Origin of the sequence: Fictibacillus sp. NRS-1165 (assembly GCF_050468105.1) — a bacterium.
GTDB lineage: Bacteria > Bacillota > Bacilli > Bacillales > Fictibacillaceae > Fictibacillus_C > Fictibacillus_C terrinigri.
On the sequence record NZ_JBDPNU010000001.1, the window covers coordinates 1 to 56,184 of the forward strand.

Consider the following 56,184-nt stretch of genomic DNA (forward strand, 5'->3'; position numbering starts at 1 on the left):
GGGTTTGTCGACGTTCTGAATCCTGCTGTAGGAGCAGGATTTTTTTATCTTTTTATTCGTTTTATCGCAGATACACAACCTTATGTTTGCCGTTGAAATCAAGGGGGTGGGATGCCAGCTGTTTTATCCAGTATTTACCATACCGATTAATGTAAGAATAAGTATTCCAAACTCGTTCTTGGAGCACGCCATCTGGAGCAAGATCACACTGGAGATGATCGAACAGAGAAAGAGGTTCTACAAATTCCCTTTTCATCGCACGATCCATTTTATTATGAAGATAGTCCAATTCACTCTTAATCCGATTGAGGTTTACTTCCGAAAGCCTCTCCAAGGACGGATCGATGGAGAGCGCCAATTTTTTCAGTTCAGAGTGTGCCTCTTCGATCTTTGCCACCGTTTTAGAATAAACGTCTTTCGTGTTATAAGGCTTGTGGCTCTCAAACCAAGCCAGTTTACTTGCTTCGGTTCCTTCTCGAAGAACATCCTCCACCTTCAACCCGGTTTCCTTAAGCTGTTTTTCATTCTTTTCCGTCACGATCGTCATGGACAGCCTTGGCACAAGAGGGGTCATTTTAAAGCCAAAAAGATGAAAGACCTCTTTAAGCGCGGACCAGTAGGCAATCTCGCCAGATCCAGCGATAAACGCCAAGGTAGGAAACAAACTCTCCTGCATAACGGGTCTTGTAACAACATTATTGCTGAATAGCTCCGGCTTTTCTTTCGCATAGGTTAAAAGCTGTTCAGAAGTGAACGAAACTTCATCATTTTTTGTCTCGTAGTTGCCGCTTTCATCTCTGAACAATAAAAGTCTTTCCCCATTATGATAAATAAACAGGTGAGCATTGTTTTTCTGCAGCTCTACAGGAGCAGGAAACCCTTGGCGGGTTAATTGATGAATGCCTTCTGTAAAAGCGTTATCCACCTCAGAATTTCTAGCAATCATCCTTTCCAGTGTGGTTGACTGAAGCCGCTTGAACTGTGGTTCCCCCGAATCGACTAAAATCAGTCCATAATCTCCAAATAGATCGGTGATTAACTGAGCAAATGAATGAACCGCTGTTTTGGAAGAGGTAAAGACCTCTTTCACTTTAGAAAGGATTTCCTTCGTAAATTCGGTCTCACCAAATTCCCTAAATACAGACTCAGCCCACTCTGCCGCCTTACCACTATTCCATTCCATCAATGTCGCAGAGGTCTTTAATGGGCTAATCGGTGGGAGAGACCGTTTTTCAGGCCGTCCGTTCCGTTTAATGTTCACATGATTAATCTCATCATAATCATGATCTTCACCGGCAATCCAGAAGACAGGAACGACTGGAATACCAAGCTGCTGTTCCTGTATACAGGCAAATTGTATAATGCTGATGCATTTGTGGATGGTCAGCAGCGGGCCTGTAAGCAATCCCGCCTGTTGCCCTCCAATGACTGCAGCACTTATAGGGTTTCTAAGCTTATCAATGTTCGTTAAAGTTTCTTTTGAACAGGAAAATTGAAAATTATAATCAGAAAGATAATTCGCCAATTTATCGCGCTCATATTCTCTCCTCCCAATATCTAAAACACGCTGCTCCATCATATCAGCATTGAACCCATTGTAATCATAGAGGTTTTTCACTGAAGGATCAGCAGCTGAATATGATGCGGCTATTTGGTTTTTATCTTGAAGAGGGAATTCATCGATCCTCATATAAGTACGTCCTTTCTCTATGTATACAACTGCTTATAGAGTATAGCAAAGTACAGGTTCATCACCAAAACGAAATGCTCGGAGAAGCGTTCTGAAGCCTTGCTTGGCACAATAAGCCCTCTCAATGTAACTTATGCAGAAAAAGAAGCAACATTCAATGCAAGCAATTCCTCTTTACTTTTTTCTTTCTAGAGCTTTAATTCCGAAATAGACAAACCTTGTGTAAGGAACATCCTTCCCCTTGCCTTCAGCAAGCTTCAAGAGATAACCACTGATGGCCTCTATCTCCGTTTGTCTTCCTTCTTCTACATCGATCAACATGGAAGAACGGTTCTCAGCTGTGCTTCGGCAAACCCTGAGAACATGTTCCCATGCATCTGTCGTTTCGTTTATTCCTAAAATGCTGCAGGTTTCTTTAAAAAGAAGCTTTGCCAGCTCGGTCAAGAAGCTGTTCTGTTCGATGTCACCATTTTGAACACGAAACAAAGAGGTCAATGGGTTAATGACACTGTTTACGACAAGCTTTTCCTTCATAATAAATTCAAGTCGGTCTTTTCCTTCGATCTTGAAGCTTCCTGTAATCATTCTTCCCCAAAAAGCTTTGTCAATGCCGCCCCGAAAGGAGGCAATCTTAATTTTCCCCTTGCCCGTGTGCCTTACTTCATGATGGTTTTCCTTTTGTGCACCATGTTCAACAATTCCAACGAGAATATTGTTTTGCGGAAGTGAACGCAGCGGGTCTACATGACCCATGCCATTTTGAATAAAAAGGAGCGTACTGTCTCTAAAAATTGGGCTGGACTGTAAAACCGAACAGACTTCGGGCAGCCGGTGCTGTTTTACACAAATGATCGCATAATGCGGGACTTCACGGTAAGCATCCACCCTTGCAGCAGAAACCCGATGGATTTTACTATAGTCCGGCGCAGCTTGGTACTTTATACCATGTGCGTTAATGGCGTCTGCCTGTTCGGCAGTTCTCGTGCAAACAGTAACATCCTGGCCTTCCTCCGAAAAAAATGCGGCTAGGAGCAGACCGATAGAGCCTCCTCCAACGATGGCGATTTTCATTAACTTCTCCTATCTTTCGTCGAGATTATTTCTTTCATGGTATCATATTTGATCATTAAAAAACCTCCGCCAATCACAGCGGAGGTATCTGCTATACCGGATAGACCGGATGTTTTCTTTCACTGAACACCATTTCTTTTGATTCAAAGAAGACGAGCCGGTGAAAGAGCGTCTCTCTTAAAGCTGAAGGCTCTACGATGTCATCAATGATCAGTTCAGATGCCAATTTATATACGTCTATATGTTCTTTGTATTCCTGTTGTTTTTGCTGGACATAAAGGACACGTTCTTTCGGATCTTCAATTTCATTAATCTTGTTTGAATATACTGCATTCACAGCGGCTTCTGGGCCCATTACAGCAATCTGCGCGGTTGGAAGTGCGATGCAGCAGTCTGGTTCGAACGCGGGGCCTGCCATTGCATAAAGCCCGGCTCCGTAGGCTTTTCGGACAATAACAGAGAGTTTAGGTACGGTAACATCACTCATCGCTGCAATCAGCTTGGCACCGTGACGGATAATACCTGCCCGTTCTACTTTTGTGCCGATCATAAAGCCCGGAACATCCGCCAAAAAGATGACTGGGATGTTAAACGCATCACAAAGTGTGATAAATTTAGCGGCCTTATCCGCAGAATCCACAAAGAGCACACCGCCTTTGACTTTCGGCTGGTTGGCGATCAGACCGACTGGACGGCCTTTAATCCTCGCAAAGCCGGTAACGATCTCTGCAGCAAACAGTTTTTTCATTTCAAAAAAACTGTCCTCATCAACAATCCGGCTGATGAATTCATACATATCAAAAGGGACGTTCTGATTCTTCGGAACAATCTCTCCGGGATCTCTGCCTGAAACAGGCGGTTTCTCTTGTGTTATCGCGGGTTTATGTTTGTAATTAGACGGAAAGTAGGAAAGATATTTTCTCGCATAGGTGATCGCTTCATTTTCATCTGCTGCCAAAATATCACCGCAGCCGCTGACTGAACAGTGCATCCTCGCGCCGCCCATTTCTTCAAGTGTCACCTTCTCGCCGATAACTTTTTCCGCCATCCTTGGTGAACCCAAATACATGGACGCATTCTGGTCCACCATGATTACAACATCACAAAATGCAGGAATATAAGCTCCCCCTGCAGCGGAAGGGCCAAAAAGAAGACAGACTTGGGGAATCATGCCGGACATTTTCACTTGGTTATAAAATATTCTTCCTGCTCCTCTTCGATTTGGGAACATGTCAATCTGGTCAGTTATCCTTGCGCCTGCAGAATCAACGAGATAGAACATCGGAACTTTCAGCCGCTGGGCCATCTCCTGAATCCGAATGATTTTTTCGACGGTGCGCGCACCCCATGAACCTGCTTTTACCGTCGAATCGTTCGCCATCGCACATACGGTCTGGCCGTTAACCTTTCCAGTTGCCGTGATAACTCCATCAGCAGGAAGGTCGCCTGCTTGGCTGTTCGCGAACAGGCCATCTTCCTCTTGGAATTCACCTTCATCAAACAGCAGCGAGAGACGGTCTCTGGCAAACATCTTATTCTGAGCGGCGTTTTTGGCATGATACTTTTCTGCTCCGCCTGCTTTAATTTTGCTGACAAGTACGTCATAGGACGATTCTGTCTTAGTTGAATCCATCGTTATCCCTCCATATCCATTAAAGAATGAGCGCTCGTTCAGTTTATTTTCGTCATATTAGGAAAGTGTAACGAGAACGTCTCCCTCGTTTACAAAATCTCCAACTGCCACTTTAATTTCTTCGACCTTTCCTGCCGACTCGGCTTCAACCGGGATTTCCATCTTCATTGATTCAAGAATGACCACACTTTGTCCTGCTGATACCTGTTCTCCTTCTGATACAGCAATATTCCACACTGTGCCTGCCATTGATGCTATAACTTGTTTCATTTCGCATACACTCCTAGGCTTTAGTTTTTTGTTAGACGACTTTTGGGTTCTCGCTCAAGAAACCGGTTGTATAAACTCCGCTTTGAAAATCAGGGTCCTCAAGAATCTTCCTGAACAATGGGGCATTTGTTTTTATGCCGCTCACCTTAAATGCCTTGAAGAACTGAGCAGCTTTCTTCAAGCACTGTTCCCTGTTGGAATCGCTTACAATAATTTTAGCAATCATCGGATCATAGAAAGGTGAAACGGTGTTGTTTGCTTCATAACCAGCATCAATTCGAATTCCGTCCGCTTCAGGGAATACTAATTCTTCAATTTTCCCTGGCGATGGAAGAAATTTCACTGGATCCTCGGCATATAAGCGGAACTCCATGCTGTGGCCGTTCTGCTGCACTTCATTCTGCAGGAGAGGGAGCGATCGGCCTTCGGCTACATCAATCTGCCATCTAACAAGATCCAAACCTGTGGTCATTTCTGTTACCGGATGCTCGACCTGCAGACGTGTATTCATTTCTAGGAAATAAAAATTCCCTTCACCATCCACGATAAACTCGACGGTTCCCGCATTCGTATAAGAGACAGACCGGGCTGCTTTAACGGCAGCTTCCCCCATTTCTTCCCGCAGTTTTTCAGTTAAATAAGGAGATGGAGATTCTTCGATGACTTTTTGATGACGCCTCTGAATCGAACAATCTCTTTCAAACAAATGAATGATGTTCCCTTGGCTGTCACCAAATATTTGAATTTCAATATGGCGTGCAGGGCTGATAAATTTCTCGATAAACATACGGTCGCTGCCGAAGTACATCTTTGCTCTCTGCTGGCTGGAGAGGAACTGTTTTCGAAGGGTTTCTTCATCATCGCAGCGGACCATGCCGATTCCTCCGCCTCCTGCACTTGCTTTCAGCATAACGGGATAACCGATGTTACCGGCGATAACTGCCGCTTGTTCCACGTCTGCAATCGGATCTGTTGTTCCTGGGACAACAGGAACTCCTGCTTTCTCCATGGTTCTTCTCGCCTCAACTTTGTCTCCCATCGCCTCGACTACGTCTGGTGAAGGACCAATAAAGGTAATGCCCATTTCTTCTATTTTTTTAGCAAACTCCCCATTTTCGGAGAGGAATCCATAGCCTGGATGAATCGCATCAACCTTTTCAGACAGTGCAATCTCAATAATTTTGTCCTGGTTTAAATAAGATTTAATAACTGGCGGCTCTCCAAGATGATAAGCACGGCTGGCCTGCTGAACATAGGGAAGATCCTTATCTGCATCCGAATAAACCACAATCGATTCAATTCCCATTTCAGAACACGTTTTAACGATTCTCCCTGCAATTTCTCCGCGGTTAGCGATCAATAACTTCTTCATTTATATCCTCCCTTCGATGACTCTTGACTTATTCGACAAAAACTAGCATTCTCCTTTTGCAAGCGGCTACAAAACGAATATTTCTTTTTTAAAGAATTTTTTGCATAATTGGTATATACTAAAGGAAAAGATAATCAACAGTCATTTGAGGGGGAACAAAGAATGAGCACCATTGACACGTATACAGTTAAACGCTTAGTCATCAACTATAAAACATTAGAAGAATTTAAGCAGTTCAAAGAATACGGGATTCAAGAGCTGTCCATGCTTGAGGACCTTCAAGATAACATTATTGAAAATGATAGTGAGTCTCCTTTTTACGGCATCTATTTCGGAGACAAACTAGTGGCCAGAATGAGCTTATATCGGATTGAGGCAGCCTACGACCGTTATTTCAGCCCTCCGCAGGACTACTTCGAATTGTGGAAGCTTGAAGTACTCCCGCAGTTCCAAAGGAAAGGCTACGGTAAAGCACTGGTACGATTTGCACAATCTTTCAACCTTCCCATTAAAACCAATGGAAGACAACAGTCGAGCGGTTTCTGGGAAAAAATGGACTTTGAAGGCGTTACGTATAATAAAGAAAGGGACCGCGGGGAAAATCCATATGTGTACTATCCAAAGGGTGTAACAGAACAAACGCAATAAGCAAAAATAAAAAAGATGGCGATAAGCGCCATCTTTTTTATTTTTCCAGTTTTTGTAGACCATCTACTTTGAATGTGAGATGATTGCCCCCATCCTCGTCGGTCGCCACCATTTTTCTCGCACGGTCCATGATTTCGATCAGTGCCTTATAGTCTTCACAAACGAGCTGATATTCATGATTAAGCTTTTGCAGATGCGACTGAAATTGTGCATTTTGCAGCTTCAGTTCCTCTACCTGAGTTCTGAGTTTAGCCAGTTCTTGGTCTGAACGCCGCTCTTCGGTAGATTTAAAATTCTTCAAGAAGACAATGACATCATCAAGAGATAACGACTTTTCTTTCGCAACGACATATTCATCTCTTTTACCAGCATGCATTACATTGTCTTCCCTGCTTTCCTCATAGCCGCTATTCTTACCTTTACTCCGTTCTTTCCGCTGTCTCTTGGCTATGGCAATCGCTGATTCGTATCTTTTTCTGATCAAAGAATTCCATCTGAACCCGCAGGCGGCAGACGTCCTTGACAGTTTTTCACCCACTTCTTCAAAGGCTGCGAGCTGAGTGCTCCCTTCTCTGATATGGCGAAGTACAACATCCGCAAGCAATACATCTTCTTCCTGGTTCCAAGCATCCTGGCGAACAACAGTCAACCTAATCCCTCCATCGTTTATGTCGTTTTTACATAGTTATGCAATTAATAGAAAAGATAGACTTTTGTTCTATTAATAAGAGGTCTCCATCGTACGATTTCCATTTCGCCAGGATACTATACCAAGTATGAAAGGAATGGGAAAATCAATTGGTATTATTGAAAAAAGCAGCCACTGCATGGTGGTGATTTTCTGATTCCCAGAGTTTTGCGCATGTTTTTATTTCTTCATCCACCCGCTTGTTTATTTCATGAAGGGGAAGACTCCTGAGATATACCTGCTTATATGCCTTCAATACATTGACTGAATGTTCTGTGTAGCGTCTTAAATATTTAGTGCATTCCGTTTGAATATCTCCATCTTTGATCAGATACTGTAAGAATCCTTTGTCGGCCGCCTGTTTTGCCGTTAGCTTTCCGGCGCTCCAAAGCATATCCAAAGCATCCAGCTTTCGGACACGCTCCATGAGGTAAGTGCCTCCGCCCCAGCCGGTAGTAATCCCGAGAGTACCCTGCACAAAACCTACTTTTACATTTGCAGAAGCGATTCTGATATCGCAGGCAGCTGCGATTTCACACCCTCCACCCACAGCCGTTCCGTTGATCAATGCCGCAGTCGGCTTAGGAAATAAAAACAGATGCTTTAGCACTTCTCCCATCTTTGACAGCATGGTATGCGCTTGCCTTTCTGTTTTGAGCCCTGAAAACGCCCGCAGGTCGCCTCCTGCACAAAAAGCCTGTTTTCCAGCGCCCCGGATGACAAGTATTTTCACTGTTTCATTTTTACTGGCCTCTGTTATGTAATGATCCAATTGATCCATGACTTGAAAGTCTACGGCATTTCTGACTTCAGGACGGTTGATGGTGATCCATCCGGTTTCGTTTTCGATTGAATACGTTACTTTTTCCATCTTATTCCCCCTTTATGTCACCCATATAGTTCGGTTTTAATATGGGAAATCCCTTTATTGTCCAAAAAAAAACAGGAAGCGGATGTGCTTCCTGTTTCTTTTTATTTGCTAATTACTTCTTTTCCTTTGTATGAACCGCATTCACGGCATACACGGTGAGAAAGTTTGTATTCTCCACATTGTGGACATTTTACCATACCAGGCATTTCAAGCTTGTAATGAGTACGGCGCTTTGCTTGGCGGGTTTGGGAAGTTCTGCGAAAAGGTACTGCCATGTTATCCACCTCCTTAAAATGGGGTATTGGCTTTGTCTGAATCTGCATCAGATTTCCAATTTACGATTTGTCTTTGTCAAAAAACTTGGCAAGATCCGCAAGTCTAGGATCAATCTTGTTCTTGCGTTCTTCCTCTGTAACGACCTGCCATCCTTCTCCTTCAGGCGGAGCCTTTTTATCCTTGGCATCAGGCGAGGCTACCACTTTGATCGGCTTTTCAAGCAGAATATGCTCTTGTATATAAGGCATCAGATTGAGGAAATGCCCTTCAACCGTATGAAGGTTCTCTTCTTCAACCGGTACCTTATATGAGGGATCCAGAAGAAAGATTTCGGTTGTCTTTATCGAAAATGGAAAATGGACATCGGCCAGCGTATTCGAGCAAGGAAGAACCATTTCTCCCTCAATTTTCAGGTAGAATGTGGCCTTTTGCTGTGTTACATCGGCATGTCCGCTAACATGAACAGGCGGTATATCGCGAATTTCTTTATCAAGCGATTTAATTTCACTTGCATCAACATACTCATCAAATTCAAGCGGTTTTCGATAAAAGTTTTTTAATTCCTGTAGTGACCATTTCATCTATTTTCACCTCAAGGCAACAGTAATAATTATATCGGCCATAAAGAGAAATGTCAACATAATATCTTTACAGCATGTTCTTTAAAGAAACAGTAATTCGCGTTAAACTAGAAGTAACAAGAAGGCGATTCAAAAAGGAGGTTAATCCGTGAAGGCCTGCGGAATTATTGTTGAATATAATCCTTTCCATAATGGACATTCTTATCATTTGCAACAATCAAAAAAACAAACAGAAAGTGACATAATTGTTGCCGTCATGAGCGGAAACTTCCTGCAGCGTGGTGAACCCGCCATCCTTTCGAAGTGGGAACGGACAAGAACAGCCCTTATGGGAGGCGCTGACCTGGTTATTGAACTTCCTTACCTGTTCGCCGTCTCACCTGCCCCCGTTTTTGCCCAATCCAGTGTCATTTTGTTAAATGAAATGGGTGTTGACGCTATCTGTTTTGGCAGTGAATCAGGAAACATGGATTCATTCTACCACACCATTTCTGAACTGGAGAAGCAGAAGACACTGTATGATGATTCTTTTCGTTCATACATTAAACAAGGTCATTCCTATCCGAAGGCGTCTTCCCTTGCTGCTGGGGCACTTTCATTAGGTGATCAGGTATTGGATCTGTCCAAGCCTAACAACATTTTAGGCATTGAATATGTGAAATCCATTCTGAGCCACCAATTTCCAATCAGGCCCGAGACGATCAAACGGATTGGCGCTGCGTACCACGATGATCAAATCACTGCACATAAAATCGCAAGTGCTACCGCCATCCGAAAAACATTATTGGAATCTGAAAAAATAGACATCACAATGATTGATGAAGCGGTTCCTGGCTACACGCGGGATATACTAATAAAACATTTGAAGGAATCTGGCACTTTTACCACTTGGGAAAACCTGTACCCGTTGCTAAGATATAAATTGCTCTCATCAACACCAGAGCAGTTGAGAGAGCTGTATGAAACAGAAGAAGGCTTGGAGCATCGTCTCCGTTCAGTCATCACCGGGACCAATGATTTTCATGAGTTTATGTCCGCATTAAAAACAAAGCGCTATACATGGACGAGGCTTCAGAGGATGTGCCTTCATATTTTGCACAATGTGAACAAAAGAGCAGCCGCAGAATGGATCAGCCAAAAGCCTCCCTACATTCGTATCCTCGGGATGAGCGATGAAGGACAGCAATACTTGAAAACACGCAAGAATGAAGTGAACGTTCCGATTGTCTCGACCGTTTCCCAGCACAATCACCCGATGCTTGAACTCGAACAGCGTGTTTCATCGATCTATTATGCAGGATATCCGCAATCCGTTCTAACAAAAAAAATAAAGGAAGAGTACAGTACCCCTCCTTTACGTTATGACAGGAGCAGAAGCCTCTTTCAATAGGCCTCTGCTTTTTATTTTAATTTCTTCAGATAATTGAGGGCGTCATCCATTTTTTTAACGGGTACAATTTTCATATCCGTATTAATATCCTTCGCTGCTTTTTTAGCATCCTTATAATTATTGGCGCTGACTGGCGCAAAGAAAATTTCAGCTCCAGCTTTATCCGCTGCCACAATTTTCTGCTGTATGCCCCCGATCGGGCCAACTTCTTCATTAATATTTATTGTCCCTGTCCCTGCAATCCTATGGCCTTTGGTCATGTCTCCTTTTGTGAGCTGGTTCAATATTTCTAAAGAAAACATTAAACCTGCTGAGGGGCCGCCGATTTCACTTGTTTTGATGTTAATGGGCGGATCCACTTTGATCTCTACATCTGTTACAGGGTATGTAATACCGATACCGGACTTCTTTTCATTATTCTGGCTGAGCTTCTTAGGGAATTTGGCGAGGGCTACAGTCTTTGTGAACGATTTTTTCCCTCTGAGGACTTTTAATTGTACTTTGTCTCCCGCTTTTTTCCCGCCAAGGGTTTCCAAGAGTTCTTCTGTTGTTTTAACCGGTTTTCCATCCAACTCTGTAATTTCATCTCCGACTTTTAGTTTACCTTCCGCAGGCATTCCTGAAATAATTCCAGTGACATATACTCCTTTGCTGATGATCTTTACACTTTTTCCTGCTTTACGATAAGCAACAACAGTTGCAGCATGCTGGGAATCCTGCATCATTTGAAGCTGACGCTGGTTGTACTCTTCATCGGTTTCATCATCAGAACGCACTTCTTTTGCCGGAAGGAGTTCCCGGTAATCGCTTACTTTTGCATATAAATATTGCGGAATATTGGCTTTTCCAATTCGTACTGTGGTCAGCATGAAACTTCCTTTTTCTTTGTCTCCATCTTTCACGTGAATAATGGGTGCAAGTTCATTGGCGCTTCCTGGCGAAGTCACATAGTAGGGCAGTGGATAAAGTGCGATGACAAGTGCCAGCACGATAACCCCGAGAAGTGACAGCTTACTGATCCGGTTCGATCTCCGGGGATTTTGATGGTCTTTCATGATTGTTCTCCTTCCAAGTTTCAATTTTCCTTTTAATCATCCCAATTTTACTCTTTCCTGCTTCTTCACCAATCGAGATGATTTCATTTACATTTTTAAAAGCAGTCGAGCTGTATTGTTCAACCATTGGCCTGATCATAATATCAGCAGAAATTTCATGATATCGAACAATTTCTCTTTGCATGATATCAATGCTCTGGACAATAACGTCCAGAATGGAAGCCATCTCCGGCTGTGCTTTAAAATGGGAGATATCAACAGCGATCACAATATCCGCCCCCATTTCCCTTACAACAGCTGCCGGCACTCTTTCAATCACTCCTCCATCAACAAGCAGCCTGCCGTCTATTTTTTCTGGGACAAAAATGCCCGGAATGGAAATACTTGCACGAACCGCCTCTGCAATCGGACCGTTTCTGAAAACAACCTTTTCACCTTTGATCAAATCTGTGGCGACAATTGAAAGCGGGATGATCGTGTCTTCTATCTTTTTATTTTGTGTGAGCAGACGGACAAGTTCCTTAATTTTTTTCCCAGAAACAAATCCCATTTTGGGAACCGTATAATCCATATAATACTTTCTTTTAAACAAAGTTGCCATTTTTATGAGATTCTCATTGTTATGCCCCATTCCGACCATAGCTCCGACAAGGGCACCCATACTGCTTCCAGCGATCATATCAATCGGTATATCCGCTTCGCGAAGGGCTTTGATCACCCCTATGTGAGCAAACCCCCTAGCTCCTCCTGACCCAAGTGCCAAACCGATGATCGGCCTCTGCATCAAAGACTCCTCCTAACCTATTGTCCTTTTTAAGATATGGTCTAATTTACTTGTCTATACGTATAAATATATAGATGGACAAGGGACCGCTGATCGGTCTCTCTTGATGAAACGGGGGATGAAAGTGAAGTGGAATTTTTACAAGTCGATCGTACTTTCTTTAGGTGCAGTCACACTCGCTGCTGCGGTCATGATCTTTCCAAAAGCGGCTTTTGAAGCTTCACTTGATGGTTTGAAGATGTGGTGGGAGGTAGTATTCCCTTCTCTTTTACCCTTTTTTATCCTTTCTGAGATCTTGATCGGGTTTGGTGTCGTGCATTTTTTCGGAGTCCTTTTTGAACCGTTAATGCGACCTTTGTTTAAGGTGCCCGGTTCAGGTGGATTTGTCTGGGCTATGGGGTTATCCTCCGGTTTCCCGGCAGGGGCCAAACTAACCGCAAGGCTGTGGCAGCAAAAAGAAATTACTACTATTGAAGCAGAAAGACTCGTCTCTTTTACGAACTGTTCCAACCCGCTTTTTATCTTTGGTGCAGTGGCTGTCGGTTTTTTTAATCATCCGACTCTTGGTATCATCCTCGCTTTAAGCCACTATGCCGGAAATATTCTTGTTGGTCTCACGATGAGATTTCATGGAAAGAAAACGAAGAAAGGCAATGAATTGAAAGGTTTGGTCCCGAGATACGAACCATTGAGTGCGCTGCAAAAAATGCATCAAGCCAGGCTGGCTGATGGCCGGCCCATCGGGAAGCTGCTGGGTGATGCTGTTCAATCATCCACGAGTACATTGTTGATGATCGGAGGATTTATCATTTTGTTTTCTGTCATCAATAAAGTTCTGAACCTATTGGCGATTACACCGATTCTTGCACATTTTCTTGATAAAGGTTTATCGATACTTTCCATTTCGAGTTCTTTAAGTTATCCCCTCATTACCGGAATGTTTGAGATCACTATGGGAAGCAAGCTCGCGAGCGAAAGCTCCAGCATCCTTTTACAGCAAGGTGTCATCGTCAGTTTCATTCTGGCGTTCAGCGGGTTTTCTGTTCAGGCACAAGTGGCCAGTATTCTGGCGGAAACGGATATACGATTCAAGCCGTTCTTTTTTGCGAGACTTTTGCACGGACTGTATGCTTCTGTATTGGCCATGCTGTTCTTCCCTTTGTTTCTTTCCAGCAGTTCGAAATCATCGGTTTCAGTCTGGGCGCAGAACCAGTTAACTCTGTTTCCTTGGGAGAAATTTTGGCATATCTTAATCAAATACGGTTCCTGTCTTACCCTTGCTACTCTTATTCTTTCTGTTTTACTATGGGGACTTAAGCATTCTCTTAACAAAAAACACCCCCGTTTCCATTAACGGGGGTTTCTGAATTTCTGTATTAATGCATCCTGTACGCCAGGCGGAACGAGTCCTTCTACGGAAGCATGGTATTTGGCAGCCTCTTTCACGATACTGGAACTTAAGAAGGAATACTGATTATTTGTCATCATAAAAAACGTCTCAATATCTTCATCCAGCTTTTTGTTTATTGAGGCAATCTGCATTTCATATTCAAAATCCGATACGGCCCGAAGTCCGCGAAGAATGACATTCGCGCCTGCACTTTTAACATAGTCGATCAGCAGACCGCTGAAAGAATCGACACGAACATTCGGAATGTCCTTTGTCACTTCCTGAAGCAGGCTCATTCGTTCTTCTACAGAAAACAGCGGGCTCTTATTTTGATTATTGGCTACAACAACGATCACCTCGTCAAAAATCTTTGCCCCCCGGTTAATAATATCCAAATGTCCAAGTGTGACAGGGTCAAAACTTCCAGAACAAACGGCTATATTCGCCATGCTGGCCTCCTCTTGTGTGTATATTTATTCGTCTCTCTTCAAGTACAAAGAGAGCTTCGTGCTCCCATACGTCTCTTCTCTGACTCTTTTTAAACTTCCGATCGAGGAAGGAAGAATTACCCCTGGATCATGTTCTGCAACGACCTGAACCCCATCACTTAACAGTCCATATTCATCCAGCTTTTCCATGTCGTCAGCAATCCGCTGCTTTGCGTAAGGAGGATCAAGAAGAACGAGATCAAATTGAAACTCCCTTTTTTTTAATGCTTTTAATGCCCGATGGGATTCAATTCTATATACTTCAGTCTTCTCTTCATAACCGCATGCTTTAATATTGTTTTTAATCGTCTCTGCGGCTTTAGGATCACGGTCTACAAAGATCATTTTATCCATTCCCCGGCTTAGGGCCTCAATCCCGAGCCCGCCGCTTCCTCCATACAGATCCAGTCCGGCCCCGCCTGCAAAATAAGGACCGATAATATTAAAAAGCGATTCTTTAATTTTATCTGTTGTTGGACGTGTCGACTGTCCAGGAACAGCCTTTAAAGGTCTGCCCTTGCATTCTCCTGAAATTACTCTCATTTTTTCCACACCTAACATGAAGTAATAAAATGGTCTCGCAACGGTCTATGCCGTCATTTCTTCATTATCCTATCACATTTATTTTAGAATAAACAGAAACTGACAGTAATTTTGTCCGTTGAAAGTATAGAAAATCCGGCTGGGGCCATACTAAAGATAACAACATCCCTTAACTGATGTTGTTGCCAACCGCGGAGAAGACTTACTTCCCCATAAGTTCTTCCTCCGGTTTCTCCTCTCCCATCGCCTTAAAGATAGTAAAAGTGTTTTTACTTATCCTTGGGCAACCCGCAGAAGTTCTGCGGGTTTTTTTTATGGAACAGGGCTGGCTTTCACTTTTCAGCCTTAGCCTTGTGTGCTAAAGTCAAAGATAGAAAGGGGGCATCGAATCGTATGATTCAGCGTTTTATAGAGCTTGGAGAAGGCTACTCGGATATTTATGAACTCATGGAAATTGCTGAAACAAACAAAAGAAGAGTCAGTCAGCTGCTCTGTCTGAGAACAGAGATTCATGGCAATCCAAAAGCTTCATTCATTGTCGTTCTGGATCCTGCAAACGAAGGGAATTTTCAGCCGCTGTACATATGCCGTGAAGGAATTCCTGCCGATTCAAAACGTTTTAAGCTTTTTGAAGAGCTCTCACGAAAACTTGAAAAAGAGATCATCATGTTTGACGTGAAACCTTCTGGCGACTTTGAAGAGAAAGAGCTGTATTACCACTATCTGACCGGTATTTTGCGCTTAAACTATCTTATTCCGCCATTGTCATAAGTAAAGCGCATTGCTGAATCTGAGCATAAAAAAAGATGACCCAATCCTGTTTTCGGGTCATCCTACTTCATAATCCCATCTTATAATCATATTCCTTTGCTTTATCCGGAATCTTGCTCTCATATTCTGTTTTAATTTCATGTTTAAAGGATCGTTTCACTTCTTTTACGAAATGAAGAGATTCAAGTTTACTCGCAACATCTTCTATTTTAGAACCATCGCAATAAATTACCGCATATTTCATCCGTTTAGAAATGTAATGCACATTTCCATATCTTCTCAGCTGCTTAGAAAATTTCAATGAATGCAAATAAACCGCAAGCCCCATTCGGTTTCCAATCATAAAATACTCCTTTACCACCATCATTTTTTTTAGTCTAGCACGATTATGATCAGTCTGCAATTTCATCCCATTTAAGAAAGGGAGGGATTTCCTTATGGATCTGGATCACATTTGGAACAGTTTCCTCGAGGCCATACGGCAGACGCCCTTTGTCCACTCGGCCGAAAAGAAACTGATCACCGGTTTGCCCTTTCTCTATATTAGAACGGATGGCACGGCGGATCGAACAAAAATTGAGGAAGAGCTGAAGAACCGCTCGATGCAGGCCATGAAGGGCAGTAGGCTAAATGCAGAATTATCCTATGTACGGACAGATTCTGATTTATATGTATTCCGATTTCGTTTTCTTGTTCCTCAAATGAAGATGTTTTGCTGCGGCAACCTTTGTGAGGATTGTATCCGCTATCATTAATATAGAAAAAATAGAGCTCCGTGAAGAGCTCTTAACTGCAGCTGCATCCTCCGCCGCTTCCGCATCCTCCGCTGCAGCTTTTCGAATCAAAAAATGGATTGCCCGTAGGTACTTTGATATGCTCCGAAACGCTGCCGGCGATCAGAGAACTGCATTCGTTCAACAGACTTTCCAGTTCCTTCTCGGCTTTTTTGAAACCAGCGATGGTCTCATTAAAATCAAGTTCCCTTTTTAAAACCCTTACCTTTGTTGATACGGTCTTATAATCAGGATGATATTTTCCAAAACGCTGCACTTCTTCATACAATTCTTTTGCTCTATTGAATTCCATGATAAGTTTCTGTGCGTTTGCGTCTTGTTCAAGATTATATTTACACACTCGGTATTGTATGGCAGCTTCAGATTCAGCTATCATTTTTCCGAGAGAATAGGATTCATCCAGCAGTTCAATATCCAGCACTGATCCCAACATCCCTCTCACTCCCTGCAATGATTACTTATTCTTTTTGGTTTCATCCTATTATAGCTGAATTTTTTACGAGATAAAAGAAAATCAGCCAAATAACGTTGACTCCATTCGTTGAAAAAAAGTATAATACTCTCGTTTGAAAGACTTGGAGAGCGAGGATCCCAAATGAAACTTGTGACGTTTAATCCTTTTAGAACGATTGGAATACCTAATATACAATATGTGAAGCCCGATAACATGTTTAAAGAACTTGATAAAATTAAAGCAGCCGACGTTCTTCTTTTCCCCGAAAATTGGCAGGTAAATTCACTGGTCTATGGTATGAAGAAAAAAATATTTCCTAGCATTGAAAGCATTCAGCTCGGGTACAGCAAAATGGAAATGACACGCGCGCTGTGGACGGTTTGTCCAGAAAACCTTCCCTACACCGAAATCCTCGGAAATTCCAGAGAGAACAAGCGGAAAGTGCTGGAATCGTTTCCATTTCCCTTTGTTGCCAAAGAAATCCGGAATTCGATGGGAAAAGGTGTGTTTCTCATTCATAACGAGCAGGAATTTGATGAGTACGCACAAGCAAACGATGTTTTCTATGTACAGGAATATCTACCGATCGACCGTGACCTTCGAGTATGTGTGGTTGGCGATGAGATTATCGGCAGTTATTGGCGTATAGGCAGCAACGGCTTTCATAATAATGTAAGCCAAGGCGGAACCATTTCATTTGATGACATTCCTCGAGAAGCATTAGAGCTTGTCCTTCGTGTGTCTAAAGAACTAAACATTAATCATGCCGGCTTTGATATCGTTGCGGCGAACGGCCGTTTTTATATCCTGGAATTCAATGTTCTGTTTGGCAACCAGGCGTTTAACCACATCGATGTATCTCCAGAGAAAAAAATCCATGATTACCTTTTATCTTCCGGAAAGAACCGGTAAATTGGATTATTCTTTTTATACGGTGAATAGAGAAGCCTATAGCAGGCCTATAGGTCTTCCCCTTTTCCCATCATACTCAGAAAATCAATCATTAAGCCTACCGTTTTCACTTGGTTGTGAAACTTATCGATCCTCTGGCCAAATGTTCTTCCAAAGAACACATTCGCTTCATTTTCCATAACTTCCAGCAGGAGAGGATTCCTCGAAAGATCGCGATACCATCGAGGCTGTTCCCGAATAAAAAATTTGAGATCCGGCCTTGTATTTAAATAATCGATAATTTCTCTTCTCATCCGGCACACCCCTTAGTCTTTAAAAATAGAAAAATAACTTTCACCTGGTTTGGTCGGCGGACCCTGAACGGGCTTGCTGCCCTGAAATTGCTTTAGCAGCTGGTGAATGCCTTCGATTGCCCCGCTGAACTGGGCAATGTGCTGCTGAAGCTCACTGACATTGATGTCCCGAAACATGGAGAAAACATCGCCGACTGTAATCTCTTTTTTTGGCGGTTGATCAGCTGGTGCCTGTTTCTGCTTTCTTTCTTTCAGCCCCCTGAAATGATCGCTCTTTACCGCCTCCTCATCTGGAACCGACTTGAACGGATCCCAGCTTTCATGTTCTTCTCCGAGGAAATACCAGTCTTCATAAACATCCCTCCACGAACGTTTATTTGAACGGACTTCACTTATCAGCTTAGGATGTTTCTGAACAAATATTCGGAATGCCTCAACGTCTTTTTTCATCTTCTCACCCCCGGCTGTCCTTCAACGACTAGAATTCACCTACTACATGATACAGTTCCGCCTATAAAAAGGTGCGCCTATTTTTGCAGTGCTGATGGTTAAACATCATTGTTAACCTTTGCTCTTTATGTCAAAATTGAAGAGCAGCCGGGTGTTGCAACTAGAGAGAGAGAGAGAGGAAATAAAGATGGGACTTTACGATGAATTGGCTTCCTTCATAGCAGAAGCCTCAGATGAAGAAATTCATCTACTTTCAGGGATAATGAAAAGCCTAAAAAATAAAAGGGAAAATACACGTTCCTCTTACATATCGAGCCTGATGGATATGCATTTGAACATCATTGACGATCATAACCTGGAAATTACCATACCGATTACTCCATTATTAAGCAATACTTTAGGAATGGTGCATGGCGGGCTCACGGCAACTCTGATGGATACCGCTATGGGTACAGCAGCAAGCCTGACACTTCCTGAAGGTTCAGCTGCTGTTACTATGGAAATGAAAGTAAACTATACTTCACCAGGGACAGGAAAATTTCTTCGGTGCAAAGCGGAAGTACTCAGCCGCGGTAAAAAGGTTATTGTTATGGAAGCTAAAGTTTACGGAGACCAAAATCAATTAGTTGCCGTCTCGACCGGAACATTTTTTATCATTAAAAAATAAGGGAGAATCCTCTCCCTTATCCCTCATCAAGGCGTAATAAAATTCTGAGTAAAATTGCTCCTATAAACTCCTACACCCAGCCGGCTATATTCCTTATTTAAGAGCGCTTCCCGGTGACCTTGGCTATTCAGCCATCCTTCGACGGCAGCCGGGCCATCTGTATACTTTGCCGCGATGTTCTCACCAGCTTGTGTATACTTCACTTTTCCCGCATCCAGGCGGTCAGCCAAATCACCGGAAGCTGGGGACGTATGAGAAAAATAGTGGAGATCTTCCATTTCCTTGCTGTGAAGAAACGCTACGTTCGCTGCCCTGCTATCCCATTCCAAAGGTTCCAAACCATGTTGTAGGCGAATAACGTTCGTAATATCCAAAATCTGCTGTTCTTGGCCTTTTTCTATTTTTCTTTGCTTTTCCCTTGAAAATGATGGCTGCTTTTTCAAGCTTCCTCTATATACGACAGAATAAGGCCTTTGTATCAGCAACGTTTCTTTATCCAGATACCTGATACTCGAAAGCTCCTGTGTAAATTTATCAAAATACAGCTGGGCGTATATACCATGAAAAGGAATCAGCGGCCGGGTATTCATTTCTTCCTCCGAAAGTTCAAAACGGAAGAAATCATGACCCTTTTTAACGGTGACCTCACTTTTTACGGGAACGCGCTTAAGAATGGAAGTTACAGGCTGGCCAATCTTAAACGGCTTATTCGGCACTCCATCCCCTGCTGCAAAAATGGTAACCACTTTATTGTCTTTCACGCCAGCCTGCAAATACTGGTTTTCTGATCTGGAATAAACATACCAGTCATAACCATAGGACGATGGGTCGATCCGGTCAGGCGGCCCGAGCCGTTTGGTCAGATAGCTTTCGCCTTTGCCCACCAAATTAGCCACAGTCGACTTTTCAATTTTCAACGTGTGAATACTCTCCTGGGGAATATTATGCTGCTCTTGTCTTCCAGGGTCGTTATACGTATTTTGATCACAGCTGTCCAAAAAGAAAAAAGTAATCAGAATTCCTAAAAAAGTTAGAATTGCAGTTTTCTTCAAAAGTGGTTCTCCCTTCAAAACATACCTGTCATAACTGTATCTCACAAATGTGGAATTTGTCTATAAATTAAAAAAGCACCTTAATTAGGCGCTTTTTTACATAACCTTTTCTTCTGATTTACTGAAGCTGATCTCTATGTTCCGATATTTCACTTAATGCGATACCTGCTTTTGAGTCTGTTTCTTTGTGCACTGCGATGTCACCAAGCGAAACAATTCCAACTAATGTGCTGTTCTCCACAATCGGCAAGCGGCGTATCTGATCCTTGGACATAAGTTTGGAAGCTTCTTCGATGGTCATGTCGGGGCTGCCTGTCACGAGTTCACTGCTCATAACATCTGTCACTCTCGTTGATCCTTGTTTTTTTTCAGCCACCGCCCTGATTACGATATCTCTGTCCGTGATCACCCCGAGAAGTTTCTTTCCTTCACATACTGGAATGACTCCCACATCATCCTGTTTCATTTTCACTGCAATATCATAGATAGTCTCCTGAGGTGAACAAGCATCCACGTTTGTTGTCATAATGTCTCTCATTGTTTTCAAAAGTAATCCCTCCAAACAGATTTTTTATCAGGAATAGTGTTCACTTTAGCAGACATTCTATACAACCTTCATTAAAGGGGAAATATTATGACAACGATTGCATCTTGAACGCTTTCATACTATCATAGATAGGTAAAGGTTTACATGAACAGTGGGAGGTTAAGGAAATGTTATTTGAAGAAAGCGGCCTGAAGGGGCAAGTTGTCCAATTTTCAATTCTTGAACATATCATGCATAACCACGGAATTATCCGGGCAGGACAATGGGATTATGAAAGAATTACATACGATTATAAGTTCGAAGATATGACAAATGGTGATGTATACTACTTGCGTTTCCCATGCCGTGTGACAGAGGGCGAAGTTGAAACCCCTCACGCAAAGATCGAACTCTCTGATCCTTACCTTGGGAAACATTATTATCCTCATGGGGTAGAATATGATGAGGAGTTTCCTAAAAATATTACGGACCATTGCAAAAGACTGATCAATCAAGTGATTGAAGAAATTAAATAGAGCCTGCATGAACAAAAACCCTTTCCTCTCGGAAAGGGTTTACTTTTATTCATGTTTTCCGAGTGAATATCCTTCAAAAAGCCGTCCGCCATATGGCTCGAGAACATGATCCGCAAAACGTACTACATCCTCTTTATCCCTGTTTTTATAGTAGGAATCGAACACCTGAACGAATTGCAGCGCAAACTCTTCGTCAAATTCCTTTAAAGCCCTTACCATCCATTTCCCTTCTCCAATCCAGCACCCATTCACCCGAAGCACGAATTCATGAATCATTTCGGCCAATTTTGAAACGATGAAAAGATCCTCGAATGGATTGTTGGATCCATCAAGATCATCGAGGAGATTTGAGATTCCATAACGGGCAGCATCTACTTCTTTGGATTTCCAAGGTAATGGGCCTCTTTTTAACAGAGCTAAAGATTCGTTTTTAATCGCAGATGCCTGTCCATTGTCTTTCAATATAATACCTTCAGCACACATCTGAGGAAGTGAAGGCCTTGCCCTTTCTCTGTTTTCCTTAAAGAAGACCTTATAGGATTGAAAGCTGTGAACGAAAGCTTCGATTGGCCATCCGTACTCTACATATGATTTTCTAAACGAATGGTCTGCCAAAGCATCAAAAATAACAATATCCAGATCTGAGCTTTCTGTACCCTCTCCTCTGACGATGCTCCCTGCTAGAAAAGCAACCTCACCCGAAGGAAAATAATGATCAACAAATTTTTTGGCGGCTTCAATGGCATTTTGTCTTTTTGGCATCCTATCCTTCTCCTTAAAAAAAGTCATAAATAAAAGGTGTATGCTCTGGGAGCAGTGACTCAAACAATGTAATATCTTCCTCTTTTCCGTAAATCCTTCCATGAAGCAATAGATCTTTCGGTTTTTTATAATTAAAGAGAATGGCAGACAACTCCCTTATTCCAAGGGTAATTCCCCGTTTAGGCGTCACTTGGCATGACTTTTCACCCGCTTTGGCAGGAAAGAAATTTATGTTTGGCCGGCTGCCTTCTGCTGTAATGGCATAGGTTCCTCGATTCCATTCCGCAAAGGCATCTTCCACGTGAAGGAATAAGGTCCCGCCTTCAATCTGATTGAACGGATAATCCTTTAAAGCCTCAAGGACGTTTACAATTCTCCCCATAAAATAACTATGCTGCTCCTGATGAATTTTTGGATCTTCTAAATAATAGCCCAGTTCATCATCGGGAGGAGCAATGATAGTGGCCTCCTCAATCATCGAATCATGATTCCTGATAAAGTTCCAAAGCCCTTCCCAGCTTTCTCGGTCCAGTGCAACAAACTCGTCGATCACCATCACTTTGTCTTTTATGGAATAAAGGATGTAACCTTTGCCTTCATTGTTTTTTCCTCGGTATAGCGCAATTTTCAAGTCACGAAGAACATTATTGTTCCACCAGGCTTCATTCCGCTTCAACGAGCCGTTATAGCGTTCTGAGAAACGTTCGTATATCGGGTATAGGATGTGCCCATCATTGGAAGTGAGCCGTTCCACGCTCCCACTAACCTCGTGGAAGGGCGGGAATTGAGTTTTATGTATTTTGTATTTCTTGTAATCACACGTTAGTTCCCATCCAAAGCTCCTGTAAAATTTCACCGAAAACGGATGAAGCATAGATAGATAGGTTCCTGAGCTATTCATTGCCTCCAAAGAATGTCTGAGCAGTTCCCTGACCAGTCCCTTTCTTCGGTTTTCCGGCCAAGTCGCCACTCCCGCCAAGCCGCCCATTTTCACGGATTTTCCTCCGAAGTAAGCCTCGAAAGGCAGCAAGTGCAGTTTAGCCAATAGCTTTCCATTTTCGTCAAAAGTACCGTAAACTGTAGCAGGATCGAGATTGTTAAGTCTCTTTTCGATTTCTTCTTTTGATAATGTGTACCTGAATGCATATTGAGAAAGCTCAAGAGATTGCATCAGTTCTTTCTTTTCAAGATTTCTTATCACTGGTTTTCCTCCTTATTCTCTCTAGTTAAACATTCGACATAATCGGTTTCAACTCTTTTTTTTCCACAAAAAAAGTTAACCGGCTTGCGGTTAACTTCATGGCTTTATGAATTATTTGCTGCACTCATCTTGATCAGTGCCAAGTCTTCCTTGTCCTTCGCCCGTTCTCTTTTCACCCATTTATAAAAAATGTGTCCAAGAACAAAGCCGTAGACCACCTCTTGAAGAATTTTCATCACAATTCCACCCGTCATTTGGTCTTCCATCGGAGGCAGGAAAGAATACAGCTCTGGAACATTTGCATAGGTGGCATAGAGCAAATCATTGGCAAACATGATCAGAGCACAGGCCGGTGTAAGTAATACACCGCTTGCGAATACATATCCCACTTTCTGCAGGTCAGATAAAGTATTCAACTCTTCAATTGGACATAAAACAGGCCACCACATGGTAAAAGCAGTAAGGAGCAAAATCGTATGGCTTATTAAAGCGATTAACCCGTTTGCCATAACTGCATCAAAGATTACAGGCATATGGTAAATGGAAAAAAGGGTTATAAATAACAAGATCGCGATGAGCGGCTTGGTTAAAAAACTAATGGTATTCATCAGCTTATTTTGCAGTCCGAACCACTTTCTGTAAAAACCATGCGGCATTCCAAGAATCATCAGCGGAGGAACCGCTAAATAGCTCACTGCCATTTCAACCATATGAACGCTGAATAAATAATGATGGCCGATCACATTCAAAGGACTGCCCTTAGCGACATATAAAAAAACAAGGCCTGCAGTAAAAAAGAATTTTTGAAGTTTGGTCGTTTGAAAATTGGAGGTCCTGCTGCCATAAAATTTATAATATAAAATTCCAACCATTAATATTAAGATAAAAATATCCGGCCGATAAAGGCTGTAAAAACTAAAATCACTGATTTTTTCATGTGCCATCGTATGACCCATTATATAAACTCCTTTCCATGGAAAGCAGGGATATTCAAAATTTATGGAAAATGGCTGCACTAAGCAGCCATTTTCCTATTTAAGACGTCCAGATCATGCCTGCGATACCAACCACTGTGATGGCAGCAACAAGAATTCCAGCAGCCATTCCCCAAAGCGGGAAGTCATGGCCCTTATGACTTAAATGCATCCAGATATACAATTGAAAGAACACTTGAACAACTGCAAGTACCAGGATAAATAGTACTGCAAAAGAATCAGCTACTTTATCACTCCAAATGGCGTAAAATGCAATCAGAGTTAAAAGGATCATCATGATGAATGAAACATTATGGTGTTTTCTCTCTTCTTTAAACGCCAATTTACGCTGCAGTGCCTCGCTGCGGTGAACACTGGTTTCAGGGTTGCTGTGATTAGCCATTTCTTAACCCACCTTCCCCATAAGATACACAACAGTGAAAATGAATACCCAAACGACATCTACAAAATGCCAATAGAGGGCAAATAAATAATACTTAGGCGCGTTTACAAGTGTAATTCCGCGATTCCAGTTGCGCACGAGCAGTGTAATGATCCAAAGGCAGCCGAATGCTACGTGGCCTCCATGGAATCCTACCAATGTATAGAAGGCAGAACCAAAAGCACTGCTTGTAAAAGTATGCCCTTCATGAACATATTCCATAAATTCATACACTTCAAGGCCAAGGAACCCAAGCCCTAGTAACAAGGTTACAAGGAACCACCCCTGAAGATTTCGGACACGGTTTTGTTTCAATGCGAGTACAGCATACACGCTCGTTAAAGAACTCGTTAACAGGAGCATTGTTGCCAAAAATACAGTAGGAAGCTTAAACAGCTCCTCAGTCGTCGGTCCGTCCATGTTCATGTGGCGAAGACCTAAATAGGTACCGAACAATGTTGCAAATAAAACGGTTTCTCCTCCAAGAAAGAGCCAAAAGCCTAAAAATTTATTTTTGCCTTCAAGGGTGGCTTTTTCGGGATGTTCTGGAAAGTTAGCATCATTTAATCGTTCATCCGCGTGCATTATTCTTTAACCCCCTTTAAATCAGCTTCAACTTCTTCTTTGTGAATATGGAAGCCATGGTCGTCAATGATTGAACGTAAGAACATGCAAATAAACGTGGCGACTATTCCAATGATTGTTACCGTCATATGATTATAAATTAATCCTAACGCTGCGATAAAAAGCCCGATTGACATAAAGAGCGGGAGGATGGATGGATTAGGCATGTGGATATCCCCCACTGGTTCTGCAGGCGTCATGCCTTTATTCCCAGCTGCTTTTTCAATCCAATAGGCATCAAGTCCCCGAACCAATGGTGTTTGTGCAAAGTTATATTCAGGTGTAGGATACGGAATGGCCCATTCCAATGTTCTTCCATTCCAAGGATCGGAAGAAGGTGCATATTTTTTTGAAGCTGAGATGATAATGTTTATAAATAATACAATCGTACCGATTGCCATCAAGAAGGCACCGATTGAACTGATAAAGTTCAATTGATCCAGCTGCTGCCCAGACAGGTATGTAAATACACGGCGCGGCATACCCATGAGGCCCAAGAAATGCTGAGGGAAGAATGTAAGATGGAAGCCGATAAAGAACGTCCAGAAATGAATTTTTCCAAGAGTTTCATTCAAAACCCTGTTAAACATTCTAGGATACCAATAGTACAGGCCAGCAAATAGTCCAAGTATTACCCCACCCACAATTACATAATGGAAATGGGCAACAACAAAATAGCTGTCATGGAATTGGTAGTCGGCTGAAGGTATGGCAAGCATAACTCCTGTTACCCCACCCATTACGAATGTCGGGATAAATCCAACCGCCCAAAGCATGGCTGTTGAGAATACGATTCTTCCGCCCCACATCGTAAAAAGCCAGTTAAAGATCTTAACACCTGTAGGAACAGCGATAGCCATAGTTGCTACGGCAAAAATCGAGTTAGCTACAGGACCAAGGCCTACCGTAAACATATGGTGGACCCAAACCATGAATCCTAAGAAACCAATCAAAACGGTCGCGAACACCATGGCACTGTATCCGAAAAGACGTTTTCTTGAGAATGTAGCAACTACCTCACTGATCGCACCAAATGAAGGCAAGATCAGGATATAAACTTCCGGGTGTCCGAAGATCCAGAAGATATGCTCCCAAATCAAGATATTCCCGCCATTGTCCGGGTTGAAAAAGTTTGCATCAAAGACCCTGTCAAAAGATAACATAAATAAACCAATCGTTAATGGAGGGAATGCGAATAGAATCAAACCTGACGTAACGAATGCGGTCCAGGTAAACAAAGGCATACGCATGAATGTCATACCAGGTGCACGCATGTTGATGATCGTTACAAGGAAGTTAATCCCCCCTATAAGGGTTCCTATACCCGATATCTGAATTCCGAGTACATAAAAGTCCACTCCTGGTCCTCCGGACGTTGTTGACAGAGGCGCATAAGCCGTCCAACCAGCATCAGGAGCTCCCCCTAAGAGCCAGCTTAAATTCAGTAGTACTCCACCGAAGAAAAATAGCCAGAACCCCAACGCATTAACAAATGGAAAGGCAACGTCCCTTGCACCGATCTGCAATGGGACTACAGCATTCATAAAAGCAAAAATCAACGGCATGGCTGCAAAGAAAATCATGGTAGTACCGTGCATCGTCAGCAATTGGTTAAACGTCTCGGCAGCGACAAAGTCATTTTCCGGTTTTATCAACTGAATACGCATTAACATCGCTTCGATTCCTCCAATAATGAAGAAGAAACCGCCAGCTATAAGGTATAGTATACCGATTTTTTTATGGTCAACAGTAGTGAGCCAGTCCATCAGCCCGCTTCTCTTTGTGTGACTTGCGTGAGTAGACACCTTTTTACCTCCTTTTTACAAACAGCTCCTAATGTCTATTGAAGTTTTAGACTAAGAAGATAGTCAGCTACTGCGTCAACTTCTTCATCGTTAAGGGGCACGTTCGGCATGTTATTGCCTGGCTTTACTTTTTGAGGATTTTTAATCCATTTTTCAACGTTCTCTTTGTTGTGCTCAAGTACACCGGCAACACGCTGTTTATCACCGAAACCAGTAAGGTTAGGGCCGGTGTTTCCGCCGTCTTTGCCTACCGCGTGGCAAGATAAACAGTTCTTTTTAAATATTTCTTGTCCTTCAGCAGCATTTCCTGTAGCATTGCCGCTTGCCTTCTTGAATGAATCTACCCAAGCTTCATATTTTTCTTTGGAAACGACTTTTACTTTGAAATCCATGAGGGCATGAGAAGCACCGCATAATTCAGCACATTTCCCTTTATACACCTGTTCTTTCTTTCCTGTTTCGATCCACATGTAGTTCTTGCTGCCATCACCTGGGTTGGTGTCCGTTTTACCGGCAAGGGATGGAATCCAGAAAGAGTGGATAACATCAGCTGAAGACAGCTCGACGTGTACTTTTGTGTTCACTGGAAGCACGAGTTCCTGTGACGTAATAATCTCTTCTTTCGGATACTCAAATTCCCACCAGTACTGATGGCCGGTAACTTTTAAAGATAGCTCTCCCTTTTTAGGTTTATCTTTCGCAGACACATCGAAAGTCTGCATAACCGTTGGAACCGCCAGAATAATCAGTAAAAGGATTGGAATCGCAGTCCAAAGAATTTCGAGCAGATGGTTTCCTTCCACTTGTTCAGGAATCGTGTCATCGCCCTTGCGCTTTCGAAATTTCACTAAAACAAATACATAAATGATAAAAACGACCAACAATACAAAAATCATAATTGCCAGGCTCAGCACCATTAAAGAGTATTGTTTGGTGGCTACTTCACCTTGCGGCAGAAGCGCAGACAGAGTTGGATCACCACAACCCATCAGCAGAAGCGCCAGCATTGCAAACAAAGGGATTACCCGCCCTTTACGCAGCAAATTTCTCATCACTTCATAAAACCCCACTTTCTCGTTGTAGTTCAGCTACTAAAATCTATTACCTGCTTGTTATAAACGGCCAGTGCCCGTTTACATTAAGCAGCAAATAGCAAATCAATGTAAGCCCTTTTATATAAAAGGTCTTAAATATATTCATCCAGCCGAAACCAAGGGTTGGTCCTGACTGAAATCGATATTAGATGTTTACGAGAATCATAGCGACAAATAAGATAGTCAAGTAATTAAGAGAATAGACAAACATCTGTCTTGCCCATTTGATGTCATCATTTGTCCAGATGCCCGATAAACCAAGGACCAGCCAGCCGATTCCCAAAACAGCGGCTATAGTGGTAAATACCTTTCCAAATGGGTACAAATACAAGGAAACCGGGATGAGAGCAGCTACATACCAGATCATCTGGCGCTTTGTCATTTTAAATCCTGAAACGACTGGAAGCATCGGAATTCCTGCTTTCCTGTACTCTTCACATCTCTTCATGGCTAGTGCCAAAAAATGCGGAGGCTGCCATAGAAACATAATGAGAAAAAGTATCCAAGCCATCAAATCGAGGTTTGCATCGACTGCGGCCCATCCGATCAGCGGCGGCATTGCTCCAGAAATTCCCCCCACAACTGTATTGATAGAATGAGATCTTTTTAGCCACATCGTGTAGACCACCACATACACAAATAAACCAATAAGGCCAAAAACAGCGGCTGTTAGCGTTGTCATTGCAAGGAGAATGACACCAATGGCAGATAAAATAATCCCCATCCACAATGCTTGATGTGCCTCAATCTTTCCAGTTACCGTAGGTCTGTCCATTGTACGATCCATCAAACCGTCAATATCGCGGTCTATGTAATTGTTTAAACAGCAGCCTCCCGCGATCACCAAGGCCGAGCCAACAACAGCAAGAACCAGCACGTTCAGCTCATCTGCAAAAAGAAGTCCGTTAAACTTTATGGCAAGAAAAACACCTGCAAATACAGTGATAAGGTTTGAAATAACGATTCCCATCTTGGCAATTGTGAGGAAATCTTTCCACGTACCTGTCGGATTAGCTTCCGGTAAAGAATCAGCCTTGATCACGTTGTCAGCATCATCAAATGTCGTTTGAGTTTTGCTCACCGTATACACCTCCTTTACAGGCAAGTTTCCTTCCATTTCCGGTTTTTGAGAAACTATCCAGGTAAAATGCCATATTTTATTCTAAATAGTAATGAATCGGAAATCAATATGTAAAACGCCTTTCTTTTCTCACATATTTGCGAAATTTATCACAAAATGTTGTGATACGGCAGACATGTTTCTAAAACATTATAAAACAATTTAAAAGGTTTGTATACTTCGACTCGGATAGACAGATTCCTATATTATTCCTATGTTTTGGCAAACTTTAGTATAAGGCTGAAATTTAACAAATTTGTGAATTTTCTTTGAACTGATCCTCCATAAAAAAAGCATTTCTCACAAAAGAGAAATGCCTTTTAAAAAAGCTATTCTTTTAAAATCAAGGATTTATTCAAGTATCTTACTTAGCCAATTCAATCAATAAATCCCCAATAGATTTATGGGTGCATTCCTACTTTGCTAACTCGATCAATAAATCCCCTGGTGCTATTGCTTCGCTGTTGGATGCGTGGATTTCTTTAACAATTCCATCGTATGGTGCCTGGACGGTGGTTTCCATTTTCATCGCCTCTGTGATCATCAAGTGGTCACCTTTTTTAACTTTTTCGCCCTTTTCTACCAATACCTTGACGACAGTTCCAGGCATGCTTGCGCCAATATGGCCCGGATCGGACGGATCTACTTTTCTTTTTACGGCGACTGCCGATTTGATGCTTTCATCTTTAACGACAACTTCCCTCGGCTGTCCATTGAGCTCAAAATAAACGACCCTCGTACCGTCTTTTTGCGGTTCTCCGATAGATACCAGTTTTACGATAAGGGTTTTACCTTGTTCAATTTCAACCTCAATTTCCTCACCCAGCCTCATGCCATAGAAGAAAGTCGGGGTATCAAGTACTGAAAGATCGCCAAACTGATCATACATTCTCTCCCTATCCAACAAAACCTTCGGATAAAGTGCATAGGATATCGCATCAAAACTGGTCACTTGCCTGTTCAGCTTATGGAACAGCGTCTCTTTAATGTCTATAAAGTCAGCTGCCTCCAGCAATTCACCAGGACGCTGAGTGATATACTCTCTTCCTTTCAGGATCAGCTGCTGAAGTTCTTTAGGAAAGCCCTGATACGGCTGGCCGATATAACCCTGGAAAAACTCAACGACGGAATCAGGGAAATCCAGCTTTTCTCCTTTTTCATACACATCATCTTCTGTTAGATCGTTCTGAACCATAAACAATGCCATATCTCCGACTACTTTTGAGGATGGAGTCACCTTTACAACATCACCGAACATATCGTTGACGCGGCGGTACATTCTTTTCACATCATCCCATTTTTCTTCAAGTCCAACCGCTTTTGCCTGTTGTTTAAGATTGCTGAACTGTCCGCCAGGCATCTCATGCTCATATACTTCTGGATCAGGTGCGTTCATTCCGCTTTCAAATCCTTGGTAATACTTTCGCACATCCTCCCAGTATGAGCTCAGCTCCTGTAGTTTGCCGATATCGGCATCAGGCTGGCGCTCATTTCCTGCAAGGGCGTAGTAGAGCGAGTTCGCTGAAGGCTGGGAAGTCCCCCCTGCCATTGAGCTCACAGCAACGTCTACGATGTCCACTCCTGCATCTATCGCTTTTGAATAAGTGAATATTCCGTTCCCGCTTGTATCATGGGTATGCAGGTGTACAGGAAGGCTGATATTTTCTTTTAACCGTGAAACAAGTTCATAGGCAGCCTGGGGCTTCAGCAGACCCGCCATATCCTTGATGGCAAGGATATGCGCACCAGCGGCTTCTAATTCTTTTGCCATTTTAATATAATACTCTGCATTATACTTCGTCCTCGAAGAATCAAGAATATCGCCTGTATAGCATAGAGCTGCCTCAGCTATTTTTCCGTTCTTCCTGACTGAATCGATCGCAACTGTCATTCCCTCAACCCAGTTCAAACTATCAAAAATACGGAATACATCAATTCCGGCTTCTGAAGATTTTTCTACAAATTCTTCAATGACATTATCAGGATAATTTTTGTAGCCTACTGCATTGGAAGCCCGCAGCAGCATTTGGAATAAAATATTTGGAACTTTTTCACGAAGCTTGAGGAGACGATGCCAAGGGTCTTCGTTCAGGAAACGATACGCTACATCGAAGGTAGCTCCTCCCCACATCTCAAGGGAAAACATAGAAGGCCATAGTTTTGCTGTTGGTTCTGCCGCATGAAGCAGGTCGTTCGTCCTCATCCGGGTAGCCAGCAGGGATTGATGCCCGTCCCTAAAGGTCGTATCGGTCAAAAGAACCTTCTTCTGTTCTTTAATCCAATTCACAAGCCCGTCTGCACCATGCTGTTCAAGGATCTGTTTCGTTCCGTCTGCAGGCTTTTCAATTGTCTTCACATTTGGGAGTCGCGGTTTGGAAAACGCAGGTTTTTTGATTTTTTCCATGCCCGGAAAACCGTTTACAGTTGTGGACCCGATATACGTTAGCATTTTCGTTCCCCGGTCTTTCCTCTTAGGGAAAATGAACAGCTCATTTGATGTGTCAATGAAAGACGTATCATAGTTCCCCGTAAGAAACGACTTGTGCTTTACAACATTCTCAAGGAATTCAATATTCGTTTTTATACCGCGGATACGGAACTCTTTAAGGTTCCTGAGCATCTTAGCAGCCGCTTGATCAAAGGTCAGAGCCCATGTTGAAAGCTTAACAAGCAAAGAATCATAGTGCGGTGTTATGACTGCGCCCTGAAAGCCGTTCCCAGCATCTAAACGGACGCCAAACCCCCCGCCCGAACGATAAACATTAATCTTTCCTGTATCAGGCATGAAATTGTTGGCTGGATCTTCGGTAGTTACCCGGCACTGGATCGCATATCCGTGACAGGAGATATCCTCTTGATGAGGAATGGCAATCACATCACCATGAAGCTGGTTCCCCTGCGCAATCCGGATCTGTGTCTGGACGATATCAACGCCGGTAACCATTTCGGTTATCGTATGTTCTACTTGTACACGCGGATTTACTTCAATAAAATAGTATCTGCCGTCATCCGTAACGAGGAACTCTACCGTTCCAGCGTTTAAATAGTCGATATGTGTCATCAATTGAACAGCCGATTCGCATATTTCCTGCCTTAATTCCTTGCTGAGTGAAACACTTGGCGCCACTTCGACCACTTTTTGGTGCCTTCTCTGTACAGAGCAGTCCCTCTCGAACAAATGGACGATGTTACCATCTGAGTCAGCAAGAATTTGAACTTCGATATGCTTTGGCTTTTCAACAAATTTTTCGACATATACTTGATCCTCACCAAACGCAGCTTTCGCTTCTGATTTGGCTCTTTCGTAACCTTCCGCCAGTGAATTCTCACTTCTAATGATCCGCATTCCTCTTCCGCCGCCGCCTAGAGAGGCCTTGATGATGATGGGATAACCATGTTCCCCGGCAAATGCCCTTACTTCATCAAGGCTGTTCACCGGCCCGTCTGAGCCTGGAATAACGGGAAGCCCTGCACTAACAGCAACTTCTCTTGCTTTCACTTTATCACCGAACATAATAAGGTGCTCCTGCTTCGGTCCGATAAATGTAATATTTTCTTCAGCGCAGCGCTTTGCAAAATGGATGTTCTCCGATAAGAACCCATAGCCGGGGTGAATAGCGTCGATCCCGTTCCTTTTTGCAATGGCGATAATACCTTCAATGTCCAAATAAGCATCAATCGGTTTTTTACCTTCTCCAACCAAATAGGCTTCATCTGCTTTGTATCGATGATAGGAACCTGAATCTTCCTTGGAGTAAATCGCTACCGTACGGATTCCCAGCTCAGTACATGCGCGAAAAATGCGGATGGCAATTTCTCCGCGGTTTGCAACTAAAATTTTTCTGATTTGCTGTTGTGACATCGGTATCTCTCCCTCTAATTATTCCTGGAATTACACCGCGTGAAGTTTCCCTTTTGCAGGTGCAGATTCCGGCTTCTGATGCTTCCTTTTATAATTAACATGACAGGAAATATTGACTAAAATCCCCATGGAAATTAACAACAAGACTAGAGATGAACCACCATACGATATAAAAGGCAAAGGGACACCTGTAATGGGCAGCAGACCGATGGCAGCCCCCAGATTAACGCAGGATTGGATTCCAACCATCCCTGATATTCCAAAAGCAAGCAGGCTTCCATAAGTATCCCTGCTCCTTAGGCCGGTAATGAATCCTTTTATTACGACAAAGCCGATCAACCCGATAATCAGCGCGACTCCCCAAAAGCCAAGCTCTTCTGCTATGACAGCTATGATGAAGTCCGTATGGGGCTCTGGAAGAAAACCATACTTCTGAATACTCTGGCCAAGCCCGTTACCGGAAACGCCTCCAGAACCAATGGCCAAATATGAATTGACGAGCTGGAAACCGTCACCTTGAGGATCTTTGAAAGGTTCATAAGCTGCCGTAAAGCGTGATTTCTGCTCTTTCGTTAAAACCTGTGAACCAAGTCCAATAATCAGAAGTGCTGATGCAATCAGGATCAGTTTATGGCCTGGCTTCATTCCTGAACTTAGAATAATGATGCCCGTAGTCGCAGCAATAATCAGCCCGGTGCCTAAATCCGGCTGTTTCATGATTAAAATAAACATGACAGCAAATACGCTCAAAGGCGGAGCACTTGCCGCAAAGTTTTCGAGCTTGTCCTGTTTTTTTGAAAAGATCGCTGCAAGGTAAATCGCAAGTCCAAGTTTTACAAATTCTGCCGGCTGGAACCCGACAGGTCCTATGTATATCCAGCTCTGTGCGTTGTTTGTTGTTTTTCCGATAAACAAAACCGCGATGAGCAGCATGATGGATCCGAAAACAATGGGTACGATGAGTTTTTTATAGAGCTGATAGGGAATAATCATCGCAATCAAGAAACATACGAGGCCTGCACCTAAAAAAATAAACTGCCGAATAAAGAAGTAATTGCTGGAATAGCCAAAACGGTTAATTGAGACAATGATGCTTGCGCTGTAAACCATGACAAGACCTATCCCGCACAGTGCCAAAATTGCAATTACTAGTGAATAATCGTAGTGCCGAAACATTTTCTTTAACATTATCTTACATCCTTTATGTAGTCTTTTCCCTAACAGTAGTTCGTATATAAAACTTCCTTTCCCTCTGTATGATAAAGTTAAAAATATTTTAACACAACTTTGTAAAATGCTCCTGAAATTGAACGGATCATATAAAAAAACTCAAACCATTCTAATAACGGTTTGAGTTAACTATTATTTCCGCATTGAAGCTTCATGCAAAGCGGAGAGCTGACGTTCAAGTGATTCCAGCAAGCCCTTGCCATCTGCCTCATCAACGAGGTTGAGCCTTACTGCAAAATCAATCTCCCGTGAGAGTCCAAACATTTGTGTATCAAGCACTTCCTCATAGAGGGGACATTGCGGCATCGTCAGGTTTTCCATCTGCACCTCAATTAATTTCAGTATTTTTGCAGCATCCGCCTGTAGCAGTTCAAATGCCTTTTCTCGATGTCCTGTTGCCATCTCAGGTGACAAAATCATCCCTCCGTTCTACTTGGCTTTCTACTCTTTAATATATCGTTTGACAGCTAAAAAATCAACATATTACAGTATGAACTCTATTCATGATAGAATAGACATGGAAAAAATTTAACTTTACATCAAATAGGAGCATGGTAAAATGGATTTTATTTTAGAACTAAAAGGAAAAGTTAAGTATAATCTTTCAATGGATCCCGGCGTATTTATCTTCGATGACAGGAAATTTGATCTTACGACATACTTTGATGACAAGGAATCCTCGGAGAGTAAAGAAGAGAAATATTTAAAAGCAGTTTCTTCCCACTGGGACAAAGAGATTATTGAAGGATCCGCTCCTCCAGAGAAAAAACCATCATCCAGGAAGTCACTAAAGGAGACCATTGCTACGGGCACTTTTGGCATCGGCTTCGGACATTTTATCAAGAATGCTGAACCCGATGCATCTGCCTCCCATATTGAAATCCATACAGAGAACGGCGTGGAAGAGATCACTCTCGAAGACGGGCTGAAGGCTGTGTTAGGTTTTTCATTAAACGGAAAACCCTTAAAGGAAGACGGGCCCGTTCATTTCTATTTCGGTGATGGAAGAAATAAAGAAATTCCTATTAAAAACATCAGAAGCTTTATTATAAAATAAACCTGCCGCGGCAGGTTTATTTCTTTGGTTATCCATTCTTCTAAAGCAAGTCGGCAGCCAGCTGAGCGAGGCTTGAGCGCTCTCCTTTTTCAAGCTTTACATGACCGCTGATGCTCTGGTCCTTAAATTTTTCAACCACATAGGTCAGGCCGTTCGTAAATTCATCGAGGTAAGGGTGATCGATCTGTTTAGGATCGCCTAAAAGGATCACCTTGCTCCCTTCTCCTACCCTTGTTAAAATCGTTTTCACTTCATGCTTCGTAAGGTTTTGAGCTTCATCTATAATGATGAACTGATCGGGCAAACTTCGCCCCCTGATATACGTGAGCGCCTCTACATGGATTGAGCCGATGCCTGCAAGGATTTTTTCCAATTCCCCTTGTTTTTTAGCATTAAACAAATATTCAAGATTGTCATAGATCGGCTGCATCCACGGTTTTAGCTTTTCGTCCTTTTCACCAGGAAGATATCCGATGTCCTTCCCAACGGGTACAATTGGCCTTGCAATAAAGAGTTTAATGTACTTTTTCAAATCCTCGGTCTGCAAAAGCCCTGCTGCAAGGGTTAAGAGGGTTTTGCCCGTCCCCGCTTTGCCGATCAGTGTGACGAGATGGACATCCTTGCGCAAAAGCAGCTCTATCGCCATTTTTTGCTGAACATTCCTGGGTTTTATTCCCCAGATGGAATCCCCTTCAAATAACAGAGGTTTTAGTTTCTTTCCGTTATCTTCTATCCTGGCAAGCGCTGAGACCGAACTTCTATACATGTCTTTCATAATGACAAATTGATGAGGATAGAAGGAGTGGTTAGCGATCTCCAAAACAGGAAGCTCCTGTTTTTCATAAAATTTATCCAGCAGCTCACTGTTCACGTATATTTCCTTATAGCCTAAATACGTTTGCTCATCTCGATCCACCACACGGTCACTGAGAAAATCTTCGGCTTGAATACCGAGTGCATCCGCTTTGACCCTCACGAGCACATCTTTGCTTACCAGAATCACTTGTTTGCTGTTCTCTTTTCCTTTTTCCTCGTTTAATAAATTTAAGGACACAGCCAATATTCTGTTGTCATTGGTTGGTTCAGCAAAGGTCTCCTGAAGCCTTTTAAAAGAGCGGTGATTAAGTTCAACCCTCAATATTCCCCCATTTTCAAGCGGGACTTTTTCATGGAGCTTTCCTTTTACCCTAAGTTTATCGATCAGCCTTGATACTTCCCGTGCATTTCTTCCGATTTCGTCCATGTACCTTTTTTTTGAATCCACTTCCTCGAGCACGATTGCTGGAATGACGACCTCATGATTACCAAATGAGAAAATTGAATAGGGATCCTGTAAAAGAACATTCGTATCAAGGACATATATTTTATTCAAACGTACACAGCCTCCTGACTATTGATTTTCTATGTTTTGGCAGTGTTAATGAATGATGAACGCATGAAGACCGGCCTCACTGATAGATCATAAGCCGGGACGGACTATAGTTAAATGTATGAACTTTTGAATAAAGATAGACGAAAACACAGAAAATAACGGAAAAGAACACGACTGAAAGGATGAAATAATTGAAAACGCTAAGGATGTTGGCCATCATGAGTTCACTCTTGCTGCTTTTTGCTTGCAACTACAATAACAATAAAAGCGCCGAACAGACAGATAATAATGCTCCTCGATTAACAAAGGTAAATCAAACCGCCAATAATAACGGACAAAGAGAAGCACGAAGAAACTCTCAGCAGGTTTCTCGGCATCTTGTCGGAATCGCAACAGGTATACCTGGCGTAGAAGATGCCACCGCAGTAGCGCTCGGAAGGTACGCCGTTGTGGGAATTGACGTGGACTCCAAGCTGGACGCCTCGAGGACGGGGACGATTAAATATTCTGTAGCAGAAGCTTTAAAAAAGGATCCGTATGGGGCTAACGCTTTAGTTACTGCAGATCCTGACACTGTGCAGCGGCTAAGGGGAATGGCAAGTGAAATCAGACGAGGCCATCCGATCGGAGGAATACTCAATGAGCTTGCAGCGATTGTTGGAAGATTAATGCCGCAGGTTCCAAACCGAACGAATTCTGTTAAACCCGCTCCTACAGAAACCAATAACAGCCAGCTTTCTGATCAAGAAAACAAAAGGCTCAATAATCAACAGCAAAAACAAGCAAAAACGACCAAGAATCAGCAGCAATAAGTTATAAACCCCGCTCTTGCCGAGCGGGGTTTTTGCATGTAAATGGTTATTTATAGTGTTTACCTCTTCTTCTTTGATATAATGACTTTAACACCAAAAAGACAGAGGTGATTATCTATGCGAGTAAAGTGTGTGCTATGTGACACCATCCAATCCATTGAAGATCGATCCTCACTGGCTAAACGGCTGAGAAACAGGCCTATCCACACGTACATGTGTGACCGATGCCAGGAGAGGATCACTGATAAAACGAATAAGAGAATCGCAACCGGAAACTTTATGCTATACAGGACTCCTGCTAAAGAGAATGAATGGTAAGCTGATGCTGCCGGTTCTAGGGCCGGCATGCTATATGGCTTTGCCTGATGACCTCACGATTTGTCGCAGGAATATCGGGCTTCACGCTTTCCATTCCCCCGAGTTTTCCCCCTGCTGATATTACTCGTTTTTTATTCTCCTATCCTTTAAGCTAAAAAAAGAGCCATGAACACGGTATGTTCATGACTCAAAATCAAAAGAAATATTCTAATTGTACTTCGGCTCTGCTTCTATCGATTCCCAAAGAGCGTCAATATAGTCGCAGGGGAATTTTTTATGATGCTGAGAATCCCCGATCTTGTAATCCACTTCATAACTGCCATCGATGATGCATACCGCTATGTGTTCTACCCCGTGGTCCTCCCGAAGGATTTCATCGAAAAAACGAAGGGTATCTGCGGCAGCCTGGTCATCTGTTCTTTGTTCTGCCACCTTTTTAATACTTAGCCAATTGTAAAGCGCATCCTGCAAAGTCATAGAAACTCCTTATAGGTGTTCGGCTTTATTTTTTTTGCTCTGGTGCAGCCTGATTTTATAAATAATCAAAACGGCTGCGGCACATAAGAGTCCCTCGGCAACCGGCAGGCCGATTCCGAAAAAGGTAAGCGGAAAACAGCCCAATATTAAAAGAATATAGATGACTGCAGATTTAAGCAGAGGGAGCTTTTTAGCAAATCCAAGCTGATAGACAAGAATGGTCAATATTGTAATGACTAGATACAAAAGAAAAAAACCTGCTACAGGATGTTCGTTTATTCCTAATAGAAGAGCGATGGGTGAAGAATCTTCACCCGTCGCAGACATTACTTTTTTATCATCCACCGCTCACACCACCAGACGCAATCTTAGTTTTGCTTGGCCAATTTGTTTTTCTTAGTCGCACGTTCACGCTCATTTTTATCAAGGATTTTTTTGCGAAGACGTATGCTCTCCGGGGTAACTTCACAATACTCATCCTCGTTCAAATATTCAAGTGATTCTTCAAGAGACATAACCCTAGGCTTTTTCATGCTGACCGTTTGATCCTTGTTAGCAGACCGCATGTTTGTCATCTGTTTTACTTTGGTGATATTAACTGTAATATCATTTTCACGCGTATGTTCACCAACGATCATTCCTTCATAAACTTCAGTACCCGGCTCCACAAATATGGTTCCTCGGTCCTCAACGTTAATGATCCCGTATTGGCTCGCTTTGCCGTGTTCCATGGAGACGAGAACTCCTTGACGGCGTCCTCCCACTTGGCCCTGATGCATCGGCTGATAACTGTCAAACGTATGGTTCAAGATACCGTATCCTCTTGTCTGGGTTAAGAATTCAGTCGAATAACCAATTAATCCGCGAGCTGGGACCATGAACTCAAGTCTTACTTGACCTGAGCCGTTGTTAATCATGTTGAGCATTTCACCTTTTCGTGCCCCAAGCGATTCCATTACAGCGCCCGTATATTCTTCAGGCACATCAATCTGAACACGCTCTACAGGCTCCGAACGAACTCCGTCAACCATACGTACGATAACTTCAGGTTTTGATACTTGAAGCTCGTAGCCTTCCCTTCTCATGTTTTCGATAAGAATGGATAGATGAAGCTCTCCGCGACCGGAAACAATCCAAGCATCCGGAGATTCAGTGTTATCTACACGGAGAGAAACATCCGTCTCCAATTGAGAGCGAAGGCGCTCTTCGATTTTTCTGGAGGTCACATATTTACCTTCACGGCCGGCAAATGGTGAATTATTAACAAGGAACGTCATTTTCAATGTTGGCTCGTCGATTCTTAGTACTGGCAATGCTTCTTCCTGGCCCTCCGGACAAACGGTTTCACCAACGTTGATCTCTTCCATTCCTGATACAGCTACTAGATCACCGGATTTAGCTTCTTGGATTTCCACTCTTTTAAGTCCGAGGAAACCAAAGATTTTCGTTACGCGGAATTTTTTTACAGTACCGTCCAATTTCATGAGTGAAACTGCTTGGCCTACCTGCATCGTACCTCGGAAAACACGGCCGATACCGATACGGCCCAAGTAATCATTATAATCTAACAGAGAAACCTGGAATTGAAGCGGTTCACCACTGTTATCAACCGGTGAAGGAATATTTTCAATGATTGAATCAAATAAAGCTTTCATGTTTTCATCTTGCTGATGAGGATCCGTGCTCGCGGTACCTTTGAGTGCAGAAGCATACACGACTGGGAATTCAAGCTGATCTTCATTGGCACCAAGCTCGATAAACAAATCAATGACTTCATCGACTACTTCTTCAGGACGTGCAAAATCACGGTCAATTTTATTTACGACTACGATTGGAGTCAATTTTTGTTCAAGCGCTTTTTTCAGAACGAAACGAGTTTGCGGCATACATCCTTCGTAAGCGTCTACGACTAAAAGGACACCATCGACCATTTTCATGATCCGCTCAACTTCACCGCCAAAATCGGCATGTCCTGGTGTGTCCATGATGTTAATGCGAGTACCTTCATAATTGATCGCTGTATTTTTTGCCAGGATCGTAATACCGCGTTCCTTTTCCAGATCGTTGGAATCCATTGCACGTTCATTGACATGTTCGTTCGAACGGAAAGTCCCTGATTGGTGAAGCATTTGGTCCACGAGTGTTGTTTTCCCATGGTCAACGTGCGCGATAATCGCGATGTTTTTTATGTCTTTTCTCAAATTCAAAATAATCTCTCCTTAAAAAATCCTATCTTTTTTCTTTATTAAATACCCAGAACCATTCTGGATCTTTATTTCTCTATTGGAATTCAACTTTACTATTATACCACAAAGAACAACAATCTTTTTCTTTTTTGAAAAATTAGTTACACTATAGTTATCGTTTGTATGATTGGAGGACCTTATGAAATTTGAAAATATTATCTTTTTGATCATTGCTGTGTTAACAACGTTCAGTATTGCTTTAATCGGAGTCGCTATCGGCCAGCATAGCTGGCTGATTGCCATCACTGCGATTATTGCCGTGTTTTTCTTAATGGGGCTTGGTTTTTCACTGAAAAAAAGATTCAGGGAAAGAAATCAGGCTTAGTCTGAGAGGACTTTAATAAATTTTATATATTCTTTTCCCTTTTCATCAGATTCTAGTCCCGCCTGCTCAAATCCAAGTTGATTCAAGAATCGGAGCCAGGCTTCATTTCCAGAAGGACAAGCAGAAAACAATACAGGACTTTGCTTTTTGACAATGGACGAAATTTCCTCAATGATCTTTCGTGCATATCCTTGTTTTCTTTTTACGGGATGAATGACGATGCTGCCAAGCCACGGTTTTTGATTGGATGGAGCAGTGTATACGAGATACGCTGCTCCAATTTTTTGCTCTTCGTCACTCCAGATCAGCCATTCCCCGCCTGTCTCATCGTAACGGTGCAAATAGTCTTTCCACTGTTCATCTATTTCATTTCCTTTTAAACCTTCCTCTTTCATCCAAACAGGTGAGTGCCTGGCCATCTCAATAAAAAAACTCAAATCCTCATCCTTGAATTTCCTATTCTCCATCTTTTGTCGTTCCTGCTTGAATCGTATCCAGAATTTCTTGATGTAAACCTGGTTTTGCTGCAAAAATACTTGTTTTGCTTAACACATTCACATTATCGCCATCTATCGTTGAAATCGTTCCGCCTGCTTCCTGAATAAGAATATACCCCGCTGCAAAGTCCCATGGTGATAGCCTCATCGTCATGTAGGCATCGAGTCTTCCACAGGCAACATAGGCCAATTCAATGGCGGCTGTTCCATAAGACCTGGTTCCACGAGATTTTCTTACAAGAGGAAGGAGCCGCTGGTGATCAATCTTACGGTTGGGTGTGATCCACGTGGCGTTTAAACCGATGACCGCTTTATCCAAGGTCACATTACTTAGCCGAGGAAGTTTTTCTTCATTTAAATGAAGTCCGTGTCCCTCAATGCAATGGAACAACTCGTTTCGTACAACATCGTAAATAAACGCTGCTTTTCCTTGTCCGTTATGAAAAATCGCTACCGAAATGGCAAAGTTGGCTTGCTGATGAACAAAGTTTGTTGTTCCATCAATGGGATCAATGATCCAAACGGTCCCTTCAAGGTCACTCACCTCATCGCCGTAGCCTTCCTCACCCAGAACTTTATGGTCCGGGAATTCTTTTTTTATTTTATCGATAAAGAACTTTTCAATGGCTTTATCCATATCCGTCACTAAATCGGCATAATGAGATTTATATGTAATGTTCAGCTCATTGGAGAATGAAAGCTTAATGACTTCTCCTGCTTCATACACCCAGTTCTTTGCGGTTCCGTATAAGTCCTCGACTTTTGTATTGTCCACTACCATCAGCTCCCAGCGTCGTTCATTGTTTTATTATATGTTACCACTAGTCGTGCTTAACATAACCATACCACGCTCTTTTGTATGGATGAATAATTTATTCCCCAAAAAAAACGACCCTGCTATAGATCAGGTTCGTTTTTTTACCCTGTGTCCGTTGTTATCATGCTTCCAGTCTCACTAGTTCCTGGCGCAGTTTTTCCAGCTTACGCTTGGATTCATTGATCTGCTTCGTATTCTTATTTTGCAATGCTTCGAATAATGTTGCCAGTTCATAGTCGATTTCAAGCTTCAATACAGGTATTCTGCGTTCCGCGTCCGTTCTTTTTAATGTTTGAATGACTTGTTTCATACCTTACACATCCTTTCTACCTTTTATAAGAATACTAAATATTCTGATTTTGGATATTGTCTTCTATCATATGATTGACTTTCACTTAATGCAACCTTGATCTCTTTTTTAAAAAAAATTATATAAAAGTAACATATATTGCGGATTTTCTTTTTCAGCAACCGGTGTGGTAAACTACTAACCACGGTGAACAAAAAGTTCTATCAGGAGGAAATGCAATGAGCTTTTCAGGATTTAAAAAAAATGATTTTTCAGTGTTTGCTATTGAGGGCCTTGAACCTCGAATGGAAAAACTAATCGAGCGGGTTCGCCCTAAGCTTGAAGATTTAGGTGGGCATTTTGCGTCAGAACTTTCTGCATTAACCGGAGAGGAAATGTTTTATCATGTGGCAAAACATGCCCGAAGAACAGTTAATCCGCCAAAAGATACTTGGGTAGCATTCTCGAGCAGTAAGAGAGGATACAAAAAACTTCCGCATTTTCAGATCGGTCTGTTTGAAACCCACGTATTTATCTGGTTTGCTGTGATATATGAGTCTCCCGTAAAAAAAGAGTATGCCGCTGCTCTCCAAAAAGAATTAAAAACAATCACTGCCTCCATTCCAGATTACTTCGTCTGGTCTCAGGACCATATGAAACCTGAAGCGGTGCAGCACAGTGAGATGAAGAACGGAAATCTTTCAGGATTAGTGCGTTCTTTGGCAGAAGTAAAAAAAGCTGAACTGCTATGCGGGATTCACATACCTAAGGATGAGGCTATTCAGATGGACGGAAAGGCTTTCATTCAAAAAGTCGATTCTGTTTTCCGAACGTTAATGCCCCTTTACGAGTTAAAGAAACAGGTTTATTCCGAGTAGCGAATGGAGTGGCAGGAAGGGGAGAAGAAATTCCTCCTCTTCTTACCCTTAGTATATTGTTGAGAATAAAAAGTGTTTGGGTGGAACGTTCAATAATTTTATTTGATGAGCGCTCCCCATTTCTCTTTAATTTGCTCGGCTTCAGAAAGGATCCTGAGAAAAAGCTCTTCAACCGAAGGAACATCCTGAATTCTGCCCATGATTTGTCCAGCCCATCCAAAACCTTCGTCTGATTCCCCTTCATAGATGTATTTCATATTGCGTTTTCCGCTTATAAGATCTTTAATATCCTCATAACCTTTAGCCCTTTTCTCTTCTTCTAGTATAAAATCAGTCCAGCTGCTGCTGATCGCTCGTCCCGGTGCACCAAGCTTGCGTTTGATGACCACCGTCCCTGCTTCAGTTCCTTTAACGAGTGCTTCCTTATATAATGGATGCGCATGCTCACATTCCCTTGTGGCGATGAATCTGGTGCCCATTTCTACCCCTTCGGCACCAAGTGCCAACGCGGCCATCAGACCTCTTCCGTCACCGATTCCGCCAGAAGCGATAACAGGGATGGAAACAGCATCAGCCACTTGGGGTATAAGCACCATCGTACCGACATCGTCTTTTCCAATATGCCCTCCGCCTTCCTGGCCAACAACCATGACAGCATCCGCTCCCAGCTGCTCAGCTTTTACCGCCTGTCGCGTGGAGGCGACTAGAACAAGTTTCTTTACTTCCACTCCCTGTAAAATATCGAATATGCCTGAAGGGTTGCCTCCCGTCATGCTGATTACTGGAACTTTCTCTTCAACAGCAGCTCCCACCATATGGTGAAAAGGCCTTCCATGCTGCCCGATTGCAAAATTAACCCCGAAAGGGCTGGCAGTCATTTTTTTTGTTTTTCTAATCTCCTCTTTTAATGCTTGTGGTGAATCGAGCGACATGGCCGTAATTTGTCCTAGCCCGCCAGCGTTTGAAACGGCCGCCGCAAGTCCAGAATAAGCAAGATAGGCCAACCCTCCCTGAATGATGGGATAACGAATTCCCAATAGCTCTGTTACTTTTGTTTGCATTTCCATATTGCTTCCCCAGCCTTTCTTTTTTTTTATTCTTTGCATACAAAACCGTTAGAATCTGATATACTTCTTTTGTTTTCCTATGTATTTTCATGAGGTAAAGATTATTTTTATTATAGATGAGGTGTCAAAATTGTCACAACACGAAACTCCTTTATTTACCGGATTAAAAGAACACGCAAAACGAAATCCCTATCAGTTTCATATCCCTGGCCATAAAAAAGGCTATGGTATGGACCCTGATTTCAGGGAATTTATGGGTGAGAACGCCCTGTCCATAGATTTGATCAACATCGCTCCACTTGATGACCTCCACCATCCGAAAGGCATGATTAAAAAGGCCCAGGACTTGGCAGCACAGGCATTTGGTGCTGACCATACCTTCTTTTCTGTTCAAGGAACAAGCGGAGCAATCATGACGATGATCATGTCAGTCGTTTCTCCCGGTGATAAAATCATTGTTCCGCGCAACGTTCATAAGTCGATCATGACAGCCATCGTATTCTCTGGAGCGACACCCGTGTTTATTCACCCAGAGATTGACAGGGAGCTTGGTATTTCACATGGCATCACTCCTCAAAGCGTTAAGAGGGCTTTGGAACAGAATCCCGACGCTAAAGGGGTACTCGTCATTAACCCCACGTATTACGGGATTTCAGCGAACCTAAGCGAGATTGTTGAAATCGCCCATAGCTATGATGTACCTGTCCTGGTCGACGAAGCCCATGGTGTACTAATTCACTTTCATGACAAAATGCCCCTCTCTGCCATGCAAGCTGGAGCAGATATGGCTGCGACGTCAGTTCACAAGCTAGGCGGATCACTTACCGGCAGCTCTATCCTTAACATTAAAGAAGGCCTTGTTTCAGCCAAAAGGGTGCAAACGATCCTGAGTATGCTCACGACCACTTCAACGTCCTATATTTTGCTTGCCTCACTAGATACTGCTAGAAAGCGTCTGGCTACTGAGGGATACAGCATCATTGAAAAAACGATTAAACTGGCTAATGCAGCACGGGAAAAAATCAATAAAATTCCACGCCTTTATTGTGTCGGAGAGGAAATTCTGGGCAAAGAAGCGACTTACGACCTCGATCCGACCAAACTGCTTATTTCTGTGAAAGAGCTTGGCATAACGGGTTACGACGCTGAGGTATGGCTTCGAGAGGAACATAATATAGAAGTGGAACTATCCGACCTTTATAACATCCTTTGCTTGATCACAACAGCAGATCATGAGAAGAATATCATGGTTTTAGTTCATGCGCTCGAAGAAATGTCACGCCATTTTGAGAATGCAGGCGAAAAAGCAGCACAGGCAATGCCTGTCCACGTCCCCGATATTCCTGTACTTGCATTATCACCACGTGATGCTTTTTACGCAGATACAGAGAGTGTGCCTTTCGAAGAATCTGCAGGCAGGATCATTGCTGAATTTATTATGGTATATCCGCCAGGTATTCCTATATTTATTCCGGGTGAGATCATTACTCAAGATAATCTTGACTATATAAAAGAAACCATCGAAGCAGGCCTTCCAGTACAAGGTCCTGAAGATCCCGAATTAGGAATGCTAAAAGTGATAAAAGAGCACATTGCCATACGATAGTGCAATTTTTAAAATGGCCAGGACATTTGATATCCTGGCCATTTTTTTATGTTATGATTATCAGCCTGTTGATCCACTTCAAGATTTGTTTTAAAAAGAAAATACCTTGGATTCATCCAAGGTATTTTGTCTAACCTATTTTTGTTCAACATTATGATTCGAACAGTTTGGACATTTATCTGCGTAAAGCTTTGTTACCTTTTCATCCTCAAAATGTTCAATCGTGCTATCACATGTTTGGCAAATGATTTCTCCCATCTCAAAACATCTCCTTTTCATGTAAGCGCTTTTATTCTTATCTCTATAATATTATGTCACATTGATATTGTCAACCACCATTAGCATAACACATTAAAATATTTATGATGATTATTCGTATTGCTCATATGCAGGTATTGATGGTACGGATTCTTCAAAGAAAAGAGAAAGATCTTTTGCTTCATCCAGTGAGTGGATATTAAACACCTTCTGCAAGTACTCATAATTCTGAAGATCATTGGCATCAAGAAGAGATGACCGTCCAGTCTGCATACAAACAACTAATGGTTTACCAAAGAACATGTTCGTATGAATGATGCCAAAGTCATAACGGACATGTTCCGTTGTAAAGCCCACAAACCGAACATTAACGTTCTCATGTTCATCGTAAAGTTTTTCGAATACTTCCACAGAAACCCCTCCTTGAGTATGATTTTGAAGCGGGCCGCTATGTTTGCAGTATATAACAACTATATTCCCTGAAATGTGTTTTTATAACACTCTTAATTTGTATCTTTTTCCCTTCCTGTTTCTTAATTAAACCTCTTTAAGTCGTATTGTCAAAATTTTTAAAATAATGTTAAATTAGATAATAAGAATAGACAAGCTCGCCATTGGCTAAATCAGGGAAAGCGGGGTCTTAAATTGCAGCAGCATGCTTATATCAAACTCGTACCGTCATCAAAGCAACAATCCATCACGACTGATGAAGTAAAGGAACTTTTTTATTATTACAAGGATATAACTTCCAAGACAGGCACACAGCTAGGATGGGAATATGAACAATCGGCATTTCCATATTCCCTGGAAGAAAAAAGGGAAGGCAAGGAACGATGGTTTTATCTGAAGGGGACTGACAAACAGAAATATAAGTACATAATGGTAGGTTTAGATTCAGAGGTAACGGAAGGAACAAACACCTCCTACATTCAAGTGACTTTACCAGAAGGGTTTACACATGGAGATAAAGGAAAAGCCAATGAATTCTGTAAGTTCATGGCGAAGCAGCTTGACGGCGAATTGCATTTATTTAATGGCAGAGTGATGTATTACTATAAACGAAAGTAAACATCCTAATAAGAGGGCCTTTGTACGGATCATAATGGATTAAACGTTCCAAACAGCAGCATTGTCCACTTGGCCAACAAAAATAAAGCGGTGGACAAAATGGTGCTTTTTAGTGCCATTGTCCTTTTTTGGCACAAGGTATGGGACAGCAGATAGGAAAGATATAAAAACATAAGAAACAATACAACCTCAAAGAACACTCGGTCATGTCTGGATAATTGAATCACTGTAAAATATCCGGTCCAAAGAACACAATGTACAGGAATAATGAACAGAAACCATTTCATCTTAATACCCCTCCTATCCTACATTATGCTGTAGTTGAACCGGTCAATACTAAAAAAGCCTTCCCTGTATATCGGGAAGGCTTTTCATATACGATTACTTAACGATGTGGATTGGAGATCCAAGAGCTACCTCAGCAGCCTCCATGGAGATTTCTCCGAAAGTTGGATGGGCATGGATAGTCATAGCAATATCTTCTGCTGTCATTCCAGCTTCGATGGCCAATCCAAGCTCAGCGATCATATCTGATGCATTACCGCCTGCAATTTGCGCTCCAAGAAGCAATCCGTCTTCTTTTCTCGTAATTAGCTTCATGAATCCGTCGGTTTCATTCATGGATAGAGCACGGCCGTTAGCCGCGAATGGGAACTTGGACGCTTTCACGTCAAATCCAGCTTCTTTTGCACTCTTCTCATCATAACCGACAGTTGCTAGTTCAGGATCGGTAAATACAACCGCTGGAATAGCAAGATAGTCAATTTCAGAAGGATGTCCGCTGATCGCTTCAGCAGCAATTTTTCCTTCGTATGATGCTTTATGGGCAAGAGCTGGCCCTTCTACGATATCACCAATCGCATAAATGCCTTTTACACTGGTTTGAGCTTGCTTATCGATCTTAATCAATCCGCGTTCAGTCATTTCGATTCCAACTTGCTCAAGACCAAGTTCCTCTGTGTTTGGACGGCGTCCAACCGTTACCAATACATAATCCGCTTCAAATGTTTTTGTTTCACCTTTAATTTCAGCTGTAACAGTAACTCCGTCTTTCGTTTCTTCAACGCCTTTAGCAAGAGCTTCTGTAAAGATTTCTACATTGCCTTTTTTCTTCAAGCGTTTTGAAACGACTTGGCTCATCTGCTTTTCGAACCCTGGAAGAATCTGTTTGCTTCCTTCAAGCACAGTAATCTCTGTACCAAAGTTAGCAAAAGCTGTTCCAAGCTCCATACCGATGTAGCCTCCGCCGATAACCACCATTTTCTTCGGTACTTCTTGCAGAGCAAGAGCACCAGTTGAAGAAATCACACGGTCACTCCATTTGAATCCGGGAATTTCAATCGGACGGGAACCAGTTGCAATGATACAGTTTTTGAACGTGTAGGTTTGAGATGATTTCTCATCCATGATACGAACGGTGTTTTCGTTGACAAAATAAGCTTCACCACGAATGATTTCAGCTTTATTGCCTTTAAGCAATCCTTGAACACCAGTAGTCAATTTCTTGACGATACCAGATTTCCATTCCTGAACCTTAGAAAAATCTACAGTAACGTTGTCTGCTTTAATCCCCATGTCATCAGAATGCTTCGCGTGTTCAACACGATGGCCGGCATTGATCAATGCTTTAGAAGGAATACATCCTACGTTTAAGCAAACACCGCCCATTTCGCCTCTTTCTGCTACAGCTACCTTTTGGCCAAGCTGAGCTGCACGGATGGCTGCCACATATCCCCCTGGGCCAGATCCTATAACAAGTGTGTCTAATTCAATCGGAAAATCACCTACAACCATTTTCTCTACGCCTCCATTACTAAAAGTTGTGGATCATTCAACAAACGTTTAATATGATTCATTGCGTTTTGAGCAGTTACACCATCAATTAAACGGTGGTCAAAGCTTAATGATAACGCAAGAACTGGTGCTACGACAACTTCTCCGTTTTTCACCACTGCTTTTTCTGCAATACGGCCAATTCCAAGAATGGCAACTTCAGGGTGGTTGATGACCGGAGTAAACCATTGTCCCCCAGCAGAACCGATGTTGGAGATGGTTACAGAACCGCCCTTCATTTCATCTGCAGAAAGCTTTCCGTCACGGGCTTTGACAGCCAGTTCGTTGATTTCAGCAGAAATTTTGAAGATGGATTTGCGGTCAGCATCTTTAACAACAGGAACCATAAGCCCGTTATCTGTATCCGCAGCAATTCCGATATTGTAATAGTTTTTCCAAACGATTTCTTCGTTCGCATCATCGATGGACGCATTGATTGCAGGGAATTCACGCGCAGCAGAAACCAAGGCTTTCACTACATATGGAAGGTAAGTAAGCTTGATTCCTTTATCAGCTGCAGCTTGCTTGAATTTCTTGCGGTGTGCAACAAGCTCAGTCACATCGATTTCATCCATCAAGGTGACGTGCGGAGCAGTATGCTTGGAATTAACCATTGCTTTAGCAATGACTTTGCGGACACCTTTAAGCTTTTCACGGGTCTCATTTTGGCCTGCAGGAATAGCTTTAGGAGCTTCTTTTGCTGCAGGTGCTTGAGCAGCTGTTTCTTTAGTAGCATCCTGAGCTTGAGTTCCCGCATCACCGCTTAAGTACTTGTCGATATCTTCCTTCATTACGCGTCCGTTGTTACCTGATCCTGAAACCTTACGGATTTCAACACCTTTTTCACGAGCATATTTGCGTACGGAAGGCATGGCGATCACTCGCTTGCTTTCATCAACTGGCTCGTCCGAAGCTGCCTCATTTTTTGGTGCCTCTTGTTTAGGAGCTTCTTCTGCAGCTGGTTTCTTCTCTTCTTCAGCTTTTGGCTGTTCAGGAGTGTCATCACCATGTGCAGATGGTGGCGGCTCACTTTCAGATTCAATCGTAACGAGAACATCTCCAACAACAGAAACTGTTCCCTCTTCAACTTTTACTTCCAGAATTTTACCGTCAACCGGTGACGGAATTTCTACTACTGCTTTATCATTCTGCACTTCCAGCAGGATATCGTCTTCTTTTACTTCATCTCCCGCTTTAACAAACCATTTTACAATTTCGCCTTCGTGGATACCTTCACCGATATCGGGAAGCTTAAATTCAAATGCCACTAACAACGCCTCCTAGTAAAAATTAATCATATTTCAAGGGATAAAATGCTGAAAAAGAAATCGGCAAGATTTCTTTTTCAGTCCTGTTGTTCAGCATTAGAAGTTATAAACTGTCTTTGCCTTCTCAACAATATCTTTATAATCAGGAAGCCAAACATCTTCAGCAGCTGCAAACGGGAATACCGTATCCGGAGCAGTGACACGAAGCACTGGTGCTTCCAGGCTTAGGATCGCACGGTCGTTGATTTCAGCAACAACGTTGGCACCAACACCTGCTTGCTTTTGAGCTTCTTGTACCACGATCGCACGTCCCGTTTTCTCAACAGATGCAATGATCGTATCGATATCAAGCGGGCTCACTGTACGAAGGTCGACAACCTCAGCAGAGATCCCTTCTTTTTCAAGTTCTTCTGCTGCTTTAAGGGAAGAGTGAACCATCGCTCCGTAAGTAATGATGGAAACATCTTTTCCTTCACGTTTCACGTCCGCTTTACCGATTTCAATTGTATATTCTTCTTCTGGCACTTCGCCGCGGAAAGAACGATATAGTTTCATATGTTCCAAGTAGACAACTGGGTCGTTATCACGGATCGCAGAAATTAAAAGCCCTTTTGCATCATAAGGGGTTGAAGGAATAACAACTTTTATTCCAGGTGCTTGAGCAACAAGCCCTTCAAGGTTGTCTGCATGCAGTTCAGGGGTTTTAACTCCTCCCCCAAATGGAGAACGGATTGTAATTGGAGAGCTGTATACTCCACCAGACCGATAACGCATACGTGCAGCCTGAGCGACAACAGAGTCCATTACCTCAAAGATAAATCCAAAGAACTGAATTTCCATTACCGGGCGGAATCCAGTAAGTCCTAAACCGATAGCAAGACCGCCGATACCGGACTCAGCAAGCGGAGTATCAAATACTCGGTCTTCACCGAACTCAGATTGAAGACCTTCGGTTGCACGGAACACCCCGCCGTTTTGACCAACGTCTTCACCGAACACAACGACATTTTCATTATTTTTCAATTCAGTGCGCATCGCATCTGTAATTGCTTGAATCATGGTCATTTGAGCCATATTATTTCGACTCCTTTGCTTTGTATTCTTCAAGTTGCTCTTTCAGATTGTGCGGAAGCTCTTCAAACATGAATCCGATAAGATCTGTAACCTTTTGTTTCGGTGCAGCATCCGCTTTTTTGATAGCAGCTTTAATGTCTTCTTTCGCTTGATCCATAACTTTGTTTTCCTGCTCTTCAGACCAGAGGCCTTTATCTTCTAAGAACTTGCGGAAACGCACAAGCGGATCTTTCTTCGTCCATTCGTTATCAAGATCTTCCGTACGATAACGTGTAGGATCATCACCAGCCATTGTATGTGGACCATAGCGGTAAGTTAAAGTTTCGATCAGAGTCGGCCCCTCACCGTTCAACGCACGCTCACGGGCTTGTTTAACTGCAGAATAAACCGCTAATACGTCCATTCCATCAACTTGGATGCCTTCGATACCAGCTGCAACTGCTTTTTGAGCAATCGTTTTAGCAGCAGATTGCTTTTCTACAGGAACTGAGATCGCGAAACGGTTGTTTTGTACGACAAAGATAGTTTGTGCATTGTACGCTCCGGCAAAGTTAAGACCTTCATAGAAATCACCTTGTGAAGCACCGCCGTCACCTGTATAAGTGATCGCAACATTCTTCTTGCCTTTTTTCTTCAATCCTACCCCAACACCTGCAGCCTGAACGATCTGTGCGCCAATGATGATCTGAGGCATAAGAACATTTACTCCTTCAGGAATCTGTCCGCCTTGGAAATGTCCGCGGGAGTATAGGAATGCTTGGTACAGCGGCAATCCGTGGAATACGATTTGAGGAATATCACGATATCCTGGAAGAATCCAGTCCTCTTTATCCAGCGCAAATTGAGAACCTAGCATTGAAGCCTCTTGCCCCGCAACCGGCGCATAGAATCCTAAACGCCCTTGACGGTTCAGAGAAATCGCTCGTTGGTCCCAGATACGCGTATAAACCATACGTGTCATTAATTCCTGTAACTCTTCATCTGAAAGTTTAGGCATAGCAGATTTATTAACTACTTTCCCGTCTTCTGATAAGATCTGAAAGGTTTCAAATTGTTTTTCAACCTGTTCAATCAAACTCATTAACCTTCACCTCTTCCTTCCTTACACCAATGTTATCCGCCATGTATGTAGTCGGCGCTTCTATTAGATTGCCCAATATTTTCCGTATACATGACAAAGTTTTATAAAAAGCCTTTAGGGTTCCGGTGCCACAAATCATTATTGCTGTTTCCCTATCTGGAACGGGGTAAACATGAACTTGTGCACCACGCCTTTTTATAAGGGCTTTCACAAACTGTATTACTATATTATTGAAAATAGAGTAATACAATTTTCTTGATCACAAGAATTAGTTTACACCAGCGTTTAAACACCGTCAATTGATTACTACCAATATATTTTTCATGATTTCAGTTACAGGGAAGACACTCCCCTTACAGCCGATTCCCCACTGTATTACTACTCCGTTGCAACTGTATCAAAACAGTGTTTTTTATAAAAACAGCGTTAAGTCCGCGATTGAACGCCTCTTTTTTATGGTAGAATACAGGAAAAGCCCTTATCATATGAATAAAGAAGATACTTTGAAAATTGGGGGAAACCATATGCTAACTATGAAGGACATTGTCCGGGAAGGCCATCCTATTCTTCGCGAAAAGGCACAAGACGTTGAACTTCCTCCTCAGCAAGAGGATATTGAAACAGCGAAAAAGATGCTCGAATTTCTAAAGAACAGTCAAGATCCTGAAATTGCCCAAAAATATAAACTCCGCCCAGGCATCGGCCTCGCATGTCCACAAATCGGGATCTCTAAACGAATCATTGCGGTTCATACAACTGACGAACAAGGTGAGCTATTCAGCTACGCCCTTTTCAACCCAAAAATCGTCAGCCACTCGGTTAAGGTAACATACCTCGAAGGCGGTGAGGGCTGCTTATCTGTGGACAGAGACGTTCCTGGCCTTGTTCCGCGCTATGCCAAAACGACAGTAAAAGGAACAACCATAGATGGTGAACAGATCGAATTGAAGTTAAAAGGAATGCCTGCTATTGTCTTTCAGCATGAGATTGATCACTTAGACGGCATTATGTTCTATGACCGAATCAACAAGGAGAATCCGTTCTCTCCTCCAACTGCCGTTATACTCAACAGATAGAAACAAATTCAAGAGAGCTCCAGCCAATGATGCTGGAGCTCTTTCTTTGTTTCATTCCACTATTTACCTCGCAAGAGAAAACCGGCCAGCGGCATACTATTACAAAACTACGAACTAAAGGATGGTCGGGCTAAGATGAAACGAAAACGAAGATTTATGAACAAGCTAAAAAAACTAATCAATGAATATCCGTATTTAAAAAGAGCAAAAAAACCTTTTTGCTTGCAATAAAAAGGCTTTTACCGGCTTAGCATTGTCTGACTAATCATGATAAGATGAAAAAAACATGAAAATCATACCTATTTCATTTATAATAAAACGAAGATATTGATAATACTAGCACGGTAAGGAGACGAAAACATGATTTTTAAAGTTTATTTTCAGGAAAACAAAAACGAAGTACCAATCCGCGAAAACACTCAATCGATTTATTTGGAAGCAAATTCAGTCGAGGAAGTCAGAAAAAAATTGTCTGACACCAATTACAATATTGAGTTTGTTCAAGAAATCACAGGAAAATTTCTAGAGTATGAGAAGCAGTCAAACTCTTTTGAAGTGGAGAAAAGATAGTATATGAAATTTGTAAAAAACCATCAAACTGCAGTGTTTGCTCTGGGCGGTTTGGGAGAAATCGGAAAGAACACATACGGAGTCCAATTCCAGGATGAAATTATCCTGATCGATGCCGGTATTAAATTTCCTGAGGACGAACTGCTCGGAATTGACTATGTCATTCCAGACTATACTTATTTGATCAAGAATGAAGATAAAATCAAAGGTTTGTTCATTACCCATGGACATGAAGACCATATCGGCGGCATTCCGTACTTGCTCAGACAAGTAAACGTTCCGATCTACGGCGGAAAGCTTGCCATCGCCCTGATCAAAAACAAATTAGAAGAACACGGTCTATTGCGCACAGCAAAACTGCACGAGATTACTGAAGACCAAGTGATCAAATTCAGAAAAACATCTGTATCTTTCTTCCGAACAACCCACAGTATTCCGGAATCTTTCGGAATTGTCGTCAAGACACCGCCTGGCAATATCGTACATACTGGAGATTTCAAATTTGATTTTACTCCGGTAGGAGAGCCTGCCGATTTAACGAAGATGGCCGAAATCGGAAAGGAAGGTGTTCTGTGTCTTCTATCCGACAGTACGAATGCCGAAGTTCCAGGGTTTACCCTTTCTGAACGCCGGGTCGGAGACAGCATCAATGATATATTCCGCAAGGTGAACGGCCGGGTGATTTTCGCTACATTTGCTTCGAACATCTATCGCCTGCAGCAGGTAGTAGAAGCTTCTGTTCAAAATAACCGAAAGATCGCTGTTTTCGGAAGAAGCATGGACTCTGCGATAACGATTGGACAAGAACTTGGTTTTATAAAGGCACCGAAAGGCACCTTTATCGAGTCTTCACAAATTAACAGACTTCCTGATAATCAGGTAACCATCCTGTGCACAGGCAGCCAGGGCGAGCCTATGGCTGCATTGTCAAGGATTGCAAACGGTACTCACCGCCAGATCCAGATCATTCCTGGCGATACAGTGGTCTTCTCATCATCTCCCATCCCGGGAAATGCATTGAGCGTCAATAAAACCATCAACCAGCTATTCCGTGCAGGAGCAGAAGTCATTCATGGTTCTTTGAATGATATCCATACATCAGGGCACGGCGGTCAGCAGGAACAAAAACTTATGCTGAGGTTGATGAAACCAAAATACTTCCTCCCTATTCACGGGGAATACAGGATGTTGAAGATGCACATCAATCTCGCTACTTCCTGCGATGTTCTGCCTGAGAATTGTTTTACGATGGACAACGGCGAAGTACTTGCCTTGTCAAGCAACGAGGCATCAGTTGCAGGCAAGATCCCTTCAGGTTCTGTCTATGTTGACGGAAGCGGAATCGGTGATATCGGAAATATTGTTCTCAGGGACAGAAAGATCCTGTCTGAGGAAGGACTCGTTGTTGTAGTCGTCAGCCTCAACATGAAAGAATTCAAAATCGAAGCCGGCCCTGACATTATCTCTCGCGGTTTTGTCTATATGAGGGAGTCAGGAGACTTAATCAATGACGCACAACACCTTCTCAGCCAGCACTTGAACGGTCTAATGGAAGAAAAGCGAACCAAACAGTGGTCTGAAATCAAGAACGAGATCACCGATGTTCTATCTCCTTTCCTTTATGAAAAAACAAAAAGACGTCCGATGATTCTACCAATTATCATGGAAATCTAGAATAAGAAAAAGCATGAAAGGATAATCTTTCATGCTTTTTTATGTATGCTTTATCCCTTATACCATTAGATCCTTCTCTAGCCTGCTGATATCCTTCTCGCCGCCAATAACGATCAATATATCTCCTTTCTCCACTTCCTGATCCGCATGAGGAGAAACAAAAACTTCATTGCTACGTTTTATCGCCACCACGTTACAGCCG

At 42.5% G+C, this 56,184-nt stretch carries 64 protein-coding genes (1 of these 64 only partly in view); 18 read left to right on the forward strand and 46 right to left on the reverse strand.

Annotated elements, in window-relative coordinates:
- Positions 1-61 precede the first annotated feature (61 nt).
- From bshC to ABHN01_RS00025, 5 genes are all read right to left on the reverse strand, one after another.
- Positions 62-1,690: a bacillithiol biosynthesis cysteine-adding enzyme BshC gene (gene bshC, locus ABHN01_RS00005; RefSeq protein ID WP_429873839.1), complete on the reverse strand. Its 1,629-nt coding sequence runs from the start codon at positions 1,688-1,690 to the stop codon at positions 62-64.
- A gap of 174 nt (positions 1,691-1,864) precedes the next feature.
- The gene (locus ABHN01_RS00010) at positions 1,865-2,761 is read right to left on the reverse strand and encodes a 2-dehydropantoate 2-reductase (protein WP_429873840.1); all 897 of its coding nucleotides are present in this window, start codon (positions 2,759-2,761) and stop codon (positions 1,865-1,867) included.
- A gap of 91 nt (positions 2,762-2,852) precedes the next feature.
- Positions 2,853-4,394: an acyl-CoA carboxylase subunit beta gene (locus ABHN01_RS00015; RefSeq protein ID WP_429873841.1), complete on the reverse strand. Its 1,542-nt coding sequence runs from the start codon at positions 4,392-4,394 to the stop codon at positions 2,853-2,855.
- Positions 4,395-4,451: 57 nt separating this feature from the next.
- Positions 4,452-4,664 carry an acetyl-CoA carboxylase biotin carboxyl carrier protein subunit gene (locus ABHN01_RS00020; RefSeq protein WP_290399661.1) on the reverse strand — a complete coding sequence of 71 codons (213 nt, stop codon included), beginning with the start codon at positions 4,662-4,664 and terminating at the stop codon, positions 4,452-4,454.
- 31 nt (positions 4,665-4,695) lie between these two features.
- Entirely contained in the window at positions 4,696-6,036 is a 1,341-nt protein-coding gene (locus tag ABHN01_RS00025; protein ID WP_429873842.1) for an acetyl-CoA carboxylase biotin carboxylase subunit, read from the reverse strand.
- A gap of 162 nt (positions 6,037-6,198) precedes the next feature.
- Between ABHN01_RS00025 and ABHN01_RS00030 the strand changes: the two genes are divergently transcribed.
- Entirely contained in the window at positions 6,199-6,684 is a 486-nt protein-coding gene (locus ABHN01_RS00030) for an N-acetyltransferase (protein WP_429873843.1), read from the forward strand.
- Between the two features lie 37 nt (positions 6,685-6,721).
- Here the strand turns inward: ABHN01_RS00030 and ABHN01_RS00035 are convergent, their stop codons facing one another.
- The 4 genes from ABHN01_RS00035 to ABHN01_RS00050 all read right to left on the reverse strand — a co-directional run bounded on the left by ABHN01_RS00035 (position 6,722) and on the right by ABHN01_RS00050 (position 9,100).
- Positions 6,722-7,333: an RsfA family transcriptional regulator gene (locus ABHN01_RS00035; protein ID WP_429873844.1), complete on the reverse strand. Its 612-nt coding sequence runs from the start codon at positions 7,331-7,333 to the stop codon at positions 6,722-6,724.
- Positions 7,334-7,478: 145 nt separating this feature from the next.
- On the reverse strand, positions 7,479-8,243 hold the full coding sequence (locus ABHN01_RS00040) for an enoyl-CoA hydratase/isomerase family protein (RefSeq protein ID WP_429873845.1): 765 nt from the start codon (positions 8,241-8,243) through the stop codon (positions 7,479-7,481).
- Between the two features lie 101 nt (positions 8,244-8,344).
- Positions 8,345-8,518 carry a 50S ribosomal protein L32 gene (gene rpmF / locus ABHN01_RS00045; RefSeq protein ID WP_007202619.1) on the reverse strand — a complete coding sequence of 58 codons (174 nt, stop codon included), beginning with the start codon at positions 8,516-8,518 and terminating at the stop codon, positions 8,345-8,347.
- Between the two features lie 60 nt (positions 8,519-8,578).
- Positions 8,579-9,100 (reverse strand): YceD family protein, encoded by a 522-nt coding sequence (locus ABHN01_RS00050; protein WP_429873846.1) that lies wholly within the window; start codon positions 9,098-9,100, stop codon positions 8,579-8,581.
- A 148-nt stretch (positions 9,101-9,248) separates the two neighbouring features.
- On the opposite strand from ABHN01_RS00050, the gene ABHN01_RS00055 reads away from it, so the two are divergent.
- A complete protein-coding gene (locus ABHN01_RS00055) occupies positions 9,249-10,490 on the forward strand; it encodes a nucleotidyltransferase (RefSeq protein ID WP_429873847.1) in 1,242 nt (413 codons plus the stop codon).
- An 11-nt stretch (positions 10,491-10,501) separates the two neighbouring features.
- Here the strand turns inward: ABHN01_RS00055 and ABHN01_RS00060 are convergent, their stop codons facing one another.
- Positions 10,502-11,545, reverse strand: a complete 1,044-nt coding sequence (locus tag ABHN01_RS00060; protein WP_429873848.1) for a SepM family pheromone-processing serine protease — start codon at positions 11,543-11,545, stop codon at positions 10,502-10,504.
- Positions 11,502-12,329, reverse strand: coding sequence for a patatin-like phospholipase family protein (locus ABHN01_RS00065; protein ID WP_429873849.1), 828 nt, complete (start codon positions 12,327-12,329; stop codon positions 11,502-11,504). Before ABHN01_RS00065 ends, ABHN01_RS00060 begins: the two co-directional genes overlap by 44 nt.
- A gap of 118 nt (positions 12,330-12,447) precedes the next feature.
- Between ABHN01_RS00065 and ylbJ the strand changes: the two genes are divergently transcribed.
- Complete coding sequence (gene ylbJ, locus ABHN01_RS00070) at positions 12,448-13,683, forward strand: sporulation integral membrane protein YlbJ (protein ID WP_429873850.1); 1,236 nt, start codon at positions 12,448-12,450, stop codon at positions 13,681-13,683.
- Here the strand turns inward: ylbJ and coaD are convergent.
- Both coaD and rsmD read right to left on the reverse strand, forming a co-directional pair.
- Positions 13,680-14,168 (reverse strand): pantetheine-phosphate adenylyltransferase, encoded by a 489-nt coding sequence (gene coaD, locus ABHN01_RS00075; RefSeq protein ID WP_290399671.1) that lies wholly within the window; start codon positions 14,166-14,168, stop codon positions 13,680-13,682. The genes ylbJ and coaD overlap by 4 nt on opposite strands.
- A gap of 24 nt (positions 14,169-14,192) precedes the next feature.
- Positions 14,193-14,750, reverse strand: coding sequence for a 16S rRNA (guanine(966)-N(2))-methyltransferase RsmD (rsmD, locus tag ABHN01_RS00080; protein ID WP_429873851.1), 558 nt, complete (start codon positions 14,748-14,750; stop codon positions 14,193-14,195).
- Between the two features lie 393 nt (positions 14,751-15,143).
- Here rsmD and ABHN01_RS00085 point away from each other — a divergent pair, with 393 nt between their 5' ends.
- The gene (locus ABHN01_RS00085; protein ID WP_429873852.1) at positions 15,144-15,521 is read left to right on the forward strand and encodes a DUF7147 family protein; all 378 of its coding nucleotides are present in this window, start codon (positions 15,144-15,146) and stop codon (positions 15,519-15,521) included.
- Between the two features lie 67 nt (positions 15,522-15,588).
- Here ABHN01_RS00085 and ABHN01_RS00090 read toward each other — a convergent pair whose 3' ends face one another.
- Positions 15,589-15,864 carry a YlbG family protein gene (locus ABHN01_RS00090; protein WP_290399674.1) on the reverse strand — a complete coding sequence of 92 codons (276 nt, stop codon included), beginning with the start codon at positions 15,862-15,864 and terminating at the stop codon, positions 15,589-15,591.
- 94 nt (positions 15,865-15,958) lie between these two features.
- Between ABHN01_RS00090 and ABHN01_RS00095 the strand changes: the two genes are divergently transcribed.
- Positions 15,959-16,276 (forward strand): hypothetical protein, encoded by a 318-nt coding sequence (locus ABHN01_RS00095; RefSeq protein ID WP_290399675.1) that lies wholly within the window; start codon positions 15,959-15,961, stop codon positions 16,274-16,276.
- 31 nt (positions 16,277-16,307) lie between these two features.
- Here ABHN01_RS00095 and ABHN01_RS00100 read toward each other — a convergent pair whose 3' ends face one another.
- A complete protein-coding gene (locus tag ABHN01_RS00100; protein ID WP_429873853.1) occupies positions 16,308-16,748 on the reverse strand; it encodes a YlbF family regulator in 441 nt (146 codons plus the stop codon).
- Between the two features lie 162 nt (positions 16,749-16,910).
- Between ABHN01_RS00100 and ABHN01_RS00105 the strand changes: the two genes are divergently transcribed.
- A complete protein-coding gene (locus ABHN01_RS00105; RefSeq protein ID WP_429873854.1) occupies positions 16,911-17,681 on the forward strand; it encodes an ATP-grasp domain-containing protein in 771 nt (256 codons plus the stop codon).
- A 47-nt stretch (positions 17,682-17,728) separates the two neighbouring features.
- Here ABHN01_RS00105 and ABHN01_RS00110 read toward each other — a convergent pair whose 3' ends face one another.
- Entirely contained in the window at positions 17,729-17,974 is a 246-nt protein-coding gene (locus tag ABHN01_RS00110) for a YlbE-like family protein (RefSeq protein ID WP_290399678.1), read from the reverse strand.
- Positions 17,975-17,986: 12 nt separating this feature from the next.
- Positions 17,987-18,424, reverse strand: coding sequence for a spore coat protein YlbD (gene ylbD, locus ABHN01_RS00115; RefSeq protein ID WP_429873855.1), 438 nt, complete (start codon positions 18,422-18,424; stop codon positions 17,987-17,989).
- A gap of 187 nt (positions 18,425-18,611) precedes the next feature.
- Between ylbD and ABHN01_RS00120 the strand changes: the two genes are divergently transcribed.
- Entirely contained in the window at positions 18,612-19,091 is a 480-nt protein-coding gene (locus ABHN01_RS00120) for a PaaI family thioesterase (RefSeq protein WP_429873856.1), read from the forward strand.
- Positions 19,092-19,117: 26 nt separating this feature from the next.
- On the opposite strand, the gene ABHN01_RS00125 is transcribed toward ABHN01_RS00120, so the two are convergent.
- Complete coding sequence (locus ABHN01_RS00125; RefSeq protein WP_429873857.1) at positions 19,118-20,143, reverse strand: CAP domain-containing protein; 1,026 nt, start codon at positions 20,141-20,143, stop codon at positions 19,118-19,120.
- Between the two features lie 118 nt (positions 20,144-20,261).
- Positions 20,262-20,681 carry a CBS domain-containing protein gene (locus ABHN01_RS00130; protein ID WP_354005836.1) on the reverse strand — a complete coding sequence of 140 codons (420 nt, stop codon included), beginning with the start codon at positions 20,679-20,681 and terminating at the stop codon, positions 20,262-20,264.
- Positions 20,682-20,857: 176 nt separating this feature from the next.
- On the opposite strand from ABHN01_RS00130, the gene ABHN01_RS00135 reads away from it, so the two are divergent.
- Positions 20,858-21,205, forward strand: coding sequence for a YugN family protein (locus ABHN01_RS00135; RefSeq protein ID WP_290399683.1), 348 nt, complete (start codon positions 20,858-20,860; stop codon positions 21,203-21,205).
- A 45-nt stretch (positions 21,206-21,250) separates the two neighbouring features.
- Here the strand turns inward: ABHN01_RS00135 and ABHN01_RS00140 are convergent, their stop codons facing one another.
- The 11 genes from ABHN01_RS00140 to ABHN01_RS00190 all read right to left on the reverse strand — a co-directional run bounded on the left by ABHN01_RS00140 (position 21,251) and on the right by ABHN01_RS00190 (position 34,739).
- Entirely contained in the window at positions 21,251-21,967 is a 717-nt protein-coding gene (locus ABHN01_RS00140) for a nucleotidyltransferase domain-containing protein (protein ID WP_429873858.1), read from the reverse strand.
- A gap of 13 nt (positions 21,968-21,980) precedes the next feature.
- A complete protein-coding gene (locus ABHN01_RS00145; RefSeq protein ID WP_429873859.1) occupies positions 21,981-23,168 on the reverse strand; it encodes a GNAT family N-acetyltransferase in 1,188 nt (395 codons plus the stop codon).
- Between the two features lie 104 nt (positions 23,169-23,272).
- The gene (locus ABHN01_RS00150; RefSeq protein ID WP_429873860.1) at positions 23,273-24,124 is read right to left on the reverse strand and encodes a cytochrome c oxidase assembly protein; all 852 of its coding nucleotides are present in this window, start codon (positions 24,122-24,124) and stop codon (positions 23,273-23,275) included.
- Positions 24,125-24,203: 79 nt separating this feature from the next.
- A complete protein-coding gene (locus tag ABHN01_RS00155; RefSeq protein WP_429873861.1) occupies positions 24,204-24,545 on the reverse strand; it encodes a cytochrome C oxidase subunit IV family protein in 342 nt (113 codons plus the stop codon).
- Between the two features lie 3 nt (positions 24,546-24,548).
- Positions 24,549-25,169: a cytochrome c oxidase subunit 3 gene (locus ABHN01_RS00160; protein ID WP_290399688.1), complete on the reverse strand. Its 621-nt coding sequence runs from the start codon at positions 25,167-25,169 to the stop codon at positions 24,549-24,551.
- Positions 25,169-27,013, reverse strand: coding sequence for a cytochrome c oxidase subunit I (gene ctaD / locus ABHN01_RS00165; RefSeq protein ID WP_429873862.1), 1,845 nt, complete (start codon positions 27,011-27,013; stop codon positions 25,169-25,171). Before ctaD ends, ABHN01_RS00160 begins: the two co-directional genes overlap by 1 nt.
- A 35-nt stretch (positions 27,014-27,048) precedes the next feature.
- Complete coding sequence (gene coxB, locus ABHN01_RS00170; protein ID WP_429873890.1) at positions 27,049-28,065, reverse strand: cytochrome c oxidase subunit II; 1,017 nt, start codon at positions 28,063-28,065, stop codon at positions 27,049-27,051.
- Positions 28,066-28,252: 187 nt separating this feature from the next.
- On the reverse strand, positions 28,253-29,188 hold the full coding sequence (gene cyoE, locus ABHN01_RS00175; protein WP_429873863.1) for a heme o synthase: 936 nt from the start codon (positions 29,186-29,188) through the stop codon (positions 28,253-28,255).
- Between the two features lie 454 nt (positions 29,189-29,642).
- Complete coding sequence (gene pyc, locus ABHN01_RS00180) at positions 29,643-33,089, reverse strand: pyruvate carboxylase (RefSeq protein ID WP_429873864.1); 3,447 nt, start codon at positions 33,087-33,089, stop codon at positions 29,643-29,645.
- 30 nt (positions 33,090-33,119) lie between these two features.
- Positions 33,120-34,277 carry a putative lipid II flippase FtsW gene (gene ftsW / locus ABHN01_RS00185; RefSeq protein ID WP_429873865.1) on the reverse strand — a complete coding sequence of 386 codons (1,158 nt, stop codon included), beginning with the start codon at positions 34,275-34,277 and terminating at the stop codon, positions 33,120-33,122.
- Positions 34,278-34,451: 174 nt separating this feature from the next.
- On the reverse strand, positions 34,452-34,739 hold the full coding sequence (locus ABHN01_RS00190; RefSeq protein WP_429873866.1) for a YlaN family protein: 288 nt from the start codon (positions 34,737-34,739) through the stop codon (positions 34,452-34,454).
- A gap of 139 nt (positions 34,740-34,878) precedes the next feature.
- Between ABHN01_RS00190 and ABHN01_RS00195 the strand changes: the two genes are divergently transcribed.
- Positions 34,879-35,376 (forward strand): peptidyl-prolyl cis-trans isomerase, encoded by a 498-nt coding sequence (locus tag ABHN01_RS00195; RefSeq protein ID WP_429873867.1) that lies wholly within the window; start codon positions 34,879-34,881, stop codon positions 35,374-35,376.
- Positions 35,377-35,416: 40 nt separating this feature from the next.
- Here ABHN01_RS00195 and ABHN01_RS00200 read toward each other — a convergent pair whose 3' ends face one another.
- Positions 35,417-36,748, reverse strand: a complete 1,332-nt coding sequence (locus ABHN01_RS00200; protein ID WP_429873868.1) for a PhoH family protein — start codon at positions 36,746-36,748, stop codon at positions 35,417-35,419.
- Positions 36,749-36,966: 218 nt separating this feature from the next.
- Between ABHN01_RS00200 and ABHN01_RS00205 the strand changes: the two genes are divergently transcribed.
- Positions 36,967-37,560, forward strand: coding sequence for a YhcN/YlaJ family sporulation lipoprotein (locus ABHN01_RS00205; protein WP_429873869.1), 594 nt, complete (start codon positions 36,967-36,969; stop codon positions 37,558-37,560).
- Positions 37,561-37,677: 117 nt separating this feature from the next.
- The gene (locus ABHN01_RS00210) at positions 37,678-37,878 is read left to right on the forward strand and encodes a YlaI family protein (protein ID WP_290399696.1); all 201 of its coding nucleotides are present in this window, start codon (positions 37,678-37,680) and stop codon (positions 37,876-37,878) included.
- 207 nt (positions 37,879-38,085) lie between these two features.
- Here the strand turns inward: ABHN01_RS00210 and ABHN01_RS00215 are convergent, their stop codons facing one another.
- From ABHN01_RS00215 to typA, 3 genes are read right to left on the reverse strand one after another with little or no spacing between them, the layout of a single operon-like run.
- A complete protein-coding gene (locus ABHN01_RS00215; RefSeq protein ID WP_429873870.1) occupies positions 38,086-38,355 on the reverse strand; it encodes a hypothetical protein in 270 nt (89 codons plus the stop codon).
- Positions 38,356-38,364: 9 nt separating this feature from the next.
- Positions 38,365-38,682, reverse strand: coding sequence for a YlaH-like family protein (locus ABHN01_RS00220; RefSeq protein ID WP_290400426.1), 318 nt, complete (start codon positions 38,680-38,682; stop codon positions 38,365-38,367).
- Positions 38,683-38,723: 41 nt separating this feature from the next.
- Positions 38,724-40,562 carry a translational GTPase TypA gene (gene typA, locus ABHN01_RS00225; RefSeq protein WP_429873871.1) on the reverse strand — a complete coding sequence of 613 codons (1,839 nt, stop codon included), beginning with the start codon at positions 40,560-40,562 and terminating at the stop codon, positions 38,724-38,726.
- Between the two features lie 178 nt (positions 40,563-40,740).
- Between typA and ABHN01_RS00230 the strand changes: the two genes are divergently transcribed.
- On the forward strand, positions 40,741-40,926 hold the full coding sequence (locus ABHN01_RS00230) for a DUF5325 family protein (RefSeq protein WP_290399698.1): 186 nt from the start codon (positions 40,741-40,743) through the stop codon (positions 40,924-40,926).
- Here the strand turns inward: ABHN01_RS00230 and ABHN01_RS00235 are convergent.
- The 3 genes from ABHN01_RS00235 to ABHN01_RS00245 form a co-directional block, all read right to left on the reverse strand.
- Complete coding sequence (locus ABHN01_RS00235) at positions 40,923-41,393, reverse strand: GNAT family N-acetyltransferase (RefSeq protein WP_429873872.1); 471 nt, start codon at positions 41,391-41,393, stop codon at positions 40,923-40,925. The two genes, ABHN01_RS00230 and ABHN01_RS00235, sit on opposite strands and share 4 nt — an antisense overlap.
- Positions 41,383-42,198 (reverse strand): inositol monophosphatase family protein, encoded by an 816-nt coding sequence (locus ABHN01_RS00240; protein ID WP_429873873.1) that lies wholly within the window; start codon positions 42,196-42,198, stop codon positions 41,383-41,385. The genes ABHN01_RS00235 and ABHN01_RS00240 overlap by 11 nt, the downstream gene beginning before the upstream one ends.
- A 163-nt stretch (positions 42,199-42,361) precedes the next feature.
- A complete protein-coding gene (locus ABHN01_RS00245; RefSeq protein ID WP_053354634.1) occupies positions 42,362-42,550 on the reverse strand; it encodes a hypothetical protein in 189 nt (62 codons plus the stop codon).
- Positions 42,551-42,768: 218 nt separating this feature from the next.
- Here ABHN01_RS00245 and ABHN01_RS00250 point away from each other — a divergent pair, with 218 nt between their 5' ends.
- On the forward strand, positions 42,769-43,407 hold the full coding sequence (locus ABHN01_RS00250; RefSeq protein WP_429873874.1) for a YktB family protein: 639 nt from the start codon (positions 42,769-42,771) through the stop codon (positions 43,405-43,407).
- A gap of 98 nt (positions 43,408-43,505) precedes the next feature.
- Here ABHN01_RS00250 and ABHN01_RS00255 read toward each other — a convergent pair whose 3' ends face one another.
- The gene (locus ABHN01_RS00255; RefSeq protein WP_429873875.1) at positions 43,506-44,474 is read right to left on the reverse strand and encodes an NAD(P)H-dependent flavin oxidoreductase; all 969 of its coding nucleotides are present in this window, start codon (positions 44,472-44,474) and stop codon (positions 43,506-43,508) included.
- Between the two features lie 130 nt (positions 44,475-44,604).
- On the opposite strand from ABHN01_RS00255, the gene ABHN01_RS00260 reads away from it, so the two are divergent.
- The gene (locus tag ABHN01_RS00260; RefSeq protein ID WP_429873876.1) at positions 44,605-46,080 is read left to right on the forward strand and encodes an aminotransferase class I/II-fold pyridoxal phosphate-dependent enzyme; all 1,476 of its coding nucleotides are present in this window, start codon (positions 44,605-44,607) and stop codon (positions 46,078-46,080) included.
- Positions 46,081-46,215: 135 nt separating this feature from the next.
- On the opposite strand, the gene ABHN01_RS00265 is transcribed toward ABHN01_RS00260, so the two are convergent.
- On the reverse strand, positions 46,216-46,359 hold the full coding sequence (locus ABHN01_RS00265; RefSeq protein ID WP_425589565.1) for a GapA-binding peptide SR1P: 144 nt from the start codon (positions 46,357-46,359) through the stop codon (positions 46,216-46,218).
- A 90-nt stretch (positions 46,360-46,449) separates the two neighbouring features.
- Entirely contained in the window at positions 46,450-46,749 is a 300-nt protein-coding gene (locus ABHN01_RS00270) for a DUF3055 domain-containing protein (protein WP_290399705.1), read from the reverse strand.
- 234 nt (positions 46,750-46,983) lie between these two features.
- Here ABHN01_RS00270 and ABHN01_RS00275 point away from each other — a divergent pair, with 234 nt between their 5' ends.
- Entirely contained in the window at positions 46,984-47,406 is a 423-nt protein-coding gene (locus ABHN01_RS00275) for a DUF1885 family protein (RefSeq protein WP_429873877.1), read from the forward strand.
- Between the two features lie 29 nt (positions 47,407-47,435).
- Here the strand turns inward: ABHN01_RS00275 and ABHN01_RS00280 are convergent, their stop codons facing one another.
- The 5 genes from ABHN01_RS00280 to pdhA all read right to left on the reverse strand — a co-directional run bounded on the left by ABHN01_RS00280 (position 47,436) and on the right by pdhA (position 52,662).
- Complete coding sequence (locus ABHN01_RS00280) at positions 47,436-47,693, reverse strand: hypothetical protein (RefSeq protein ID WP_290399707.1); 258 nt, start codon at positions 47,691-47,693, stop codon at positions 47,436-47,438.
- 94 nt (positions 47,694-47,787) lie between these two features.
- Complete coding sequence (gene lpdA / locus ABHN01_RS00285; RefSeq protein WP_290399708.1) at positions 47,788-49,200, reverse strand: dihydrolipoyl dehydrogenase; 1,413 nt, start codon at positions 49,198-49,200, stop codon at positions 47,788-47,790.
- Positions 49,201-49,205: 5 nt separating this feature from the next.
- Entirely contained in the window at positions 49,206-50,507 is a 1,302-nt protein-coding gene (locus tag ABHN01_RS00290) for a dihydrolipoamide acetyltransferase family protein (protein ID WP_429873878.1), read from the reverse strand.
- A gap of 96 nt (positions 50,508-50,603) precedes the next feature.
- A complete protein-coding gene (locus ABHN01_RS00295; RefSeq protein WP_429873879.1) occupies positions 50,604-51,581 on the reverse strand; it encodes an alpha-ketoacid dehydrogenase subunit beta in 978 nt (325 codons plus the stop codon).
- Between the two features lies 1 nt (position 51,582).
- Entirely contained in the window at positions 51,583-52,662 is a 1,080-nt protein-coding gene (pdhA, locus tag ABHN01_RS00300; protein WP_429873880.1) for a pyruvate dehydrogenase (acetyl-transferring) E1 component subunit alpha, read from the reverse strand.
- Positions 52,663-53,186: 524 nt separating this feature from the next.
- Here pdhA and def point away from each other — a divergent pair.
- The 3 genes from def to rnjA all read left to right on the forward strand — a co-directional run bounded on the left by def (position 53,187) and on the right by rnjA (position 55,982).
- A complete protein-coding gene (def, locus tag ABHN01_RS00305) occupies positions 53,187-53,738 on the forward strand; it encodes a peptide deformylase (protein ID WP_290399712.1) in 552 nt (183 codons plus the stop codon).
- Positions 53,739-54,098: 360 nt separating this feature from the next.
- Positions 54,099-54,308 (forward strand): DNA-dependent RNA polymerase subunit epsilon, encoded by a 210-nt coding sequence (locus tag ABHN01_RS00310; protein ID WP_290399713.1) that lies wholly within the window; start codon positions 54,099-54,101, stop codon positions 54,306-54,308.
- 3 nt (positions 54,309-54,311) lie between these two features.
- Positions 54,312-55,982, forward strand: coding sequence for a ribonuclease J1 (rnjA, locus tag ABHN01_RS00315; protein WP_429873881.1), 1,671 nt, complete (start codon positions 54,312-54,314; stop codon positions 55,980-55,982).
- Between the two features lie 57 nt (positions 55,983-56,039).
- Here the strand turns inward: rnjA and ABHN01_RS00320 are convergent, their stop codons facing one another.
- Positions 56,040-56,184: the end of a potassium channel family protein gene (locus ABHN01_RS00320; RefSeq protein WP_429873882.1), read on the reverse strand. It continues 518 nt past the right edge of the window; only the last 145 of its 663 coding nucleotides appear in the window; its start codon lies beyond the right edge, outside the window — the gene reads right to left on this strand; the stop codon is at positions 56,040-56,042.

What these genes read in the sequence shown, in the direction of transcription:
- bshC (WP_429873839.1), bottom strand. Translation starts at nt 1,690, where the DNA reads ATGAGGATCGATGAATTCCCTCTTCAAGATAAAAACCAAATAGCCGCA.
- ABHN01_RS00010 (WP_429873840.1), bottom strand. Translation starts at nt 2,761, where the DNA reads ATGAAAATCGCCATCGTTGGAGGAGGCTCTATCGGTCTGCTCCTAGCC.
- ABHN01_RS00015 (WP_429873841.1), bottom strand. Translation starts at nt 4,394, where the DNA reads ATGGATTCAACTAAGACAGAATCGTCCTATGACGTACTTGTCAGCAAA.
- ABHN01_RS00020 (WP_290399661.1), bottom strand. Translation starts at nt 4,664, where the DNA reads ATGAAACAAGTTATAGCATCAATGGCAGGCACAGTGTGGAATATTGCT.
- ABHN01_RS00025 (WP_429873842.1), bottom strand. Translation starts at nt 6,036, where the DNA reads ATGAAGAAGTTATTGATCGCTAACCGCGGAGAAATTGCAGGGAGAATC.
- ABHN01_RS00030 (WP_429873843.1), top strand. Translation starts at nt 6,199, where the DNA reads ATGAGCACCATTGACACGTATACAGTTAAACGCTTAGTCATCAACTAT.
- ABHN01_RS00040 (WP_429873845.1), bottom strand. Translation starts at nt 8,243, where the DNA reads ATGGAAAAAGTAACGTATTCAATCGAAAACGAAACCGGATGGATCACC.
- rpmF (WP_007202619.1), bottom strand. Translation starts at nt 8,518, where the DNA reads ATGGCAGTACCTTTTCGCAGAACTTCCCAAACCCGCCAAGCAAAGCGC.
- ABHN01_RS00050 (WP_429873846.1), bottom strand. Translation starts at nt 9,100, where the DNA reads ATGAAATGGTCACTACAGGAATTAAAAAACTTTTATCGAAAACCGCTT.
- ABHN01_RS00060 (WP_429873848.1), bottom strand. Translation starts at nt 11,545, where the DNA reads ATGAAAGACCATCAAAATCCCCGGAGATCGAACCGGATCAGTAAGCTG.
- ABHN01_RS00065 (WP_429873849.1), bottom strand. Translation starts at nt 12,329, where the DNA reads ATGCAGAGGCCGATCATCGGTTTGGCACTTGGGTCAGGAGGAGCTAGG.
- ylbJ (WP_429873850.1), top strand. Translation starts at nt 12,448, where the DNA reads ATGAAAGTGAAGTGGAATTTTTACAAGTCGATCGTACTTTCTTTAGGT.
- coaD (WP_290399671.1), bottom strand. Translation starts at nt 14,168, where the DNA reads ATGGCGAATATAGCCGTTTGTTCTGGAAGTTTTGACCCTGTCACACTT.
- rsmD (WP_429873851.1), bottom strand. Translation starts at nt 14,750, where the DNA reads ATGAGAGTAATTTCAGGAGAATGCAAGGGCAGACCTTTAAAGGCTGTT.
- ABHN01_RS00085 (WP_429873852.1), top strand. Translation starts at nt 15,144, where the DNA reads ATGATTCAGCGTTTTATAGAGCTTGGAGAAGGCTACTCGGATATTTAT.
- ABHN01_RS00090 (WP_290399674.1), bottom strand. Translation starts at nt 15,864, where the DNA reads ATGATTGGAAACCGAATGGGGCTTGCGGTTTATTTGCATTCATTGAAA.
- ABHN01_RS00095 (WP_290399675.1), top strand. Translation starts at nt 15,959, where the DNA reads ATGGATCTGGATCACATTTGGAACAGTTTCCTCGAGGCCATACGGCAG.
- ABHN01_RS00100 (WP_429873853.1), bottom strand. Translation starts at nt 16,748, where the DNA reads ATGTTGGGATCAGTGCTGGATATTGAACTGCTGGATGAATCCTATTCT.
- ABHN01_RS00105 (WP_429873854.1), top strand. Translation starts at nt 16,911, where the DNA reads ATGAAACTTGTGACGTTTAATCCTTTTAGAACGATTGGAATACCTAAT.
- ABHN01_RS00110 (WP_290399678.1), bottom strand. Translation starts at nt 17,974, where the DNA reads ATGAGAAGAGAAATTATCGATTATTTAAATACAAGGCCGGATCTCAAA.
- ylbD (WP_429873855.1), bottom strand. Translation starts at nt 18,424, where the DNA reads ATGAAAAAAGACGTTGAGGCATTCCGAATATTTGTTCAGAAACATCCT.
- ABHN01_RS00120 (WP_429873856.1), top strand. Translation starts at nt 18,612, where the DNA reads ATGGGACTTTACGATGAATTGGCTTCCTTCATAGCAGAAGCCTCAGAT.
- ABHN01_RS00130 (WP_354005836.1), bottom strand. Translation starts at nt 20,681, where the DNA reads ATGAGAGACATTATGACAACAAACGTGGATGCTTGTTCACCTCAGGAG.
- ABHN01_RS00135 (WP_290399683.1), top strand. Translation starts at nt 20,858, where the DNA reads ATGTTATTTGAAGAAAGCGGCCTGAAGGGGCAAGTTGTCCAATTTTCA.
- ABHN01_RS00140 (WP_429873858.1), bottom strand. Translation starts at nt 21,967, where the DNA reads ATGCCAAAAAGACAAAATGCCATTGAAGCCGCCAAAAAATTTGTTGAT.
- ABHN01_RS00150 (WP_429873860.1), bottom strand. Translation starts at nt 24,124, where the DNA reads ATGGGTCATACGATGGCACATGAAAAAATCAGTGATTTTAGTTTTTAC.
- ABHN01_RS00155 (WP_429873861.1), bottom strand. Translation starts at nt 24,545, where the DNA reads ATGGCTAATCACAGCAACCCTGAAACCAGTGTTCACCGCAGCGAGGCA.
- ABHN01_RS00160 (WP_290399688.1), bottom strand. Translation starts at nt 25,169, where the DNA reads ATGCACGCGGATGAACGATTAAATGATGCTAACTTTCCAGAACATCCC.
- coxB (WP_429873890.1), bottom strand. Translation starts at nt 28,065, where the DNA reads ATGAGAAATTTGCTGCGTAAAGGGCGGGTAATCCCTTTGTTTGCAATG.
- pyc (WP_429873864.1), bottom strand. Translation starts at nt 33,089, where the DNA reads ATGTCACAACAGCAAATCAGAAAAATTTTAGTTGCAAACCGCGGAGAA.
- ftsW (WP_429873865.1), bottom strand. Translation starts at nt 34,277, where the DNA reads ATGTTAAAGAAAATGTTTCGGCACTACGATTATTCACTAGTAATTGCA.
- ABHN01_RS00190 (WP_429873866.1), bottom strand. Translation starts at nt 34,739, where the DNA reads ATGATTTTGTCACCTGAGATGGCAACAGGACATCGAGAAAAGGCATTT.
- ABHN01_RS00195 (WP_429873867.1), top strand. Translation starts at nt 34,879, where the DNA reads ATGGATTTTATTTTAGAACTAAAAGGAAAAGTTAAGTATAATCTTTCA.
- ABHN01_RS00205 (WP_429873869.1), top strand. Translation starts at nt 36,967, where the DNA reads ATGAGTTCACTCTTGCTGCTTTTTGCTTGCAACTACAATAACAATAAA.
- ABHN01_RS00210 (WP_290399696.1), top strand. Translation starts at nt 37,678, where the DNA reads ATGCGAGTAAAGTGTGTGCTATGTGACACCATCCAATCCATTGAAGAT.
- ABHN01_RS00215 (WP_429873870.1), bottom strand. Translation starts at nt 38,355, where the DNA reads ATGACTTTGCAGGATGCGCTTTACAATTGGCTAAGTATTAAAAAGGTG.
- ABHN01_RS00220 (WP_290400426.1), bottom strand. Translation starts at nt 38,682, where the DNA reads ATGTCTGCGACGGGTGAAGATTCTTCACCCATCGCTCTTCTATTAGGA.
- ABHN01_RS00230 (WP_290399698.1), top strand. Translation starts at nt 40,741, where the DNA reads ATGAAATTTGAAAATATTATCTTTTTGATCATTGCTGTGTTAACAACG.
- ABHN01_RS00235 (WP_429873872.1), bottom strand. Translation starts at nt 41,393, where the DNA reads ATGGAGAATAGGAAATTCAAGGATGAGGATTTGAGTTTTTTTATTGAG.
- ABHN01_RS00245 (WP_053354634.1), bottom strand. Translation starts at nt 42,550, where the DNA reads ATGAAACAAGTCATTCAAACATTAAAAAGAACGGACGCGGAACGCAGA.
- ABHN01_RS00250 (WP_429873874.1), top strand. Translation starts at nt 42,769, where the DNA reads ATGAGCTTTTCAGGATTTAAAAAAAATGATTTTTCAGTGTTTGCTATT.
- ABHN01_RS00255 (WP_429873875.1), bottom strand. Translation starts at nt 44,474, where the DNA reads ATGGAAATGCAAACAAAAGTAACAGAGCTATTGGGAATTCGTTATCCC.
- ABHN01_RS00265 (WP_425589565.1), bottom strand. Translation starts at nt 46,359, where the DNA reads ATGAAAAGGAGATGTTTTGAGATGGGAGAAATCATTTGCCAAACATGT.
- ABHN01_RS00280 (WP_290399707.1), bottom strand. Translation starts at nt 47,693, where the DNA reads ATGAAATGGTTTCTGTTCATTATTCCTGTACATTGTGTTCTTTGGACC.
- lpdA (WP_290399708.1), bottom strand. Translation starts at nt 49,200, where the DNA reads ATGGTTGTAGGTGATTTTCCGATTGAATTAGACACACTTGTTATAGGA.
- ABHN01_RS00295 (WP_429873879.1), bottom strand. Translation starts at nt 51,581, where the DNA reads ATGGCTCAAATGACCATGATTCAAGCAATTACAGATGCGATGCGCACT.
- pdhA (WP_429873880.1), bottom strand. Translation starts at nt 52,662, where the DNA reads ATGAGTTTGATTGAACAGGTTGAAAAACAATTTGAAACCTTTCAGATC.
- def (WP_290399712.1), top strand. Translation starts at nt 53,187, where the DNA reads ATGCTAACTATGAAGGACATTGTCCGGGAAGGCCATCCTATTCTTCGC.
- ABHN01_RS00310 (WP_290399713.1), top strand. Translation starts at nt 54,099, where the DNA reads ATGATTTTTAAAGTTTATTTTCAGGAAAACAAAAACGAAGTACCAATC.
- rnjA (WP_429873881.1), top strand. Translation starts at nt 54,312, where the DNA reads ATGAAATTTGTAAAAAACCATCAAACTGCAGTGTTTGCTCTGGGCGGT.